We start from the raw sequence: 56781 nt of genomic DNA on the forward strand, positions 1-56781 counted from the left end.
GGCTGTTCTTATTCTCTTTGCCTGCGTCGGTTTTCCCATTCGGGCGCACCAGATGATTACCGATACGGCTTTGCTGGCGGGCGGCGCCATCGGCATTTATGGTTTCGTGTTGGGGATTCGACGCCATGTTGCTGGCGGCATTGTACTGGGCGTGGGCGCTGCCGTTATGTTTCTCTCAAAGGGGCTACTGGGTCCCGGGATTCTGGGAGTAACGGCGATGGGGTTGCCGTTGCTCAATACTGAATTTCGCAGCAGGCGCTATGTCATCTTTTGTGCCATTGCTTTTTTGGTTTTCTGCCCACTGGTCGCGCCCTGGCTTTACGCGCTCTGGATGCGTTCAGAAAAGCTGTTTTCAACCTGGCTTATGGTAAATAACTTTGGCCGATTTGACGGTACCGCCAGACTGGGTCCGAAAGCGAAGCCGTTCTTTTATCTTAAATTGCTTCCGTGGTATGCATTTCCAGCGCTTCCTATGGCGGTATGGTGGTTATGGCGCAGCGGGGCAAACGGCATTAGCCCGGCAGTCAAAGTCCTGTTGACGTTTTTTGTGGCAGGTTTTGCTACATTGTCTGCCGCCGCAGATGCACGCGAACTCTATGCCATGCCGTTGTTGCTGCCACTGGCAATATTAGCGGCGGGGGCGTGTCAACGAAAAGCGGAGTGGGCTGAAAAATTGCGGCCCTGGTCTCTGGGCCTGTTTTGTCTGCTTCCTGCGGTGATGTGGGGCGCGGGGATCATACTGATAACCGGTTGGCCTGTCCCGTTATGGAATAAGTGGGTGGTGCCAGGCGCACCTGGATTTATGCCTGAGTTCCATCCGCTTATGTTTAGCGTGGCACTGCTGGTTACCCTGATGATGAGTAGCATCGTGTTTTTCCATCGGGCAGCGCGACAAAGCCCCTTATATATCTTCACTAGTTGTATAACCCTGTGCTGGGTGTTGGCCATGACGCTCGGCATGCCTTATCTGGATTATACGAAGCGTTATTCAGACGTCTTTATCCCGATGCGAGCCTGGCTGCCTAAAGATGAGTGCGTAGCCAGTCGGCACCTTGGCGAGCCACAGCGCGCGTTACTGGAGTATTACGACGGCTTAGTCACGCTAAGGGAAGGAAAGCACAGAGGTGCCTTTCGCTGTCACTGGCTTCTGGTACAGCACGATAAAAAGCATCCGCAGGAATTTGTGGATGGCACGCTTGTCTGGCAGGGAGAAAGACCAGCAGATAAAGAAGAAAGTTATCAACTTTATCGGCTTGATGGCCAGGACATTTTTTCTTTAGCGCCAACTGTGCCTGGGATAGTCTCACAGGCACAGTGATATCACCTACGGCATCCTGTTACGTTTGTCTCAGGGAAGGGACAGATGTACCTCGTTTTCCTTAGGTGCCCAGTCTCTGTCTGAAAACTCATCAAGGGGATAAGAGACATTTCGCAGTCCCTGCGTGCCCAGAAAGTTTCTGACGCCTTCCTGTAGATTGCCATCGCGAAACAGTTCTGCGATAACAAAAAGTGCATCAGAAAGTGAAAGGGTTCTGATTTGTGCCGGTAACCAGTTCGTGCGCGTAAAGATCAAATGATAAAGCGCTTCTTCGCCGGATAACGGGAAATAACGCGTGCCAAATTGTTTACGATGTTTATCCAAAATGATTTCAAGAATAAATATCTGCGCGGTGCGTTGTTTCACCTGGTTAACCATCAGATTATCGGAATGGCTCATATCCAGCGTTGAGGCATCATTGTTCTGCTTAACGCGCGTTTCGATAGCATTCCAGAGGTTGTCATACTGATTCATAGCTTGCCTTGTCTGAAGTTAACGTTTTCATAACAAAGTTAGCAGAAGTCAGACGCAGGGCAAAGATCGCTGACCTGAACATCGCAGGCCTTCCGTTAAAATTTTCAGGTCGTTGCACGTTCAGATACCGCTTAGCGCTGTGACTCTGCAACGAAGAGATAAGGCAGAGCCGGTAGAGGGCGTTATGATATTGACCAAAATGGCCACGAATGGCCATATCGTGGATTTCCCGCGCAGCTAATGGATGACACCGGATGTCGTCAGGCAAAGGGCACAAAAAGCAACGCTGAATGCAGCAAAACCAACCAGACCTATTACGACGAAACCGAAATTTCTCATATCGACCTCCACCGTGTCCACATGGCACCTTACAATCATAAGTCTGGTGGGAAAATAAGTATATACTGTAAAAAAAGACATAGAAAATGGCATTGAGAGAGAGTTGATTTCATTCTTAACAGCTTAATGATTTATTGTTAATCATCTATTTTACTGATTTCAGTACGTGTTTTTTGTCCCGGGTGTGATATTAACTTTTATTTTGTAATGCGGTTGTTTTATTAGTGAGGAGTTTTTATTTTAATTAGCACTGGTTTTATCTTTTTTTGTTGGTAGCTTTAATTGAAATGGATATCAGTGACGGATTTTATGATGAAGTAAACGATTACTCTGCAGGCTTCAGCTTACCTGCTAAAAAATTCAGGCATTTTATTTGTACTATTAAAAATAGCAAACTCAGCCTGGTGACTGGCTTTTTTTAATCACACATTTCATCTGTAGAATATATAACTTCAATTTTCAGGAGATTTTCTTTGAAATAAAAAAATCAAGATTATCATGCTTTATTACTCTTCACAGAAATACAGATGGTTTTTTCTGAGGAGCAAAAAAACAACCCAATTCAGGCTCACCGTGATGTAACGTGCGTCTGCCCGGGCGGTCGTCATGCCGTACATTCTCACGCACTTCCTGACTGTGGCAGATTTCCCGAGGCAGGCGATAACGGGTAAATTCACTGACCAGTTACTGATTAAAGCGAATGGTGTTGACGTGGCGGGAGCTGTGATGCAGCCACGTGAGCTGCTGTTCTCCTGGCAGGGTAAGGTGAATGAGGTTGCCGGGTGGATCCCGTCATAGCAGATTAGCGCGCGTATTAAAATGTCCGCGCCGCGCACGGCCAAGGCGATCGGTCAGGATGATCAGTAAGCCCAGCGTGTTATCGGCCGGCGCACTTCGTCTGCCAGCGGATCGTGTCATACGCTGAGTTGTCAATTTAAGTTCCAGTGCAGTATTTCGCAGTTGTCGCGCGCATCTGGCAACACAGGTGTGAATGCCAGAATGATTTTGATTAGGGAAGCAGGACGGCTTCATGAAGAGACCGTCCTGGGTTCTTTAGCCGTGCGGGCCACCGCCCGGACCACCACCGGGTCCGCCGCCAGGTCCCATATGCCCTGGGCCGCCACCGCCCGGTCCCCAGAACGGCCAGACACAGCCTGACAGCGCCGAGACGCTGGCTAACGCAATCACTAACAGGATGACTTTTTTCATACAGGCTCCAGATTGATGTCCCATTACTCTATCAATTTGGCTGTGTCGAGGTGTGAAGCGGGTGAAAAAGGGTTGCTGGCATAGCGTAAAAGTTCTGTTAATCGCAACGGGGCAAACGGCACAGCCCGTTTGTCGTTTTGCATCAAAACTGTGCAGTGATAACGCTTTTTATCACCTGACCTTTGGCAGACTGGCGCAGTACAGCGTCTCGCCTCTGGCCCATAAATTGCAGCAGTGCTGGCGCAAAGTCACATAATAATTTATCCAACAGGAGTCAGACGAATGCCAGTAAGCCGTTCATATGTTGCCCATTTGTGTGGGTCGGTAATTTTTTCAGGGCTGCTATCCTCCTTTCCCGCCATAGGGGCAAATGTGCCAGCGGGAGTAACGCTGGCTCCCTTACAGGAAATCGTGCGCGGTAATGGTGCTGAACCTGCCACACTGGACGTCGAAAAAGCGGAAACGAATGATGCTTTTTCAATTCTTAACGATCTGTTTGAGGGGCTGGTGCAGACCACGCCCGACGGTAAGGTGGTGCCCGGGCTGGCAGCCTCATGGGAAACGGCGGATAACAAAGTCTGGACCTTTCACCTTCGCCCGGATCTGACATGGTCCGATGGATCGCCGTTGACCGCACAGGACGTTGTATTTAGCTGGCGTCGTCTCACCGATCCCAAAACGGCTTCGCCTTATGCCTCTTTTGCCAGCTATGCCCACATCCTCAATGCGGATGCGGTAACGGGCGGAAAAAGCCCGACTGACAGTTTGGGGGTTAAGGCACTGGACGACCATACTGTTCAGGTCACGCTCGATCAGCCGGTATCGTATTTTTTGCAGTTTGTCGCTCATCCTTCCCTGTTCCCGATTAGCGAAAATAATGTCAAAAAGTTTGGAGAAACCTGGACACGGCCCGGCAATATGGTCAGCAGCGGAGCGTTCAAACTGGACCAGTGGGTGGTAAATGAAAAAATTACGCTCGTCCGTAACGATCGCTATTGGGATAACGCAAATACGGTAATCAACAAGGTCACTTTTTTACCGATCAACGATGTATCCGCAGAGCTTAATCGCTATCTTGCGGGCGGCATTACCATCACGGATAACATCCCTGCCGTTGACTTTCCTCGTATGAAAAAAGAGCGGCCAAAAGAGGTGCGCAGCACACCGATATACAGCGTGTTCTATTTTCAAATTAATAACCGCAAGCCGCCCTTTACGGATGTGCGTGTGCGGCAGGCGCTCAACCTGGCGCTGGATAAAACCATTATTGCTGATAAAGTCATCGGTATGGGCCAGCGACCGGCCTGGGCTATGCTGCCCTTATCTATGGGGGAGGTGACGCTCAAGGCACCAGCATGGGCGGGCTGGACGCAGGAACAACGGGTGAAAAAAGCCCAATCGCTGCTCAGTGAAGCCGGTTATTCCGCCAGCCATCCTTTAACTTTTACTCTGCTCTACAACACCAATCAGGATAATCAACGTATCGCGATCGCTGCCGCGTCGATGTGGGGGAAAGTGCTGGGCGCCCGGGTCACCCTGCAAAACCAGGAGTGGAAAACCATGGTGGATAATATGCATCAGGGGCAGTTTGATCTGGTGCGCTATACCTGGGTCGCCGATTACAGCGAACCGTCCACCTTCCTTAACACCTATCGTACCGGCGACAGTCAAAATACGGCGGGTTATGCCAGCCCGGCCTTTGATGCCGCTGTAAAAGCCGCAGGCATGGATACCAGCCTGGATGCCGTGACCCGGGATTATCAAAAAGCCAGCGATATTATTGCTAATGATACGCCAGTCATTCCGGTCTTTTACGGCGCTCTGAATCAGATGGTCAGTCCAAAAGTAGGCGGCTACGCGCCGTCGCATCTGCGTTTCTACTATACCAAAGACCTGTATCTGGTTAAGTAACGTAGTCTTTGTGTCTGATGTTCTCAGCACGACGAAAATGTCCGGGGTCGCTCATCGACCCCGGCGAATGTAAGCGACATGAAGATAGCGAAGGTGGCAGCCCGGTCCCGCACATACTGAAAACCATAACAGCATGTCCGATATTCACTGTTGGTCAGTGCGATTTTTATACAAATGAAAAAAGCCCGGCATCCGGGCTGGTGGTGATACGATAAAGAGGGCGGATTGCTGCCCTCAGGCGAAAAACCGTCTCGCCGCGCCATGATAATCAGACCCGGAAGGTTTCCACCATGCCCCGAAGCGCATGGGCCTGAACTGACAGGGACTGTGACGCGGAAGAAGACTCTTCTACCAGTGCTGCGTTATTCTGCGTCACGCTGTCCATCTGGCTGACCGCCACGCTGACCTGAGAAATACCCTGCATTTGTTCTGAAGAGGCCAGCGACAGGTTGTCCATTGCGCTGGCAAGCTCTCCGACCATGCCGACAATCTTCATGATGCTTTCGCCCGTGCCTGACGCCACTGCAACACCGCTTTCAACCTGGCTTACGGCCTGTTCAATTAACGTTTTGATATCGCGGGCTGCGGTAGCGCTGCGCTGCGCCAGCGTTCGGACTTCGCCCGCCACCACGGCAAAACCGCGTCCGCCTTCTCCGGCGCGTGCCGCTTCCACTGCCGCGTTGAGCGCCAGAATATTGGTCTGAAAAGCGATGCTTTCGATTACCGCAGTGATGTCCCGCACTTTGGTCGCGCTGATAGCAATCGCGTTCATGGTATCCGACATGCGATTCATATCCGTTTCGCCGGAACGGGCAAGTCGGGCGGTTTCGCGCGCGGATTCAGCCGTCTGCTGCGCACCAGCGCTGTTGCTTTTCACCGTGGCTGTGAGTTGCTCCATGCTGGCGGCAGTTTCCTGCAGCGCGGCGGCCTGCTGCTCGGTGCGTGAGGACAGTTCGGTATTGCCCTGGGAAATTTCATCGGCGGCCTGAGCAACAGTAGTAGAGGCATGTTTAATCTGCGACACCAGGCCGCGCAGATTTGCCTGCATGGTATCCAGAGAAGCGAGCAGACTGCTCCTGTCGTGGCGGCGTAACGTAACGGACGTAGTCAGATCACCCGCCGCAATCGCGGCGGCCAGCTGCTGGGCCTGAGCCGGCTCTCCACCCAACTGCGCCATCAGTTTCCTGCTCATTAACACACAGATCACGGCGCCAGAAATCAGGGACGCCAGAACCAGAAAAATAAAGATCTTAATGATGCGGCTGACAGAGTCATTGCTTTTCTCTGCCGTTTGCTCTGCAAAAGCCCGCTGCATCTCGGTCAGTTCATTAAGGCTGCCAATAAGGATTTGCTGGGGCGGGCGGACAACATTGGTCAGATAGTCCGCCAGTCCGGTCAGTTGCCGCTGTCTGCCCATTGTGGCCGCTGTCGCCAGGGTGGTAAGCGCGGCGTTTTCATTTTCCTGCACTTTTTTAAGCAGGCCGAGCTCTTCGGGGTTTTTGTTGATTTCAATCAGCGAGGCCAGTTCAGCGCGCTTTTGTGTATAAACGGCCTTCTGGCCCTCGAAACGGCCCCATTCATTCTCGATGGCTTTGGGATCAGAAAACAGGGCCATATTCCTGACTTCGACCAGCATATTTCGCAGAGCCGTTCCCGCATCATTCGCCAGCGTGACTTTTTTCAGATTAGTGTTGACGATTTCGTTGATATTTTTTCGGGCTTCAAGCAGATGATTCAGTGCAACCCCAGAGCTAATGACGAAAAACAACATTAAAAAAGCAAATCCAGCAGATAATCGCGTCGATACTTTCATTTTTCACCCCAGTTAAGATTTTATATGGCCCATGATGTTTTCGGCAAAAGCCTTCCGGGCATAAGCGGTAAATGGCGTGAAATTTGTTGCAGAATGAAACTTCATCGCACGCGCGTGCGACGTGGGTAGCCAGCACAGGAATACAACGTCTGTCCGGCGCAGCAGGGTAAAGAGACATAAAATTTTAACAGTCTTTGCGCGCCCCTTTCCGCTGCTGATATGCAGCCGCCTTGCACGATGGCGTTCGTTGCCTGCTTCGTGCAGCGCAATAAAAACGGTCATGTTTCGGCATTATTGTCATAAGCCCGTGGGGCCACGCTTTTCAGGCGTGGCCGATCATGTTGTACGGCGCTGTCTTTTGTTGTGCGAAGCACGCGCGCCTTAAACGCAGGTATTTATCCATTGATTAGGGCAGAAGCTATGTCAGAAGTGCTTGAGTACGACGGCTGGAAAGAGAATGCTATCGGTGAAAAATTTGCGGCTGATGGTGCATATTTGCCTTTCAGAGGTAACACGCTCATTTGCCAGCTGGATCAGGGCAGCGAAATCGTTAGCGTGATCTCTGAGATGGTGGAGGCCATGAAGGCGGAAGGACTGGCACGGTGTTATACCTTTCTGCCGTCGGCGAGCTACCACATGACCGTCTTTAATGGTGCGAATGACAGGGCGCGTTATTTGCCGGCCTGGCCCGCAGACCTGAGCCTCGATGCGCCCATGTCGGCGTGCGATCGGTTATTTGCCCAAAAGCTGACCGACTTTAACGTAACTGAATTTCCCGTAAAAATGCGGATTGGGGCTGTTGTATTAAAGCGCGGCGTCTCGCTCTCGTTGGCACCAATGAATCAGGCGGAAGAAACAAAAATTCGCGGGCTGAGAGATCGTCTCAGTCATGTCCTGCGCTGCAGACGACATAATCATGATGTTTACGAGTTTCATATCAGTGTGTCATATCTGATTAACCCGCCGGTCGCCGAGGAGTGCCGCCTCCTTCAGAGGTTAAGAGCGGTTTATCTGGAAAAGCTTATGCGAGTTTCTCCGATCATTGAACTGAATACACCGGCGTTTTGCGTGTTTAAGGATATGGCGGAATACAGACCGGTTTTCCGGCTGTCGTCGTCCATTCAGTAGGGCAGGAGAGGTTGACGTTAAAGCGGACTGCCATGGGGGTTGTCAGTCCGTTGCGCGTTACTGAAATAACCATGTATTGAGATACCGTGTTCGCGCCAGGTCTTATATTGCCTGAAAATGCTTTCGTTATCGTGTGCCACAGATATGACGGGGATTATATCCCGTATCCGGTGTGACGATACCTTTAAACGCGGTGTGAGCCCACATTGTGCAATTGTTACAGCACGCAGCAATATGACCATTGCCGTTAAATACTGCGCGGGAGTAATGTCGCGGATGATGGTTACGTACATAAAGTTCAAGCCACAGGTGGGCTTCTGCGCAGGCATAAAAAAACCGGCACATGGCCGGATTTTTTATGCCTGCGGCTGACCAACCGGCCCTTTGCCCAGTGGACCGCCAGGCACTGACTGACCGCTTGGCGCATGCGGGCGACCATCGTTGCCGACGGCGCTGCTGTCCTGCTGACAACCCGACATCATTAAAAGACTGGAAACAATTAACAGACCGCTCAAAATGCTTTTCATCTCTTTCCCTCGTGATTAACACACTTAAAAAACAGCTCGCCTGATAAGTCTGGTCGGTATTTTCGCTAAGTCAATGTAGCGAAAAAAAAGTGCGTGATATCAATGCTTTTGTGAAAGCGGATACGTGCAGCGCCATCCCACGAGGGGAAGCCGCTGTGCTTACCCGCTTTTTGTGAGCCAGACTTAGTGTTCGGTTTGCTAACCAGAGAGGCCTGTATGACAGAAAGACCAGTAGAGGGTGATCATCCGGATTATCAACCGGGGAAAAAAAGCCCGTCACAAGGCGGCACCGACGGCGCGGAAGATGATGTAACCCACGCGCCTGAATCCGGCGATAAACAGCCAGATTAAGTCTGCCGGCCCACCTGCGTGAAGTGGGCCGGAATATATCCGCTGTAGAAAGTGCTGTATTTCCCCGCTCGTCTGGCTATGCTGTGGACACCTCGTTCAGGGACATTCAGGAGAGAAGGTGAAAAAGGCGGCTTATTTTGACGCTCTCTATGCAGACCGAAACAGTGAAACCCTGCGGCTGTGGCAACAGGAAAACAGGCAAGCGCATCACCATGCTGAAAAATTCTTTTACCCTGACGGGCTTAAAGCGCTGAGCTGTGGCATTTTGCCTGACCTGAATCCCGACATCCTTGCTCTTCTTGACGACATCCGCCGTTTAACCCGCGATGACCCACTTGCAGAGGTTATGCAGGCAAAAAACTTTCATGTCACCTTCCTGCCGCTTACACCTGCCCGTTATCACGAGCGCCAGCAAATCCCGATGATAAGCGAAGTGACTGGCACCTTCCGCCAGTGCGTAACGGATTCATCACTCAGGGTAGAGGGATTGCGTTTGGTCGCGCTTCCCGATCAGCTGTTGCTGGCAGGTTTTCCTGACGGCAGCGCAGTCGCGCAGAGAGCTGCGTTCTGGAATGCGTTGATGTCATCAGCGACGTGGCGGGATTTACTGCTCGAAAGGCACAGTGGAAAAACGACCCCGCCTGAATTCTGGCATACGACAATACTTCGCTATCGCGCTGCCAGCTTGCCCGACTCGCTTAAATCGTATTTTATTGACAATATGCACCGTAGGTATGGGAGCGTAGCTGGCGATATCCGGCTGGTCTTTGCGGTTTATAACTGGGCTGATCCAGAAACGATAACGGTGTAAACAGGTCGGGTGGTCATGAACGATTATAAGCGTTCAGGTTGAAAGCCATGACAGAAATACGAAAATTTAATCGTAATCCTTACTTTCATAATGAGGTGAATAACGCTCATCAAGCACTTCCTGAATCAGAAGCAAGATGAGAATGAGCAGTAATAATAAAATGATGCCGGTCATGACTAATTTCCTGTGTTCACTTTTCTCCGTAACTGAAGCACGTATTCACGGCAGCCTGTTCTGGCAACGGTTTAAACGATCATTCAGTAGATCAGGTTATGCTCAGAGCTCAAACAGGACAGTCATTAAAACAGGTTGAACCAAAACGGCGCACACCATTTCCTTCGTCCTGTCCTATCCTGATAAACGTTATGCATTTTGCTGAGCAGTATTGTATTTCCGTAGTGCGGCGAATAAACCCTCGACAACGAAATAAGCCTGGAACGAGATTCAAGCGGGCGAGCCGTGGCTGGCTTTCATTATAAAGGGGGATTCTGTTATGAAGGGTGTCTGGGCGATACATCATATCGTCAGACCGGTTGCGGCCAGGGCAGATTTTTAGCGATGTTGACAGCGCTTTAATTCATATACTGCGTCAGTGGTGAAGTATTGCAGAGTGTCTGCCGGACCTGAACATTCCGCCGCATTAAGCGGCCCATCAATGGGTTGTTTTACACATTATCGCCAGAAAAGACGTGTAGCAATATTACGTCATAAAACGAAAAACAGACGCTCACTCTGTCGATGAGATCTCCATCACACTTAGAGTGAGATCAGTAAAATCGTCCATATCCAGACCTTATTTGCCCTCATCGCCCGCTGTCTCTGCTTTATATGCTGCATGGACACTACATGTTGTGTGAGCGGAGCTTAATGATGTCTCATGTAAATACTTTCAATCTTCAAAGCGAACATAAGCAAAAAGTTCGCCGTATGAACCTGTTTATCTCTGTTTCCGCTGCGTTAGCAGGACTGCTGTTTGGACTGGATATTGGCGTGATTTCAGGGGCACTGCCGTTTCTCACCCATCACTTTAATCTGAGCAGCCATGAGCAGGAATGGGTGGTGAGTATCATGATGCTGGGTGCCGCAATAGGGGCAGTATGTAATGGCTGGGTATCACATCGTCTTGGCCGCAAATACAGTCTGATGGCGGGCGCAGTGCTGTTTGCTATTGGATCGCTGGGTTCAGCCGGTGCAACCAGCGTTGAAATGCTCTTGATCTTTCGCCTCTTGCTGGGCCTGGCTGTGGGCGTAGCCTCCTATACCGCACCGCTTTATCTGTCTGAAATGGCAACCGAAAACGTCCGTGGCAAAATGATCAGTCTGTATCAACTGATGATTACATTGGGCATTGTACTGGCCTTTGTATCGGATACGGCTTTTAGCTACAGCGGTAACTGGCGAGCCATGCTGGGCGTCCTGGCTATCCCCGCCGTCGTACTGTTTGTCATGGTTATTTTCTTGCCGAACAGCCCGCGCTGGCTGGCTGCAAAAGGCATGCATGTTGAAGCAGAAGATGTCTTGCGGATGCTGCGCGATACGTCTGAAAAAGCCCGTCAGGAACTGAACGAGATTCGGGAAAGTCTGCGCATGAAGCAGGGGGGTTTTTCGCTGTTTAAAAGTAACAGGAACGTCAGGCGTGCGGTCTTTCTGGGCATGTTATTACAGGGCATGCAGCAGTTTACCGGGATGAACATCATTATGTATTACGCGCCGCAGATTTTTAAAATGGCGGGTTTTAAAAGCACACAGGAGCAGATGATCGCCACGGTCATTGTTGGCCTGACCTTTATGTTTGCCACTTTTATTGCTGTTTTTACCGTAGATAAAGCGGGCAGAAAACCGATTCTGAAAATTGGTTTCTCAGTCATGGCGTTTGCTACGCTGGTGCTGGGCTATTGCCTGATGAAAGCGGGACAGGGAGAGATCAGCCATGGGTTATCCTGGGTTTCTGTGGGCATGACCATGTTGTGTATCGGTGGATATGCGATGAGCGCAGCGCCTGTCGTCTGGATCCTGTGCTCTGAGATTCAGCCGCTTAAATGCCGCGACTTTGGTATCACCTGTTCGACGACCACTAACTGGGTGGCAAACATGATTATCGGTGCCACCTTCCTGTCCCTGCTGGGCAGCATTGGCGCGGCGGGCACGTTCTGGCTTTATACCGGCTTTAATCTGGTGTTTATCGTAATAACGGTTTATCTGGTGCCGGAAACCAAGAATGTCACGCTGGAGCGGATTGAGAAGAATTTGATGGCGGGTGAGAAGTTGCGGGATTTGGGGCGCTAGCACTTGTGTAATTGACGATTTATCCTCAGCATCAAAAAAGCCAGCGTTAGCCTGTAACGCTGGCTTTTTTTTCCTGTCTTTTACCGTAATTAACAATCCTGTGTTTTATTACTGTTATTAATAACTATTATTTATCTCATCAATGCCATTGATATTACCTCTCGCAATAACATTAAAGTTTTTATAGCGTGCTTAAGTGTTGAGATGCAGTTGCATAAGGCATTATTTTAATAATAAATTAATGGGTGCATGAAATTACCCTTTGCCGGGAGTTTGTGTAAGTTTTAAAGAAAAAGTGGGTTGCGTCTCTTTTGTATTTTTTTCACTAATAAATAAGTCGATAACTATGCCGCGATTGTCTTTTGATTGGTTTTTTGAGCTATTTTAAAAGGTTTTTAACTTAATAAGACGCTATTAATGTAACCATGTGCGATATTTTGTACTTCTTATATGCTTTTGTTTGGTTTTATTATCTTTATTTTTATTTGGGCGTGGAGCAAGATGAGTAAATATCTCGTTGTTATAGTTTGCATGATTTTTTCTGGCTGATTAATTCAGGTCGGTATTATTATTTATTCCGTTCAGAAGCACATAGGTTCTCTTCTGCAACCATGCTTTTCATTAAGCGTATGAGCGATGAATGCGTATTTCGCATTATAAAAAATCTAAGTTTAAGGGATTGTTGTAATGAAATTGAATAAAGCGGTTAAATCAATCGGACTGTGTGCAATGATGGTTGCATTTGGCGCTACTGCAGCTGACCAGGGTCATGGCGAAATCAACTTCAAAGGTTCAATTGTTGATGCACCTTGTTCGATCACTGCAGAGTCTGCAAATCAGACTGTGGATTTAGGTGAAGTGACCAATGCTGCGCTGAAAAATGGCGGAAAATCAGCACCTAAAGCATTTAGCATCAAGCTTGAACAGTGCGATACAGCAACCTCTAACAGCGTAACGGCAACATTTACCGGTGCAGCTTCTGCAGGTAATAAAGATCTGTTAGGTATTACAGGTACGGCCAGTGGTGCATCAATTGCTATCACCAATGGTGCCGGTCAGATCATCAAACTGGGTGAGGCTTCACCTGCACATGATATTCAGGATGGGACTAACACCCTGGCATTTTCTGCATACCTGCAGGGCGACGGTGCTTCCGCAACTATTGTCCCAGGTGATTTCACCTCTGTAGCAAACTTTACTCTGGCTTATAAATAAGACAGAAAGCGAACGTTAATATTATACATTAGCCTTCGATTGCATGAGCAGCGTGATCTGCTCATGCCTTTTCAGGAAAGGCATCTTTTATGGAAATAATATTGAAAAAATTTTTATGGATGCTGCCTTTCATACTGACATTATGCGTGCCTGAATCTGGAATTTGCCACTCGCAGGAACATGGACAGGGTGTTGTCGGTATGCAAGGCAGCATTCTTGATGCTCCCTGTGCCATAGAAGTCAATGACAGAGAGCAGCTTATTGACATACCAGCGTTAACGACAGGTGAACTCATTCATGATGGCGCAGGCTTCACCAGAAATTTTTCTATTCATCTTATTCATTGCTCGCTTTTTGATTCCAATACCACTGGCGGAGATAAAACCCACTTCCAGGTGACTTTTGATGGAATCCCCGATGGAAAATTATTTGGTGTCAGTGGTGCCAGCGGTATAGGCATCGAAATTAAAGACATGGCTGGTAATTATGCTTTTCCAGGTAAACCGATGCCATTTGGTCAGCTCGCGCAAGGCAGACAAACACTCGATTATCAAATGAGGATTGTTGGAGATGCGCACCATATGCATTCGGGGAAATTCCGTGCTGTTGTGCGTTTCAAAGTTGATTATTACTAATTTTTCCCTGACATAAAATATTATGAGAAATCAGAATTATAAAAATCGCAATCTCACGTTATCCATTTGTCCTGTCGCCTTTGCCGTATTCATCGCATGTTTTATGTCTGAAAGTGTTATCGCGGCCAGCGATGAGGTGGAATTTAATATTGACGTGCTCGACGTTAAAGAACGTAATGAAGTCGATATTAATCGATTCTCACGCGCGGGTTATTTGATGCCGGGTGAATATCTATTCAATGTTGTTGTTAATAAATCTGAATTTCCAGAGGAAAAAGTTAGCTACTTATCCCCTCAAGATAAACCTGATGATTCTTTAGCGTGCCTTTCTCCTGATTTAGTCAGCCGCTTTGGTTTTAAAGAAAATGAAATAAGAAAAGCAGGCTGGTGGCAGGATGGCCAGTGTCTGGATGTAAATTCATTGCCGGGCATGACAGTCACGCCTGATTTGGGGTCGGGTATATTAAAAATTAATATACCGCAGTCTTTGCTGGAATATACCTCTGAAAACTGGGAGCCACCTTCTCGCTGGGATGACGGCATACCGGGATTTATTCTGGATTACTACTTGAATGCGAGACACACTCAGTCGAAATCTAGTTCGGATGCACAGTCATTAAGCGGTAATGGGGTGGCAGGATTTAACATAGGCCCCTGGCGCTTACGCGCAAACTGGCAGGGCGATTATGAACGTGAATCTGGTAAAGATGGTACTTTAAGGAAAAATTTCAAATGGGACCGGTTTTATATTTTTCGCGCCATCAAATCGCTCAAGTCTGAACTGACAGTAGGGGAATCTTATTTACCCTCAACGATATTTGACTCATTTCGTTTTACAGGTGCCAGTTTAACGTCGGATGATGCGCAACTTGCTCCAAACTTACGGGGCTATGCGCCAGAAGTTGTGGGCGTGGCCAAAAGCAACGCTAAAGTAACAGTAAGTCAGCAGGGCAGCGTTATTTATGAAACGACAGTAGCATCCGGGCCATTCCGCATTCAGGATCTCAATAATGCGGTAATGGGCAAACTGGATGTCACTATTCAGGAACAGGATGGCACCAGACGTACATTTCAGGTCGATACTGCGACGATTCCCTACCTGACCAGGCCAGGGAGTGTGCGTTATAAACTGGCAATAGGTAAGCCATCGGATTACGAACACCACACACAAAATATTCATTTTGCTACGGGTGAACTGTCGTGGGGGATCTCAAATGGCTGGTCAGTCTATGGTGGTGGGCTTTTTGCCAATGATTACCTGACCGTTGCGGCAGGTATGGGACGAGACTTATTAGCATTAGGCGCCCTTTCTCTGGATGTCACCTCAGCGCGGGCTAAATTAAATGAGCATGTTACCCGAAAAGGAAACTCTTACCGTTTAAGTTATTCCAAACGGTTTGATGATTATGATAGTCAAATTACCTTTGCAGGCTATCGGTTTTCTGACCGCAACTATATGACGATGTCACAGTTTTTAAGCTCAAGAACGTCGGCTTACAGTAATCCGGGAAAGGGTAAAGAGTTATATACCATTACCATTGCAAAACAACTCAGAAAGCTTAATGCAGGAATATACCTGAGTTATAACCACCAAACTTATTGGGAGCGTGCTGCGAGTGATACATGGAATCTTTCACTTTCCAGCAATTTTGATATGGGTCGCTTCAAAAATGCCAGTCTGAGTCTTACCGGCTATCGAACACAATATGATCACACTAATGACGATGGTGTTTATTTAAGTCTGTCTCTACCTTTTGGCGAAGGTACCTTGTCCTACAGTGGTCAAACTTCAGGCGGGACGCAAAGCCAAAACGTGGGTTGGCGTGACAACCTTGGCGATAACAGTGATTACAACGTCGATATTGGCACGTCTTCGGATGGTGAACATTCGATTAATGGCTATCTCGACTACACGGGCAGTATAGCTGAAATGACTGCCTCCGCCGGATTTGAAAATAATGGATATTGTACACTGGGTCTGTCTGTAGAAGGGGGAATGACAGCAACAGCACAAGGCGCAGCACTCCACCGCTCATCCGGTGTTGATGGCACCCGACTGATGGTAGATACGGCAGGGATCAGTGATGTTGCTGTCTCCGGGGGCGGAAACGATGTCAAAACCAATTACTTTGGTAAGGCCGTGGTAACAGACATAAATAGTTACTATCGCAGCAACGTTAATATCGATCTGGATGAATTACCAGATGATGTTGAAGCGACGCGTTCTGTTGTTGAAGATACCCTGACTAAGGGCGCTATCGGCTATCGCAAATTTGGTATTTTAGCCGGACAAAAAGGAATGGCTATCGTCAAACTCGAAGATGGTTCTGTTCCGCCTTTTGGTGCGATGGTAAAAAATGAAGATAAAATCCAGACGGGTATCATTGCTGAAAACGGAAGAGTCTGGCTATCTGGTATGAAACCGGGTGGAAAAATGGATGTAAGTTGGAACGGCAAAGAACGATGTATCTTTATTCTTCCTGAAAAACCAGACGAAAAGACTGCTAGCTTATTACTGCCTTGTATTAATGAGTAATGTTTATTATTGGCTTGCGTTAACGCAAAACCACTATTTTTAAACGCCTTTAAACATTACTTCGTGTGAATTGCTAAATTAGAGGTTTATATGCTTACGAACAACAGAAAGTTTCTATTGCGTTTTATAACGTCAATCATGGTGATGACTATTCCTGCAGCAAATGCTGCTGTAGGACTCGACCGCACGCGTCTGATTATTAACGGCGATAAAAAATCTGAGACATTAACGATTACTAATCACAATAAAGAAGCCCCTTATCTGGCACAGTCATGGGTTGAAGATGATTCGGGCAAAAAACTTGAAAACGAGTTTATTGCGCTCCCCCCTTTGCAACGTATTGAACCCAATTCAAAAGGTCAAATCAAAGTACAGACCATGGCGGGAAGTTCACATCCTCAAGACAGAGAGTCACTTTACTATTTTAATGTCCGGGAGATCCCTCCTAAAAGCAAAAAACTGAATACGCTGCAGATTGCATTGCAAACACGTATAAAAATGTTTTACCGACCAGAGGCACTTAAGTTAGCAAGTGGAGATGTACCTCAGACAGCATTAACATTGCGTCGTGAAGGCGACCGTTACCGTATTATCAATCCAACGGGATACTATATTACGATAGTCAACATGAGTGCTAATAACGCTGCCAGTAACAATGATTTTAAATCGGTAATGATTGCACCGAAAAGTAGCGAAATAGTTGAAATGAGTGCGGCAAAATTAGGAGCCCAGCCCGTATTGACTTACATAAACGACTGGGGGGGAAGACCAAAATTAATTTTTAGTTGCTCAGGTAATGCTTGTAAGGTCACCGAGCAGAAAGCAGGTTAAATATTTTGTTCAACGTTCTCCTGAGACATCTAAAAAGTAGACTAGTACCCGGGTGTTATGCTGGTTGTCTTATTCTTTCTTCATTTTTTGTAAGTGCCACATCGAAAGTAGATGATACCTGGCAGGTGGAGGGAGAGCATGGCCAAATTGTTGTGAACGGTTTACTAAGCGAAGGCGCGTGCCGTCTGGATCTTAATTCGGTTTTACAACAAATTGATTTAGGTGTATTAAATGTGGCTGAGCTTGAAGAGCCAGGAAGTGAGACGACACCAGTAAGGTTTAGTATCCGGCTGACTGATTGTTATCGTTCATTTAAAGATCAATCAGAGATGCCTGGGAAAAAAAATCTGTTTTCATATATAGAACCATTAGCCACGATTACATTTTCAGGATTAGCTGATGACGACTTCACTTCGTTGCTGAAAGTACAGGGGGCCAAAGGGATTGCTTTAAAAATAAGCGACAAAGATATGAATATGGTCTCATTAAATCAGCGGGGCGGTAAGTACTTTATCTCTCATAAAACAGAGCGGTTTGTTTTTTTTGTATCGGTCGTTAAAACGAAATCACAAGTTTTATTTGGTGATTTTTGGGCGGTAGCCAATTTCGAGGTCGATTATGAATAACATCTTTATTTATCGTCACTTAAAAATTATTGCAATTATCATTCTTTCTACTGCGGGTTTTTTATTATCTGTAAAGACCTCTGCAAGTGATGAATTTGTTGACATTGATAACATCAATGTTTCAGGAAAACTTGTTATATCGACCTGTGAAGTTATTGATGCTAGTGAAGATCATCTGGTTGATTTTTCAGAGGTGAACGTAAAAGACATTTATTCATACTCGCCTGATTTAGCAAAAGAATTTACTATCACTGCGAAAAATTGCCAGCCGGGTAATGAATTGACCATAGATTTCAGTGGAGTAGAAAGTGAAACACTTCCTGGTTTTCTTCATATATCCGGGCAGGCCGAAGGCATTGCTATAGGTTTAAAGTCCGGAGGTGTTAATGGTTCCCCCGTTTTAATTAACAGTCATTCTCCTGTTCGGGGCTCTGTCGATAATGATGATGTTTTTTTCGTATTGGGTGCTTATATACAAGGTGAACCTCAGGCGGTAAAAAATAAAACTGTAATGCTTGGTGATTTCACAGCAACAGCAAACTTCACTTTGAGGTATGAATGATGTTAAACACCTCTCTAAAGAAAATGAATTCGACTTTGATGATGGCTGCGTTATGTGTCTTTTTTTATGCTTTTGATGCTATTGCTGGTGAAACGTTTAAAACTAATATTTATTTTGATGGCAATATCGTTACCGATCCCGGCATGTGCTATTTTAACGTTGAAGGACTTAATCCCGGACCTGGTGATGCACTAAGCGGTCTTATCGAAAATGATAACGTCTATAATTATAATTTTGGTGAAGTGGTATTTAGATCATACAATGGCCGCTATATATTAGACAGAAAATATCGTAAAAATTTCAACGTCGAATTTACCTGCACTGGCGAACTGGCACTGGAAAGTTACATGCTGGTTCAGGTGTATCCTGTCTACGGTACCGTCAAGGGACAAAAAAACAGTGTAATGAGTCTACTGTCTCTCCCTCTATTCAAGTATGTAAAATCTTTAGGTTTACAACTTTTGTTTAATGGAAATCCTGTGACCACTCAGCGGCCTCATTGGATGCGTGTAGGAAAAAATACAGGTATGGCGTTTCAGTTAATTCAGTTGGATCCGTATGGTGCTGACTTAGAGGATAATATGTCATTATTTGCCGTCGTCAATGTGATTGTCCAACCTAATTAATGTGTTCAATAATATGAAAAAAAACAGGATATTCTTTTCAATTGCCATACTCATAGTATGCATATCCTCTCATTTTGCGTTAGCCTTTTACGACGGTAGTAATGATGGTTGTCAGAGCGAGGTAGATGATAATGGTGAAGTAACGGGATCTTGTGGTTTTTCCGCATTTGTATTAATGCAGACCAGACTCGATACTTCTCCCTGGTGCATCATTAATAACAACGAATCTATGGATGTTGTATTTGATGCGGTAGATCCCAATAAAATCTCATCCGGGAAATATAAAAAAACGTTGCAGTATGAATTTATTTGCTCGGATGCTACGCCGGGCTATAACGTTTTTTTTGAATTAGAAGGTAATAAAGCTGCCGGATTCGATGATGAAAAAACGATTGAAACCAGCATTAATGGCTTAGGAATGCAAATTCTGATGGACGGTGCACCAATGACGATTCATGAGAAAAAAAGGGTTAATTTGGCTTCACCGCCTCAACTCGAAGTAATATTAGTTAAACAGTTAACCAAAACACTGGAAGGCGATGACTTTTCCGGTTCTGCCAGCATGACGGTGGTATATGATTAAGCATTACTATTTAAAATACCTTTCAGGAATAATTTTTCTTTTACTCATTGGGCTTCCTGTTACTTCCCTGGCGAATGTTAAAGGCATTCCTTTACCCAAAAGTTGTCCTAAGGGATCAAAACATATGACGGATGGTTTGCTGGGTTTTGGCGACTGCCATCCAACTCAGGAAGGGCTTGAATCCGGATTTTTGATAGGTGAAGGATGGTCTATGCCCACAGGGACTAACCATGTCACTGAATTAGACGGCTACAAAGTTTATCCACAGTATAGTGGAAACTATAGTGCAGTGTTGTTTTTTTGTCAGAGCAAAAAGGCAGTAAAATGTACAATTTCAACAGCTAATTTTCAATTGCATACACGGACAACTAACACTCTCAATACAACTAAAACGATATCCAAATCGAAGCCTAACTTTGGTGGGGCTGCCAGTGCATTACAAAATCAGCCATCAGCATCATTTTGTGTTGCGTTGCAAAATATGGATGGCACGGATAATGCTTATTATGTCGATCCCAATGAATCTTATTCATGCAGTGACGGTGTACCACTACCGGTCGAAGCAGCGACCTGTTACATTAACCGGGGCAGAGATATTCATGTTCGTTTCGGGAATGTTACAAGAACAGATCTAACTACCAGCCCAGAAGATCCTGCCGCAATTTATAAAGAGATTAATATCCCTGTTACCTGTACGCGTGACGCGGGTATCTCTTTAAAAATGGAGGTTCTGCATAATTCAATGGTAGGGAAATATCGTACTATCTATACATCCTCCAGCGGCGTCGAAATTGTTCCTTATATTGATGGACACTTTGCGCAGGAGGACGCACAGAGCATAAGTACTGTTTATCAAAATGGTATTCATGAAAAAACCGTGAGGTTTTATCTTTTCCGCAATCCAGACGTAAAGGTCAAGGATATTCGATTAGGTGCTTTTAGTGCCAGTTCTGTGGTTGTTATGTCAGAAGATTGATTTTATAAATTTATTTTTCTTATAAGAACGCATCCTGCGATAAATACTATGAAAGTTTTAACTAATAAAAAGATGATGCCTAAAATACATATGTATATATCAGGTGTTATCATGTGTTGGTTGTGTGGTGGATTCTTATATGTTTTGCCTAATAGCGGCGGCTCAGGACTTTCACTGCCGCAAAATTTATTGACATGGCTTGTTATCGCTCTTGTTTTATTGTTTTGTGCTTTTTCTAAACAATTTGAAGGGGTCAAAATATCCTCGCTTTCAGGCGGAGAGAGAGTGATTTTATTGGGCGTGATTTTATGGTGTTTCCCCCTTTTTCTTACCCGAGATCTTGATTGGTTTCAAAATGCTTTACCACGAGTTGTTGCTCTGATTGTATTAATTTTTCTCTATTTTACCCTTAACCACACGTTATCCTACCGATTAAAATCTCGTTACTTATTTTTGCATGTCATTGTGAATGCGTGTTTACTCCAGGCTGGTTACGTCATTCTACAATTGATTTTTTCGCCGGGTGAAAGGCCTTACGGAAGTTTTCAGCAAGTTAATGTGCTTTCTTCTTTTTTGGCAACAGGTCTGGTATGTCTGTTATTCGTTTTTAACAGGAATAAAACAGAACAGAAAACGATATTACGTTATTATTATGGTTTTAGTATCGCATTACTGGCGGGCATAATCGTCGTGCTTCAATCCCGAGCCGCTTTTATTGGTGTCATTGGCGGTGCAGGTATTGTTCTGTGGAAGGGGTTCACAGAAAAACGTACCAGATCTTATACTGCTCTTATACTGTTGCTGACAGGCACTGGATGCGGGCTTTTCATCCTGTATGTTTTACCCATTTTTTTCCCTGGCCCGCTTCTGCCCGTTATCGTTAAAACCTCATCGAATAGCGCCCGTTTTTATATGATGCGGTTGACAACAGAATTAATCATGCAGTCACCTATTACAGGGCAGGGTTATGGCAGCTTTGAGGCGGTTTTTGGTCAACTGGCCTCGACTGTCTGGCCCGGTCTTGAAGCCGCTACGGTAACGCATCCTCACAACGAATTACTTTTTGCCTGGGTAGAAGGTGGAGTCATCGCTCTGTGTGGGGGAGTGCTAATCGTTGCTGGTGTCATCAGGCAACTATGGGAACGAGGGGCACTAAAGTGGTATGGTGTGGCGTTTTTATTGCCTGTAGCAGTACATATGAATCTGGAATATCCTCTTTATCAGTCGGCAGCTTATGCTCTGGTAATAGTGCTATTATTGCTCGCTGCTGGCGTGGCTGCATCACCTGTTAAAGAAGAAATAATGAAGAATGGAGTGCAAATAAAACCGAGATTTTTACGGGCAAGAATCTTTTGGGGATCAGTGTCCCTTTTTATGATTTATTTTTCGTTCACCGGTTTGATAACGCAGCAAAAGTTGACACAAATTGAAAAAAATGGCCTGCAGGCATTTGTGGTAGAGCCCGAAAAAACGATGTCGGCCTTTCCAAATCGCTATAGCCAGCGAGCACGCGTTGATTTTGATTATCATGTGGCTCTGCTTTTAAGATTTAATAAAGATCGCGATCTCACAGTGCTGTATGCTTTTCAAAAATGGGCAGACGATTTCTTAAAAACTCATAATGATCCAAATATTTATAACAGCATGATTAGAATAGCGCTTCTTCAGCAGCCTTCGCAGTACCGTTATCTCTGTAATGAGGCTCATGGACGCTGGCCGAAAGATAAAAGATTTATTTGTGATCATTCGGGTGGGAAATGAAAAAATCTCTTTCATAATTAATTTATCAAAAACTATGGGCCTTAAATGCTTAGTGATGTTGAGGGAATCAGATTCCAACCTCTTGTTGCTCTCAAAACTGGAGAGATTATTGCTTGTGAAGTATTGTCAAGCATCAAAAACAGTAACCCTGAAAAATGGTTCTCACAACTGTCTTCTGGTAAGGTTTTTTCTTTATTTCTATGGCAGATGGAATATTTAGCAAAATTTCCTGGTGAGTACTGGCTTAATTTACCCGTGAAGATATTTTGTAATACCCATAAGATTAAGCAACTTGTAAACATAAATCATGATAATCGTATTATTTTGGAGGTTCAGGATCCCGAAAACCTGCCCCACCTTTCCTGGGATGAGCTTACCGCTTTTAAAAAAGGCGTTGATGTTCTCAGACAGGCAGGATGGCGTATCTGGTTGGATGATGTCACTTCTACGCTTATCCCTTTAATCAGCAGGATGCCTTTACAAGTAAATGGGATAAAAATTGACCGAAATGAAATTAAAGATTCAGGCAGAATCGTTGCCCTCATCTCAAAAGCTTCTGTAATTTACCCACAGATTCTGGTTGAAGGTATTGAAACGCAGCAAGAAAGACAACGTATTCTGCTTACACATGCGCAGTACGGGCAAGGTTTCCTGTGGCCGGAAAGAAAGGTATTACTCAATGTGCCCAAAAAAATGTATTAATTCAAAATCAGAAAATGTGCCGATGACTTCGTTAACTGTTTTCATTCATGTATTGCAATGTCTGGCATACTTCGGACAGGTCTTAAGCTGTCTTCAGACATGTTTAATACTCAGTAAACTTGCATGAACAGTTTTGACTGGCAGCCGGTGGACCTGGCATCTTCCCCTTTTATCCATCGATGAATCTACACGTTACCCTCTTTTGTCGTTTATCTGAAAACTCAACGTAACAAACGTGTAGCGGCGTTTAGGTAGTAATCAGTCAGTAAGTGTTAATAAAAAAAGCTTTATTAAACTGCTACAAAAACTTACGATTGATAAGAATTTTTTTAGGATAAAACCCATATGAAAAAAGCAATCGCAGTCGTTTTGTTAGCATTCGTCCTCACTGGATGTGGAGAGCCTAAGATCGATGGTTCTTCCGAAGAGGCTTTTCAGACATCGCTTCAAAAAGTTCGGGAGTCACTTGCAGAGGATAAGCGCGCCGCGTTTAACGATGCTATTCAGGTTGTCGCCTTCAGCCAGGTCAGCATGAAAGAGCTGATGCAGGCGGGCAGCGGTGATGAAGGTGGACGTGCGCTGATTGATAAAAAGATCAAAGGCGCACTGGCCGGTAAGACCGGCGAAGAAGTTATTGAGTACGCAGATAAGATTAAAAAAGAGCGCGCAGCCAACTAATCTCAGCGTGTTTGTTTCTCAGCCCGGCTTATTTACGGTCTGATTAATCTGTTACTACACTATGAGGCATACTTAGTATGCCTCTTTTTTACGCCATCTTTACAGGAATCTTGATGCCTACGGTCTACAGGCGTTTTGTTGGCATTGAACTGCCAACCGCGTCGGGCAAAAAGCGGTAAGTATTCGGGTAAGGGCAATCCGCACCAATACGATGACGGGCTGCACTAACTGGAAGCCTTGTGGCACACAAGCGTTGCATGATCCCACCACGAATTCTGATTAACTGAAAAATAACGGATGTTAAAACCGGCTGCTGTGATTTCTGCGGTCAGGTCGTCCAGCGGTTTCAGCGTGCGCCAGGGAATGCCGTCTTTCAGTAACAGGTGCTGTCCAGGGTCATAACGCAGAGATTCGCTTATTTGTTTAGGCGAACCACACATGCTGCTGATAATTAACGCGCCGTCACAGGCCAGTACACGGCGCACGGCTTTAAGGCAATGTGTACGTTGTGTTCCCACCAGACAATGAAAGCAGCTGCCGTCAACGATGACATCGAACTGAGCATCGTTATAGAGAGAAAGGTCGCATACGTTGCCTTGGTTAAAATGACCGACCAGACCTGCTTCCCTGAAGCGTTCCCGGGCCCAGCAAATCGCCACGTCTGAGATATCGACCCCGTAAACGACGAATGATTGTCGGGCAAAATAATGTGATGCCATGGCACCATTGCCACATCCGAGCTCAAGAACAGTCCCTTTGTCAGGAAGCCATGCTGCTTCTTCAAGCTCATAAAGCACCTCGCTGAGCCGCTGACGGGCTCGCGAAAAGCCGCTTCCTGTCCAGGCTTCATAGCCCTCATTTTTGAGGCGCCGATAGATATCGTCATAGCTTTCCACGACCGCCCATCTCCTCCTGCCGTCACTGAATCCTCTTCTGACGCATTTTATACAGGCTATGCGTGATCCGTATCTGACTTTTCGGTCCTTGTGTCGTTTCTCACATGATGAAATGCCGCCATGGCCAGGTGCGGATTAAACGGGTTTCATTTCTCAGCAGGAATAATCGAAATCTGCCCGTTACTTTCCAGAATGGCATAGCGAATTTCATCGAGTTCGCACAGCCCATGATTTTGTCGCGCGACCAGCAAAATATCATCCTCGCTGACGTTCACTTTTTTCATCTTATCGGGAAAAGGCTGGCCGTTTTCAACCAGAATGGCCGGGCTGCCATCAATCAGTTGTTCAAACCCTTTATGTTTCCTCTTGATGTAACCAAACAGCATATCCATCACTATCAGTGTGATAATGGTGATCATTGCGCCGGTGACGGAGAAGTCGCTTCCCAGCAGCGCCTGTTGGGTTGCCTCACTGATGATAAGGAGCAGGATCAGATCAAAACTGGTCATCTGAAGCAGGGCTCTTCGCCCGGCAATTTTGAACACAAGGAGGAGGATCAGGTATATCGCAGCGGCTCTGAGGACCATTTCCATAAAGGTTACCTACGGATAAATAAACTGGCTGAAATGGATTTCGGGTTCATTGTTGACCTGCAGGGTATTACTAAAAGCGCCCGGCTTCCTTGGGGTAAGGGCCAGCCAGACTGAGAAGGTCGGCTGTTTGTCGGCGTGGTTATAGACCAGGTAGACATAATCCTTTTCGCTGTACATCCGGTCAGGCTGAGGTTTAATGCTGCCAATCTGAAATTCGTCCAGAAACGTTTTTCCAAAGCTGAGAATATAGTCCGGTGCGTTGAGCTCTTTGATGGAGACTTTGATTTCGTTTTCGCTGGTCAGGCGGCCAAACCGATCGTAATCGAGACGTAAGGTGTGCGTTTTATTCTGCAGGTGCTGCTCGCTAAACAGGCCGTTAGAAAATAACCCCAGCACTGCCGCCACAACAATACTTGTCAGTAAAATAAACCCTGCACGACTAAACTGATATTCAAAATTAAGGTTTTTTATATTTTCCTTAATACGGGGTTTTCTGAGCATCATGCATCAATACCTCAGCGTTTAATGGCCGCCCGGCCTCGCGAAGGCTGCCAAAAATCAGTCGGTTATATGACAAGAAGCGTAGCACTGGCCCTGGTGCTGTCAAACCCATCCCTTGGGCGAATAAAGGTCAAAATCCGCTGTATCCAGGCTGTGGACGGCGGCATTTCAAAGGGGAAAACGAAGCCATCCCGCTTTTATTTCGCTGACCCCTGCGCATCAATTTAACATTTTGACCACTTCCGGCGACGGGCTCATTTTTCTGCTTTACCTGCCAGGAAGGACTTGCGTATTGTGAAGGCCTGTCCCTCTGTCGCCCCTTTCACTATGACTGACCTGATTGTGACGATGTATCGCTCTCCCTTTGTTCTGTTAGCCCTGATTGTTGGCCTGGCGATCAGTTTTACCGCTCAGGCACAAATGGGCGATCGACGAACGGTAACACAACCGGTTTATCCGCCGGTCTGCCAGCGTATTCCGGCCATGGATCAATACACTGTCAGTCAGACTATTCAACAGGCGCTGGATAGCTGCCCGCCCGGCAAAATGGTGCTGTTAGTACCCTCAACCCGTGCGAAGGTATTTTATAGCGGGCCACTGTCTTTGCCTTCGGGTGTCAGTCTGGGCATTGATAAGGGAGCGGTGTTGCGCGCACTTCCGGATCCACGATTGTATGATAACGGGCGCGGAAGCTGTGGCACGCTGGATTCGCAGGGCAACGGTTGCAGGGCGTTTATTACTCTCAGTCATGTCCGCGGTAGCGGGATATACGGGCAGGGCATGATCGACGGGCAGGGCGGAGCCTCTGTCACCGGTAAGACGCAAACCTGGTGGCAACTGGCGGCCAGCGCCAAGAGTGATGACGCAAAGCAAAATGCGCCGCGGCTGATCCAGGTTGATCACGCCCGGGATATCACGCTGTATCAGATCACCCTGAAGAATGCGCCAAACTTCCACGTGGCTGTCAGTGACAGTGAGGGCGTCACGCTATGGGGCATCACCATCGACACGCCCGCGACGGCACGAAACACCGACGGGGTGGATCCTATGGGGTCCAGCGATGTTACGTTAATCAACAGTCGGATCAGTACCGGTGATGACAATGTGGCGATTAAAGCCGGAAACGCACCGGCCTTGCATATTTCCATCGTGAATAACCAGTTTGGCTCTGGTCATGGTATGTCGATTGGCAGTGAAATAAACCGAGGCGTCAGCGATGTGCTGGTGAACGGGCTGACGTTAACCGGCACGACCAATGGCCTGCGCATCAAAAGCGACCGCTCGCGCGGTGGGCAGGTGCGGGCGGTTCGCTACCAAAACATTTGTATGCAGGATGTGGACAATCCCGTGGTCATTGATACGCATTATGATCCGCACGCCAGCGGCACGATGATCCCCGATTACCGGGATATCACCTTCGACAACGTCAGGACAGGCAACGGAAAAATTACGCTGGACGGGTACAGCGAGACGTTTCCGCTTGAGATGACGATAAAAAATGTCTCTATCGCTGAGCAGGCCACGGTAGTACAACGCTTTGCCATTATTCATGGTCAATTTACGCGGGCGCCTCAGACTGCGTGCCGTTAAACAGGTCGAGGGTTGCGCTATTCCCTGAGCGCTTTTTTCTCTGCCGCAGTGCCAGCATCGCTGCTATCCGGCTCACCGTACAACTGGTTTGCCGTATCATTCGGCCAGGACTCAATGGCACCGCAGGAATAGGTGTAACTGCCTAACGCCAGTGTATAGCGCAGCACGTTCTTATCGTCTTTTGCTGCGCCCCAGATCACCTCCAGCGCAGCGTTATGCGTTTCGATAAAGTGCTTCGACAACTGATCGAATTTCACGGGCACGAAGCGGGAATAGCTATTGTCTGCAGTAAACGGGCTGCTTGACATGAACAGATCGGTTTCGCCACTTTCCCGGTTTTTCAGGCCCATAAGCATGATGTTATCGGTCGTTTTCAGCAGTTGCAGTGTGATGTCCTGTCCACAGCGCTGGTGTGCGCTGGCCTGCAAATTTCCCAGCAGCGGTGCGCGTAACGGCTGAGCGAGCACATTGCCAGCCAGCCATCCTGTCACTGTTAACGTCAGTAATGCTTTAGAAATCGGTTTCATACTCTTAATAAATGAGTCGGTGGACAAAGCGCAAAGCATGAAGCGTTGCGCCACGTGGTACCTTGATCTGCCACAGAGTAGGGTGCAACAGGCTGAAAAGTGAGGCGATTACTGTTTTAGCGAGGGGTTTTATCGCGGCGTTCGGATCTGACGAGATAAAATATGCTCTCCTGACGATGTGCCCTGATGCTGTTGCTATGAACAGCGTGAAGCGGGGCAGCAGAGGCCAACACAACAGACGCGAACACAGCCTGATAAGGTGCGGCATTGTTGTCGAAACAGTCTCTCTATGGCGGTAAGTAGCAGAACAGAGGGAGACAGGCCACGCCAGCCGAAAAGGCCATCCGGCTTCGCGCCGAATGACACAGTAATAGCTTCTACCCTCTCGTGAAACAGAGTCAGGCAGACGGAGGTCTACGTCGCTGAATTAGCGCTTGTTTCCTTAACGAACTCAGCGAATGATAGAGCCAATCGCATCGTATCTGAGTGAACATTATGTTGATCAGCACGGAAACCGAACGGACGCATATCGCGGACAGCCGTCTTGCCTGCACGCTTGCCGCTGTCGCCGGCGCGTTAAACACGGCTGCCTTTGAGATAGTCGGTTTCTTCTCGGCCAATATGACAGGCAACGTATCCTCACTGTCGGATTATCTGGCCAAAGCCAATGTGCATCAGGGCATCTTTTTCCTGCTGATTGTCTGCATGTTTATTTTTGGCGCGATGGTATCGACGCTGATTATTAATGCCGGACGCCGACGGCAGATTCGCACAATCTACGCTGTGAATATTCTGCTGGAAGGTGCGGCGTTGGTGGCGCTGGGCATAACCGAAGCCCATTACACGCTGGCGTCGTCCGGCGCGCTGTTGATTCTGAGCCTGAGTTTTTTGATGGGCCTGCAAAATGCGGTGGTGACCCGCATCTCCAATGCGCGCGTCAGAACGACACATGTCTCCGGGACCTCCACCGACATTGGAATCGAGCTGGCGATGCTGTTTGATGTGCTTCGGCGTAAGGCGTCGCCAAAAGACGCGCCGCTGTATGTTGAGCGCCTGCGGCTGCATACCTACACGATCCTCTCTTTCCTGGCGGGCGGGATCGCCGGCATCGGGCTCTGGCATTTACTCAATTACTACTTCCTGGTGCTGATTGGGCTGGGGCTGGTCATCCTGGCGCTGAGCGCTATGCGCAAGCGCCCCGCACTACCTGTAAGCTCTTAAGGCTTTTCCCTGCCGGAGGGGGCGGGAGCCAGCACCCTCAACGCATCATTAAGCAGGCGGAAATGGGCTGGCGTTTGCCCGATGATCTCACCATCTGCATTAATAAAGTGTGGCCGACGCGTTTGCAGTGTCAGGGCGGTCGTGCTGAACGTGCGGACATTGCGCCAGCGGCCATGAGTGCCGCGTCGCAGCGAAGGAAACAGCAACAGCAGTTGCCAGCTGCGTTTGATTTCGAGGCTGTAGACGTCCAGCAAGCCATCGTCAGGCGCGGCGCTTTGCTGTACGGTCATTCCGCCACCATAAAAGCGCCCATTGCCAACCGACACCTGCACGGTTTTAATGGCGGTTGCCTTGCCGCCATGAATCAGCGTGGCGCGGAAAGGCCGACTTTGCCGCAGAATGCGCAACGCGGCAAAGGCATAACCCAGCACGCCCCAGCGCTTTTTCGCCTGTGCCGTAAGATTACAAGCCAGCTCAGCCGAGAAACCAATACTGGAGACGTTGAGAAACAGGTGACCATTGACCTCACCGAGATCCACAGAGCGCGTATGGCCCTGGCAAATGACACTGACCGCCTGTTCCAGTTGAGTGGGAATCCCCAGCGTTCGCGCAAAATCATTGGCGGTGCCCAGCGGAAGAATCCCCAGCGGCAGCCCGGTGCGCATCAGTCCCGGCGCTGCCGCATTGAGCGTGCCGTCGCCGCCGCCCACAATCACCCAATCGATTTGGCCGGCGTAAGCAGAAATAAGATCGGGGTAACTACGTCGATCGCCCGGGGCGGGCAGGATCAGATCAATGCCCGCCTGCTGCAGCAGTTGTGTGGCGCGGGCGGCATCAATGCGGCCCTTGCGTGAACGTTGATTGATCAATAACAGCGCAGTCTTTACCCTGTGCGGCATGCTTAATCCGTGTAAGAGATGACGTGTTAACGAGACGATTAGCAGAAAGTACACATGCGGGATTCTCTGTTACAACCTTGCTTGCGCTACTTTACGTAACGGCAGAAAAGCACGCGAGTGACTACACTGCCAGTAAACCCAATGACAGACGAGGATGCCGATGACAGAACACCAATTCAGAACGCTGCTGGCTGAGAAAGGCTTTGCAGAACCGGTCATTGTCGAACGTGAAGCCCACAGTGAACTGGACCAGCACGATCATCCTTTTGAGGCGATGGCGCTGATTCTTGAAGGGGATATCACCCTGTTTACCGAAGACGGTGTCCGTACCTACCAGGTAGGAGACATTTTTCATTTGCAGGCCGGGCAACCGCACCGCGAGACGTTTGGCGCGCAGGGCGTACGTTATCTGGCAGGAAGAAAGTTGTCGTGATCGTTGAGACAGAGAAGAACAATGTTTGAGGACCTGTTTGCGCGCCTGTCGCGCTCGCCTTTTCGCCAGCGTTTTCGTCTGGGTCGTAAAGAATACGATTACTGTCTTGCGAAAGGGCAGGCTGGGGTGCAACAGCACGCCGCCGGGTTTATCCACCAGCGTCTGTCCGCCGCCCATCCGGTGAATGACGGCAAGCAAACGCCGATGCGCGGTCATCCGGTCTTTATTGCTCAGCATGCGACGGCGACCTGCTGTCGCGGATGCCTGGCAAAGTGGCACGGTATTGCGCAGCATCAGACGCTGACTGATAATCAGCAGGCTTATGTGGTAGCCGTGATCATGGACTGGATTCACCAGGCTATGCAGCAACCCCCTCCTCCACGTCGCGTGCGCAAACCTGCGGCACCGGACCCGTCGCCTCGGCAACTCGATTTGTTATAGGCAACGATTATACCTCTGGTGTCCTTTTAACCAGTCAGGTTCGCTATATTTCATTTCAGGTCTATTCTTAAATCGTTCTTTGGTCTCCTGTGCCAGGATAATTACGCAAGACGACAAATTTCACACAAGAGGGAATTACGATGAAGAAAGCAATTATTGCACTGTCTGCTGTTTTACTGGCCTCGCCAGTTTTCGCTGCTACCACAACGGATGAAACTGTCGCTGAAGCGCATAAAGGCGCAGATACCGCTAAAGAAAAACTGCATCAGACGCAGCACAAAGGCCAGGAGCTGAAGCTGAAGTCTGAGCATGCGGCGGAAGGTAAGAGCAACGCCACCTCAAGCAAAATCTCTGAAGGTGCGCAGAAAGGCTGGCACAAAACCAAAGAAGGCACCGAGAAAGGCTGGGATAAAACCAAGCAGGGTGCCGAAGACCTGAAAAACAAAGCGACCAACTAAGCCGCTTTTGTGTAGAAAAAACCCACCGCTGGTGGGTTTTTTTATTCCCTATTTCTGTTCGGGGTCGGCCGGAACGGTCTTAGCCTGTAAGGCTTCGGCCTTTGCCGCCTCTGCTTCTGCGGCATCCTGCTGCGCCGTATCAGACTGTTTTTTCCCCTCTTCGATAAACTCTTCATCGATTTCCTCGATGTTTTCGCGGTTATCGCGTCCGGACAGTAAATTCCAGCAGGCAATGAACAGGGCAGCAATCACCGGGCCGATGACGAAACCGTTGATGCCGTAGATTTCCATTCCGCCCAGGGTGGCGATCAGGATCAGGTAATCAGGCATTTTGGTGTCTTTGCCGACCAGCAGTGGGCGCAGGATGTTATCCACCAGCCCGACGATGACCACAAAGAAGCCCACAAGAAACAGCCCCTTCCACAACGCCCCGGTTGCGAAGAAGAAAATCGCAGCGGGCACCCAGATAATAGCGGAGCCGACGGCAGGAATAAGCGACAGGAAACCCATCAAGGCCCCCCAGAGCAGGCTGCCATCAATATCGGTAATCCAGAAGGCGAGCCCACCTAAAATCCCCTGTACCACACCGACCACGACCGTGCCTTTTACCGTCGCGCGCGACACGGCGGCAAACTTCTTAAACAGATGGTGTTTTACATAGGTAGACAGCGGCAGCGCTTCCAGAATCAGATGGACCAGGTATGACCCATCTTTCAACAGGAAGAACAGCAGATAGAGCATGATGCCGAAGCCGACGGTGAAGCTGAATGTCCCCTTACCGATGATAAAGGCGCTACCGGCCAGGTACTGGCCGCCTTTGAGGGCAAAGGCCGACAGCTTTTGCTGAATCTGCGTAGCATTGTCCAGGTTGTTTTCTGCAAGGTAATGTTTGGCCCAGCCTGGCAGATGTTGCAGCAGATCGGCGAAAACGACCGGGAACTGGGCCGAGTTGGTTTGCAGCTTGTGGTAGACCGTATTCACTTCGACCACCAGCGATGACGCAATAATCGCTAAAGGCGTAAAGACGATCAGACAGATGCACAACAGCGTCAGCAGGGCGGCAAGCCCGTTACGATCGCCCAGCTTGCCTCGCAAATACGTTTTCAGCGGATGGAAGATCACGGCCAGCACGGCAGCCCAGAGAATCGGCGAGAAGTAGGGCGCTAATACCTCGAAAAAAGCCACCGTCGCGATGGCCAGTATCAGCAGGAAAAACCCGATAGTAAGTCCTTTAAAGCGCATAGGATAACCTCATGTAAACATCCCTTGATAAGCACGTATGCCGATGCGGGCATTGGCCACCCGAAAGTGTATGAATGTGGCATCGGGAATCAACGATCAATTCTGTTTTTATTTTCTCCTCACGCTGCTTTCGCCAGCGCATTCTTCAGTCGCAGACAACCGACGAGAGACAGGCCATGTCGCGCCCCCGGCCGCGGCCGCGAACGATGCCTACCTTAGCGTAGCGGGTTCGGGCGGTTTTGCTGGCGCAGCGCGACAGATTTCTGAGATAAGCCTGCCACTGACGGCTGACGCGCGGCCCAGGCTTGCGAAATAAAACTGTCATACAGCAATGCTAGCGTGACAACCGGCAAGGTCAGAGAAAAAAGGAATAATAATGAAAATGCACATTACCCTGATTGCGGCGGCGCTGTTCGTGACGCAACAGGCGCAGGCAATCCCGTTGTCTGAAGCCAGTGCGCTGGCGAACAAAACGTCTCAGGGCTCATCCAGTCCGGTATTCAATGCGCTTGAACTGCAGGCGCTGGCGGCAGAGCGCACGGCCATCCAGAACGGTGCACCTACGCTCAGCCGTGACCAGCTAAAACAGGCGAAACAAAGTGACAAACTCGCCGACTATCGCTGGCTGAAAGCCAGTGGCTACAATTTCCAGACCCAACCCCTGCAACAGGCGGGCATTGCGCTGTTATCGGGATTCAGTACGCTGCCGGATAACGTGATGAACGCTAACCGGGCCACAGTGACATCAATTAATCTTAATGCCACGCAGGGCGAACGCCGTCAGGCGCTGGCGGACGCCGAAGGGATTAGCTATCTGTATTTCCTTGCCGATGCCCTGGGACCGCGCTTAGGTAAAGCTTTTCTTGCGGCCTATGAAAAAGGCGAGCTGAGTAAAGCTGCCGCGCTGATAAAAGCCAGTGAAGTCAGCACCAGCGCGGCAAAAAAACACTTCGACTATCCACGTCCTTTCCTGCACAAAGGCAATACGATTCATCTGGTGCCGGATGACACGGTGATCAAAGATAACCAGCCTTATACGGCCGATGGGGGGGCTTTTCCCAGCGGACATACCAATACCGGCTACACCGATGCGTTATTGCTGGCTGAGATGATCCCGGAACGTTTTGATGCGTTGCTGCAACGGGGCGCGCGTTACGGGTATTCGCGGCTGGTTCTGGGCGTACATTATCCGCTGGACGTGATGGGATCGCGCATGGTGGCCCAATATAACGTTGCACATTATCTGAATGATGCTGCTTACCGGACGTTATTCGCAGAGGCTCGCCAGCAACTGCGCAGTGCGCTGGAAAAAGAGTGTGGTACCACATTAGCGGTGTGCGCAAAACCTGCGGGACAGGATGATCCCTATGGCACTGGCAGCATGAAGCCGTTTTACCGTTTCACCATGAGCTATAACCTGCCGAAGGTGGCAGGCAATAAGGCCAGGTTAACGGTTCCCGACGGCGCAGAGGTGTTGCTGGAAACCGCCTTGCCTCAATTGTCGGCGAAGCAGCGCCGTGCGCTGATGGTGAAAAGCGCGTTACCCGCCGGTTACCCACTGGGTGGGCCGGGCGCGGATCAGGCATTCTGGCAGCGGCTGGATTTAGATGCGGCCTACGCCCAGGCGAAGCACCGTTAACCTGTAACGGGCGGGAAACCCCGCCCGTGTTTGCTACAGCGTCGCCTGGGTTGGCGTCATGCCCGGCACCAGAATTACTTTTCGGCACGCTTCTTCCCGTTTTTCAAAGATGGCATAGCCCCGTGCCGCATCCTCCAGCGGCATATGGTGCGTCACAATCTCTTCCGGGGTTAAATGCCCTTTTTCGATGAGGCTGAGCAGGTCGGGCAGATAAGCATGAACATGCGTCTGGCCCATTTTGAAGGTCAGGCCCTTGTCAAACGCATCGCCGAACAGGAAGCCGTGAATAAAGCCGGCGTACACACCGGGCACGCTGACAATCCCGCCCCGGCGAACGGCCGCAATACACTGACGTAACGCTTTCCCGCTGCTGCCTTCCAGTTTCAGGTTAGTTAATACCGTTTCTGTCAGGCTGCCCTTGGCTTCAAAACCAACGGCGTCAATGACCGCATCCACGCCGCGATGGCCCGCACTGTGCTCAATGATCCAGGCGGCGGGATCGTCAGTTTTATCGAAATTAATCGGGATCACACCATAACGTTCCCTCGCAAAGTCCAGCCGGTAGTCATTATGATCGATCATATAGATCTGTTCTGCGCCCTCCAGGCGGGCGCAGGCGGCGCTGAGTAAGCCGACGGGGCCAGCACCAAAGATCGCGACGCTTGAACCCGGCTTGATTTCAGCGTTTTTAACCGCCTGCCAGGCGGTCGGCAGGATATCAGACAGAAACAGCACTTTCTCGTCCGGGAGCGTTGCAGGCACTTTAAACGGACCGGTATTCGCTTTGGGAACTCGGACATATTCCGCCTGACCGCCGGGGATACCGCCGTACAGTTTGCTGTAGCCAAACAGGGCCGCAGGTGGCGTAATTTTTTTGCGGTTTAAGATCGCGCCTCTTCCGCTGTTGGTGTTTTCGCACGCGGCGTACTGATGCAGATGACAAAAAAAGCAGTCGCCGCAGGCAATCACAAACGGAATCACCACCCGATCACCTTTTGCCACGGCGGTCACTGCGCGACCTGCTTCCACCACTTCGCCCATGAACTCGTGGCCAAAAATGTCGCCATGATCCGTACCCGGGATTTTTCCCCGGTACAGGTGCAGATCTGAGCCACAAATAGCCGTGGCGGTAACGCGAAGAATAATATCATCGGCCGCTTCCAGACCGGGATCGGCAACATTATCAACGCTGACTTTATGCGGACCATGCCAGGTTAAGGCTTTCATGTAGTTGACTCCTGTAAACCGGTGAAGGACAGCAACGGCGCGGTCGGCGATACCAGCCCGACAACAGTCGTCGCCAAAATTTGTAAGGGTGCTTGAAGTGTAGTGAGGGAAAAACGGGTAAGCAGAGCGGTGGGGTGAAACCAGGAAACAACCACGGCCTGTAAAGCCTTTCCTGTAGGGGATGATGCGCATAACCCGCCCGGAATCTGCACGATATGACGCATTACTTGAACTCAGGTCGTCAGATAGTGTAAAAAAACGCACGCGCAATCGATTACGCAGCGGCAGCCTGAGGCATTCCTGTCGCCCGCGTTTACCTGTTCCCTCTGAGAACGGCCACACTTTTACCCGCAACTGGCCGCCTTTGCGGCTGATGCATACTCTGGAAAAGCTAATGAAAACCTCGCACACCCGCCCCCTGGAATCTGCCCGCATTACAGAAGAAACGGGCTGGCGTAAAACGGATACCGTGTGGATGCTGGGGCTGTACGGCACCGCAATCGGCGCAGGCGTCCTGTTTCTGCCCATCAATGCGGGGATGGGCGGTCTGTTGCCGCTGATAATTATGGCGCTGCTGGCTTTTCCGCTGACATTTTTTGCCCATCGCGCCTTAATGCGTTTCGTGCTGTCAGGCAGTCATCCGGCGGGCGACATCACGGATGTGGTGGAGGAGCATTTTGGGGCTGGCGCAGGCAGGTTGATCACGCTGCTCTATTTCTTTGCTATCTACCCCATTTTGCTGATGTACAGCGTGGCGATGACGAATACGGTCGAAAGCCTGATGGTCAATCAACTTGGGTTGACTGCGCCCCCGCGCGCCTTACTGGCGCTGCTGTTAATTGTCGGCATGATGACGGTGGTGCGCTTCGGCCAGACCATGATTGTCAAGGCGATGAGCGTGCTGGTTTATCCCTTCGTCGCGGTACTGATGTTGATGGCCGTCTGCCTGATTCCTCACTGGCACGGCGCCGCACTGCAAACGTTGCACAGCGGCGGCGGCAACCTGTGGAGCACCTTGTGGCTGGCCCTGCCGGTGATGGTCTTTTCTTTTAATCACTCGCCGATTATCTCATCATTTGCGGTGGCCAAACGTCAGGAATACGGCGCCCAGGCTGAGCAAAAATGCTCACGGATTCTGGCCTGTGCGCACCTGTTAATGGTGCTGACCGTCATGTTCTTTGTGTTCAGCTGTGTGCTGAGCCTGTCCCCTGATGACCTGCGGTCAGCGAAAGCTCAGAACATTACGATATTGTCCTATCTGGCGAACCATTTTAATGCGCCGCTGATCGCCTGGACGGGGCCGGTAATCGCCATGGTCGCAATCGCTAAATCCTTTCTCGGGCACTACTTAGGGGCACGCGAAGGGTTTAACGGCATCGTTAACAAAGCGCTGCGTAGCCGGGACAAGACGATTGCGCCTCAGCGGCTGAATCGCCTGACGGCAGGCTTTATGCTGCTGACGACCTGGCTGGTGGCGACGCTCGATCCCAATATTCTGAGCATGATTGAAACCCTGGGCGGCCCGGTGATTGCGGTCATTCTGTTTTTAATGCCGATGTACGCTATTCATCGTGTTTCTGCCATGCGCCAATACAGCGGCAAGCTCAGTAATGTCTTTGTGGTGGCCAGTGGGCTGATTGCCATTTCCGCTATTTTCTATTCGCTTTTGCAGGCGTGACTGACGGGCGGCTGGCAACGCCGCCCTGTGTTTCTGCCGGACAGCGATCCTCCGTTCACGGCTTCAGACGTATTCGTTAAAAAAAGTTTTAAATTTTTTACGAATTTGCATGTTAAAGTTAACGAGAATAATTCTTATTCCTTAACAGGGTTACTAAACATGAAATTCGGTATTTTTGCAGCAACATTGTTGGCCTCAACCGTCTGTTCGGCAACGACGTATCCTGTCACCGTCACCGACATGGATGGCCAGCGTATCACGCTGCAGAAAGAGCCCCGGCACATCATTTTGCAGGACGGGCGCGACATTATGGCGCTGGCGTTGCTGGATCGTGATAATCCGTTCAAACGCGTCGTGGCCTGGAACAATCTGCCCAAAAAGCAGGACACGCAAACGTGGGCGCTGCTGGAGAAAACCTGGCCGCAGGCTGCCAGTATTGTGGATATGGGATTCAACGATCAGGGACAGGTAAACCTTGAAAGCGTGCTGGCGCAGAAGCCGGATCTGATGATTGCGCAACTGCGTGCCAAACCGGCGCTGATGCAATCTGGGGTACTGACCACGCTGAAAAGCCTGAATATCCCGGTCGTGTTTGTCGATGACGAACTGCATCCTAAGCAAAACACGGTGCCAGGGATAACGTTGCTGGGCAGCGTGCTGAACCGTGAAGCGGAGGCGAAAGCCTATACAGATTTTTATCAACAGCGCTGGCATGCGCTGCAAACGAAAATCGATCAGGTCAAAAACAAGCCTACCGTCTTTATTGAACCGATCGCCGGTAACAGCGACAGCTGCTGTTTTACCCACGCTCACAGTGGCTGGGGCGGGCTGGTTGAGGCGGTCGGCGGCAAAAATATTGGCTCGTCACTGCTGCCCGGTAATGCCGGTTTTGTGTCGCTGGAGAAGATCATCGCCATGAAGCCGGACGTTTACATTATGACCGGCTCGAAACGGTCCAACAGCAACGTGTTGCCGCTGGGCTACGGGGCGAATAAACAGGATGTCGCCACCACTTTTACCACATTACTAAAACGCACAGGGCTGGCGCAGATTGAGCCGGTGAAACAGGGAAAGACCTACGGGATTTATCACCACTTTTATAACCATCCCTACAACATTATTGGTATGGAAATTCTGGCAAAAGATCTTTATCCAAAGCAGTTTAGTGACCTGGATCCTACCGCGGATTACCACAACATTATCCGCCAGTTTACTAAATTACCGGATGCGCCCGTCATGCTGAGTTATCCCTGATACCTTTCCCTGAGGCGCGAACCTGTTGACCGCCGCGTGCAGGCTGAATTATGTGTTGAGTCAGCCTGCATCACGCGCGGCGGTTGAGGCTGATCCGCTTATCGGAAAGGATTCCGTTACGTTGCCGATGACCGCGCGCCTCTGGCTGACGCGCTTTCGTGCCGTTTAACATCATGGTCGGGCTGACCCTGCTCGCCTGATTACGCGTGAGTCTCTGCTGTCACCCTGTTGTTCTTCCACCTGCGGCGTCGTTCAGCGCGTCCTGAGACACGGCGCTTTCATCTGCTGACTTTTAAGAGTTTTGGCGATACTTATTGTGACGCCTCATGCCGATAGTAGTCATAACGGCGCGTCGTCGCCGTTACACTGGAGGCAGTACCATGAAAAAAATAAAATCAGTTTTAGTGAGTGTCCTTTTAGCATACAGCACCCTGTACAGCCTGCCGGGACTGGCGGATGGCCCCGGTGGTCCTGGTGGCCCATGGCATCATCCGGGACGCGGTCCTGATGGTTTCGGCCCGCCGGGCCTGCGACGCGAAGGACCGCCGGGACCGGGTGGACCGCCACCGCCTGATGCGCGTCGTGACTACGACCACGATCGGTTTGCGTGGGAAGGGCATGAATTCCGGCGCGGCCGACCCGTTCCACGGGAATATTGCGGCGACAGATACCGGATCGATGACTGGCGTGAGCGTGGGTTGAGAGAGCCACCGGAAGGGCAGCACTGGGCGGATATCGATGGTAACTATGTGCTGATTGCAGCGGCCACCGGCATTATCACCTCACTCATCCTCAACAACGCGTTTCATTGATCACCATACAGGGATGGCAGATGCCATCCCTTTTTTATGCCACATGCGCTGCTTATCAGGCTATTCTGACAGTGAATCCTGAACGTTTCCCTGCTAAGGAGTTCTGATGACCACGGTAAAAATGGTTGCCGTTGATATGGACGGCACCTTTCTGGATGACAAAAAGCAGTACAACCGCGCCCGTTTTCTTGCCTGTTACCACCAGCTCAGCCAGCGAAACATCAGGTTTGTGGTCGCCAGTGGCAATCAATACCACCAACTGCGGTCGTTTTTTCCTGAGATCGCCAGCGAGATCGCGTTCGTCGCTGAAAATGGCGCACTGATTATCGACAGGGATGAAGAGCTGTTCTGTGGCGCGTTCTCACGCAGCGACATCGATGCCGTGCTCGATACGTTGAAAAACGGACACTATCCCGACCTGCGTTATCTGCTTTGTGGACGAAACAGCGCCTATTATTTTGAGGGAATGGATGAAACGTGGCTGGTGAAGATGCGTCACTACTGTCACCGGCTTAAGCCAATACGTACGCTTGATGAGGTGGCTGACGATCGGATACTGAAATTTGCGCTGAATCTGTCAGACGATTACGTCGAGCCTTTAATGGCGGATATTGGTCGCCTGCACGCAGGATCGGCAGCAGCCACATCCAGCGGTCACGGCTCGGTAGATTTAATCGTGCCCGGTCAGCATAAAGCCAATGGCCTGAACCTGCTGGCACAGCGCTGGGACATTTCCCACGATCAGGTGCTGGGCTTTGGTGATGGCGGTAACGATCTGGAAATGCTCCAGCAGTCCGGGTACAGCTTCGCCATGCGCAATGCGCCGCAACGGGTAAAGCAAACGGCGCGTTTTTTGGCTCCCGGAAACAATGAGGAAGGTGTCCTGCAGGTGATTGAACAGATGCTGGCAGGGGAAGCGCCGTTCAATACAGCGGCAGCGCAGCAGAGGTAGGGGCCTGATGCGGGCGGGCAAAACGCCCGCCCGTGGGCTACGCGGTGACGGTCCAGGCACGAACAAGTATGTCGTGCATCTCATCTTTACTGTAGCTGATCAGACTGTTTTTACTGTTCGCGCGGGCCAGAATCCAGGCCACGTCCGCTTCGCTCAGCGTCGGGCCATCCAGCCAGAATGCGGTAATCGCGGTACGTTGCAGCCAGGCTTTCAGGTCACGTGCCGGAGAGTCCGTGTGCGTGCCAAACAGCTGCTGATGCATGTCGGCCATCAACTGACGTTGTTCAGGATGCTGGCTCACGGCCAGATGGTCCAGAAACGTGAATAACAGCCTGCCGCAGACTTCGCCATGATGGAAAGGCTTTATCGCCCCCAACTCGCCCGCAATACCGTGAATCACGCCCAGACCGGCAGTGCTCAGGCTGACACCGCCCAGCCAGGAAGCCATCATCATCGCCTCACGCGCCCGATCGCCTGTTTCATCCAACTGGTTTAAGGCCGGCCAGGCCTGGATAAACTGACGCAGCCCGCTCAAGGCCATCTGACGGGTAAAGTGGTTGCCCTTGCCAGACAGGTAGGCTTCAAACAGATGTGTGAAGGCATCGATCCCGCAGGTCGCCAGCACAGTATCGGGGGCGCCTTTGAGTAAGTCGGGATCCAGGATGGCGACCTGCGGCACAAATACCGGATGACGCAGCGACGCTTTGATCTGGATATCCTGCTGGTCGGTCACCACCGCGTTTTGGGTAACTTCGCTGCCGGTGCCCGCCGTGGTCGGAACGGCGATGAGGGGAAGGGTAACCGGGTTGACCGCCGTATCGCCGACTTTTTCCAGATAACGGGCCGTGGAGAGTGGATGCTGAATCATGGCGCTAAAGGCTTTAGCCGCATCCAGTACGCTTCCGCCGCCTATCGCGACGACCCGATCAACATGCCCTCGCCAGCGGGTGACCCAGCCATCAATTTCCGCCGGGGAAGCCTCATGGCTGACAATTTCATAACCCACAATATGATCGTTCAGGGTGGTTTTGATACGTGCATAAGCTTCCCCCTGCAAAAATGACCGGCCGCAAAAGAGCAGAGTGGCCTGGGGTTGGGCAGCCAGCAGAGGAATCAGCTTGCTGAGGCTTCCCCGGCCAAAAAGGGTATGTTGATTGCTGTACAGCTTACTCAGATTGTCACTCACCCGCGCATCCTTTTGTCTCTTCGCTAAGCTTTGAGTGTAACGAAAACCCAACGTCAGGCCTCAAGAAACTTTCTGATAGCGGTCGGTTAAAAAGTTGATCACCTTCGCAAAACGTAAATTCATCCCTGGCGGGGTGATGCGCGAGTCGGGATGTTACCCTTAACATGTTATCGGTAACAGGGTGTGTCAAAACATAAATGTCACGACATTTCCCTGATTTTAAGCGTCCTCCGGGACCACGATAACCAAGCGGCACTGACATCATTCAGGGCATCAGGTGGAGAAAAATTATGCCATTACTCTATGTGGCGATTGGCGTGGCATTACTGTTACTGCTGATGATTCGCTTTAAACTTAATGGTTTTATCGCGTTGATTCTGGTTGCGCTGGCGGTGGGCGTGATGCAGGGCATGCCGGTCAACAAAGTGATTATTTCAATTAAAAATGGCGTGGGCGGCACGCTGGGCGGTCTGGCGCTGATTATGGGTTTTGGCGCGATGCTCGGTAAACTGCTGGCCGACTGCGGCGGTGCGCAGCGTATTGCCACCACGTTGATTGCGAAGTTTGGCACGCGGCATATTCAGTGGGCGCTCGTGCTGACCGGCTTCATCGTGGGGTTTGCGCTGTTTTATGAAGTCGGTTTTGTCTTAATGCTGCCGCTGGTGTTTAGCGTCGCCGCATCAGCACGTGTCCCGCTGCTGTTTGTGGGCGTGCCGATGGCCGCGGCACTGTCCGTAACCCACGGTTTTCTGCCTCCCCATCCGGGCCCGACCGCCATTGCGACGCTGTTCAACGCAGATATGGGGAAAACGCTGCTGTTTGGCACCTTACTGGGCATTCCAACGGTGATTCTTGCGGGGCCGGTTTATGCCCGTTTCCTGAAAGGCATTGATAAACCGATTCCGGAAGGCCTGTACAACCCCAAAACTTTCACGGAAGCGGAAATGCCGGGCTTTGGGGTCAGCGTCTGGACATCGCTTGTGCCTGTAATACTGATGGCGCTGCGCGCGGTGGCCGAAATGGTTCTGCCTAAAGGGCATGCCTTGCTCTCTTATGCTGAGTTCTTTGGCGATCCCATCATGGCGACACTGATTGCTGTGCTGATTGCTATCTTCACCTTCGGTCTGAATCGTGGTCGCAGTATGGAACAGGTCATGGATACCCTGAGCGACTCCATCAAGATTATCGCCATGATGCTGCTCATCATTGGCGGCGGCGGTGCCTTTAAACAGGTCCTGGTGGACAGCGGCGTGGATAAATACATCGCCGGTATGATGCATGCAACCAGTCTGTCGCCTCTCTTCATGGCATGGTCAATCGCTGCTGTGTTACGTATTGCACTCGGATCCGCTACCGTTGCGGCCATTACGGCAGGCGGCATTGTGGCACCACTGATTGCGACCAGCGGTGCCAGCCCTGAACTGATGGTCATTGCGGTGGGCTCGGGCAGTGTGATTTTTTCACACGTTAACGATCCGGGGTTCTGGTTATTTAAAGAGTATTTTAACCTGACGATAGGCGAGACGCTTCGCTCCTGGTCTGCGCTGGAAACCATTATTTCGGTGTGTGGGCTGGTGGGCTGTTTGTTGCTCTCTTACGTGGTATAGAAATCAGAGCGTAGAAAACAAAAGGGCCGCACAGAACGGGCGGCCCAAAAGGTTAATCTGCATCTTCAAAACCCGCTTTCACCATCTCTTCTCGCAGTGCGCGGGCAATCTCACGGTTACCGCCCGTAACCGGATAAATCACATTGTTGACCACATCATCAAGGTAATGCTCCGCAAACTCTTGTCGGGTCAGTTGCGTGCCGCCTTCATCATTGATGGCGAAAAAACCTTTGATTTTGTCGCCGCTGTACTTTGCCTTAAGGCTGTAGCGGCCCATACTGGTATTAATACTGCTCATAAGGTCTCTCCCTGCTCTGCATTTAAACTGTCAACATTCTCGGGCTTTCCTGTCGGCATAAATTTTAGCCAGGAATAATCTGCAAAACGAAACGGCAGGCCGCACTAAAGCCACGCGATGCGATACTTCTCACAGAAAGAAACCGCTAAAACCGATTATTGCCTTCCGGGATGCGATCACGGCTGGCAAAAAGCAAACGGCAAAATCTCGCCTATACTGTCAGGGGATTGTTTTATTAGGTAAGGGATATGAAATGAAAATAATTTTGTGGATCATCGCCATCATTTTTATCGTCGGACTGCTGACGCTGACAGGCGTGTTTAAGCTCATCTTCTGATCGTGTTTTTACGGGCATCCAGACGGGTGCCCGATGCCTAAAGTTTTCCTGTGTGTTGTTTCTTTCCCCTTCGTATTTCAGCCTGCATCTCTGCGTCATCCCGACAAGGCTGTGCCATCCCCGGGTACGTTGTGGCCGCAATCGCTGTTCTTCTCATCAAGGCCCTCGTATGCCCGCACAAGCAGGATCAGCGCCCGGTTTCATAGAGGAGTAGGACAGGGACACACCATATTTTAGCGGGCTTCTCAGTAAGCCCGGTTGTCTGTAAGTTGCTGTTTCGCTGGCTGAAGGGCAGGTAAGCGGCTATTTGCCCTTGCCGTTTGGGATGTGTTCAGATTTTTTACGTTAAAATTTCCCCACTTTTCCATAACATGAATGATAATTACATGCTGAAAATACCCGGAGAGGGACACGTATCCGGGATTGAGGCGTTTTTCCGTTACTGAGTTTCAGTGTGGAATACTGAATTTAATCGAAACGATACAGGTAGCATTGACGTGAATAAATCTCTTTTTTCAGGCCCCTTTTTGGCCCTGTTTGTCTCTTTTTCCCTCCAGGCCGCCACATTTACCCAGCAAATCAAATCCGGCTGGAACACCTTTAGCGATAATGTTCAGCAAACCTGGGAACAACCGCAGAGCATCGATCTTTATGTGCCTGCTATCACCTGGCACAACCGTTGGACCTATGACAGAGAGCATATTGATCGCTACAACGAACGTCCCTGGGGAGCGGGCGGTGGCGTTTCCCGTTACGACGAGAAAGGGAACTGGCATGGCCTTTATGCGATGGCGTTCAAAGACTCCTTTAATCATTGGGAACCCTTTACAGGCTATGGCTGGGAAGCGACCTGGCGCCCGCTCACTAATCAGGCATTTCATTATGGACTGGGCTATACGGTTGGGGTAACGGCAAGGGATAACTGGGGATATTATCCCATCCCGGCTATATTACCTCTGGCATCAGTAGGTTACGGCCCGGTGAACTTTCAAATGACTTACATTCCAGGGACTTATAACAACGGGAACGTGTATTTTGCCTGGGTGCGCTGGCAGTTTTAACTGTCCGCGCCAGTGAATAAGTCACCGAAGGGTAAATAAAATGGATATTTATCACTTTTTCATCAAATCAGGCTGGACAAAACCTTCAGCAATTGCTGTACTAGATGACGACACAGTTTAGTGTCCATTTTTCATGTAAAGGTAATATAGATGTCTAAGATTAAAGGTAACGTTAAGTGGTTTAATGAATCTAAAGGATTCGGTTTCATTACTCCTGAAGATGGCAGCAAAGATGTATTCGTACACTTCTCTGCGATCCAGAGCAATGGCTTCAAAACTCTGGCTGAAGGTCAGCGTGTAGAGTTTGAAATCACTGACGGCGCAAAAGGCCCATCTGCTGCTAACGTTATCAGTCTGTAAGTTAACAGTCAGAATTCTAAAAACCCGCCTTCTGGCGGGTTTTTTTATGCCTGCGTTAATCTGATTTTTGCTGCGGCGAGAACCCTGCTTGCGGTGTTGCTCACTTTAACCACACGAACTGCTGCTTTCCTGCTGCCTTTCTTAATCCAGCCAGCCGCTTATCCGCCGTCAGGACGGTATTTCAGCGCATAAATTGCGCTACCAGTCACAGATAGCTCCTGTAACATAATTATAACAACCTCCCGAGGCAGCATTTTCGGGCTGATCGGGTTATAACTACCTTTCTACATCGCAGAGGAAGAGGTGACAGGATGAATATTCGCCCCGCCCAGGCCAGGGACAGTTTCGTGTTGAGCGCGCTGTTAAGTGAATTAGGTTATGGCGGCACAGAGTCGTTTATTGAACAGCGCCTTGCCCAGTTGATAACCGATCCCAGTGAAACGCTGCTGGTGGCCGAACACGGTAATCAGGTGCTGGGTTTTCTCTCTATGCACTTCATCCCACAACTGGCCCTGGCCGGTGATTTTGCCCGTATCAGCTATTTTTGTATTGCCGATGGTGAGCGCAGCAAAGGGGTGGGACAGACGCTGCTTAAGCAGGCTGAAGCGCTGGCGGCGCAACATGGCTGTGATCGCATGGAAGTACATTGTCATGCGTCACGCCTTAAAGCCAACCAGTTTTATGGCCGCGAAGGGTATGTTGAATCACCACGCTACCATGTGAAAGCCTTACAGCCATTATAAGCGCCACAGCAGGGCTGCTGTCGGCAGGGAGGATGACGAATGAAAGTCGCGCTGGGTCAGTTTGTCGTTAAACGGGAATGGCAGGAGAATGCGCAAGCCTGTATAAATATGATGGCACAAGCCCGGGAAGCCAGCGCCGATCTGCTGGTGCTACCGGAGGCCGTGCTGGCCACAGATATGACCAACCCTGACTGGATACGGGAAGCGGCCCAACCGCTGAACGGCCCGTTTCTGACCCAGTTACTGACCGCCAGCCAGGGGCAGGCGCTGACGACCGTGTTCGGGATGCATGTGCCGGGCGACAGCCATAAAGTCTTTAACGTTCTGGTGGCCATTCGCGACGGCAAGATTCTGGCGGAATACCGCAAGCTGCATCTGTACGACGCCTTTTCAATGCAGGAATCGGCGCGGGTTGAGGCCGGTCAGGACGTGCCGCCGTTGGTGCCCGTGGCGGGCATGAACGTTGGGCTGATGACCTGCTATGACGTGCGGTTTCCGGAAATGGCACGACGTCTGGTGCTGGATGGTGCTGACGTGCTGGTCGTGCCATCAGCGTGGGTCAGAGGACCGCTAAAAGAGATGCACTGGGATTTACTCACCCGAACGCGAGCGCTGGAAAATACCTGTTATGTATTGGCGGTGGGCGAGTGCGGCGCACGTAATATTGGCAACAGTATGGTGATCGATCCGCTGGGCGTACCCATAAGTCGCGCTGCGGAGTCGCCTGCTTTGATCGTTGCCGATCTGGACCCACAGCGCATTGCGGCGGCGCGGGCTCTGCTGCCGGTGCTGGAGAACCGTCGCTTTGCCCGGCCAGAGCTGGATCCGGCGCGTTGATCCCCGAGGCGCAGGGGAACGGGCAAAGCGTAGCGCATAAAATGCGTCGGGCGTTTTCTTACTCTGTTACAGATTCCGCTTGAGGTTGCCCCTGAACTGCGCCTAAATAGTCATTACCGTTATTCGTCAGATTATAAGGTTAAATATGGAAGGTATCAGTATTGCCAAGCTGCTGATTATCGGTGCGCTTATCGTACTGCTTTTTGGCACCAACAAGTTACGCTCTCTGGGTGGCGATCTGGGCTCCGCAATCAAAGGCTTTAAAAAGGCTATGAAAGACGAAGATTCCAGTGCAGCACGTACCTCAGCGGAAGAAACCCCTGCAGAACGCGTTTCTCATAAAGAGTAAGACCGCGTCAGAATGACAGAAGTGTTACTTTTTATTTCTGACTGCAGAAAAAAACCAGATTGCGGACAATCTGGTTTTTGTTTTTTCTGCACCTGACACAACGGCAAATGCTTATTTCACTTCCAGCCCTTTTGCCTGCATATCCGCGTGATAAGAAGAACGCACAAAGGGTCCACAGGCCGCGTGGGTAAAGCCCATCGCCAGCGCTTCTTCTTTCATTTCATCGAACTCCGCCGGGCTGACATAACGCTGAACAGGTAAATGGTGACGGCTGGGCTGCAAGTACTGTCCCAGAGTAAGCATTGTCACACCGTGACGACGCAGATCGCGCATGACCTCAATGATTTCAGCATTGGTTTCACCCAGACCAACCATTAAACCGGATTTCGTCGGTACATCAGGATGCGCCTCTTTAAAACGCTCCAGCAGCTTCAGCGACCATTCATAGTTGGCACCCGGACGCACCTGACGGTATACACGCGGCACGTTCTCAAGGTTGTGGTTAAACACATCCGGTGGGGTGGCAGTCAGAATCTCGAGCGCACGATCCATGCGACCACGGAAGTCGGGTACCAGCGTTTCGATCTTGATATTAGGGCTTTTTTCGCGGATGGCGGTAATACAGTCCGCAAAATGCTGAGCACCGCCGTCGCGCAGATCGTCGCGGTCCACGGAGGTGATTACCACATAGCGCAATGCCATGTCGGCAATGGTCTGTGCCAGCTTACCGGGTTCATTCGCGTCGGGCGCGTTGGGGCGACCGTGTGCCACATCGCAGAACGGGCAACGGCGGGTACAAATTGCACCCAGAATCATAAAGGTGGCGGTACCGTGGTTAAAGCATTCGGCAAGGTTAGGGCAGGAGGCTTCTTCACAAACAGAGTGCAGACCGTTTTTACGCATCGCCGCTTTAATGCCCTGAATACGACTGGAGTCCGCAGGCAGTTTGATTTTCATCCACTCCGGCTTGCGTAAGATTTCTTGCCGGTCAACGGCCACGGTTTTCACCGGGATCAGCGCCATTTTGTCTGCGTCACGGTATTTGACGCCGCGTTCCATCTGAATTGGTTTACTCATAAATCAGCAGGTTCCGGTCGGATTGCGATTTGAAAGCTGTCTCACTCAACCCGAGAAGGCGGCTTTCAACTTTATTTGAAAAAAGTGCAAAAATTATATCATCTCAGCGGCCAGGAAGCAGCCACAGACGTGCGTGATAAGTTACATATTTGTAAATACGCACGCACCGTCAAGGTAAGGCCGGTTCCGCCTCATGCCATTCCACCTGCTGATAACCTAACTGGCGGGCGAAGGTCTCGGCAAGCCGTGGGCGGACATCCGCCAGCGTGACCTCCGGGCAAAAATGTTTTAACTGCGTCATGTGCATGCCCGCGTAACCGCAGGGGTTGATACGCAAAAACGGGCTGAGATCCATATCGACATTGAGAGCCAGCCCATGAAACGAGCATCCTTTGCGAATGCGCAGGCCCAGCGAGCAGATTTTTTCTTCTCCGACATAAACGCCGGGTGCATCGGCGCGCGCCCGAGCCGCCACACCAAAGCTGTCCAGTACGGCGATCACCGTTTCTTCTAACGCGGTGACAAGCTGACGCACGCCGGTTTTGCGACGTTTAACATCGATCAGCACATACATGATCTGCTGGCCCGGACCGTGATAGGTCACCTGGCCGCCGCGATCGCTCTGTACCACCGGAATCGAGCCGGGCATCAACAGGTGCTCGGCTTTGCCTGCCTGGCCCTGGGTAAAGACCGGCGGGTGTTCAACCAGCCAGACTTCATCACGGCTTTCGGCGTCGCGCTGGTCGGTGTAGCGATGCATCGCGTCTGAGGTTAACTGCCAGTCACATAAACCAGGCTGGCGAATAAGGAGCGTTTCAGCTGACAAAACGAATATCCGTTAAGAGGGCAGAGGCTGAGTATAACGCCGGCCGCGCGGAAGTGAAATGATGAGCGTAAAAGGAAGGCTGAGACGTTTTCCGCCGCACCGGCGCGGTCAGCAAACAAAAACGGGCCAGCCGGTAGCACCGACATGGCCCGTTGGTAGTATGACTGACAGTGTTACAACACCATGCGCACGATTTCAATTTTGCCCAGTTCTTCATACAGGGTTTCAACCTGTTCGATATGTGTCGCATTAATGGTGACGTTGACCGAGTGATAATTACCCTTGCTGCTCGGTTTCACCTCAGGGCTGTAATCGCCGGGAGCATGGCGCTGCACCACTTCAAGCACCAAATCAACCAGCTCCGGTTGTGCCAGCCCCATCACTTTATAGGTAAACGGGGTCGGGAATTCGAGCAGTTCATTCAGTTTGGTTTTCATAATCACTCCGGTACTTAAAAAACAGGCTCCCGCCGAAGCGGGAGCATCATATTAACCTGTAATGGGGGCGAGGTGGCGGTTTTTCAACCGCCGCCATGCACCTTTAACCAAACCAGTGATGGAACATCAGTTTGATGTAGTCAACGATACGGCTAAAGAAGCCGCCTTCAGAGACTTCGTTCAGCACCACCAGAGGGCGTTGATCGATGGTTTTGCCATCTAACTGGAAGTTGATGCTGCCCACAACCTGATTTTTCTTCAACGGCGCATGCAGTTCAGTATTGCTCAGCACATAGCTGGCTTTCAGGTCTTTCATACGGCCACGAGGAATGGTCAGATACGCATCTTTTTCCACGCCCAGCTGTACGCGATCGCTGTTACCAAACCACACGGGCTCAGAGGCAAACTCTTTGCCGGCTTTCAACGGTGCAACCGTTTCAAAGAAGCGGAAGCCCCAGGTCAGCAGCTTTTTGCTTTCGGTTTCACGGCCCTTAAAGGTATGTCCACCCATTACGGCGGAAATCAGGCGCATCTGACCTTCTGTCGCAGAGGCAACCAGGTTATAGCCCGCCGCTGCGGTGTGGCCGGTTTTGATCCCGTCAACTGACAGACTGGTATCCCACAGCAGACCATTACGGTTCATCTGGCGAATGTTGTTGAAGGTAAACTCTTTTTCTTTGTAAACCGCATACTCTTCCGGCACATCGCGGATAAGCGCCTGACCAATCAACGCCATATCACGGGCGGAGCTGTATTGGCCTTCGGCGTCCAGGCCATGGACGGTCTGGAAGTGCGTGTTCTGCAGACCCAGCGCTTTCACGTAGTTGTTCATCAGCCCTACGAAAGCATCCTGGCTGCCGGCAACATAGTCCGCCATCGCGACGCAGGCATCATTACCAGACTGCAGGACGATACCGCGCGTTAACTGAGAAACCGGTACGCGATCGCCGGGTTTCAGGAACATCAGTGATGATCCTTTAAAGACCGGATTGCCCGTTGCCCAGGCATCCTGACCAACAGTCACCATATCGTCCTGATGAATTTTCCCGGCTTTCACTGCCTGACCGATCACGTAGCTGGTCATCATCTTCGTCAGACTGGCGGGATCGCGGCGTGCATCGGCGTTCTTTTCAGCCAGCACTTTGCCTGAGTTGTAGTCGATTAGAACGTAGGCTTCCGCATCAATATCCGGAACGCCCGGAATCATGGTCTTAAGATTGACATCATCAGCAATGGCGGCATGGCTGAGAGAGAAAGCGATCAGTGATCCCACTGTCAGGCGTTTTAACAAACGAGAAGGTTTCAGCGTGTTCATGTGTGGGACGACAACATCCATGGGTTTAGGGTTAAAAAAAGTCATTCATCATAACAAATGCCTGATTAACAGGCATCCGGCTTGATAACTGGGTTGTTAACAGACGTTACCAGTCATGAGTAAAGCTGTTGTTTAACGACCTGCGGTGGTCACAAAAGCCGCGCTCTGGCCCTCACGGCTCAGGCGCTGCTGTAGCGCCACAGCTTCGGCACGGGTTTTGTAACCGCCGAGCTGTACGCGATAGACGTTGTTCCCCGCGTTTTCCACTGCGCCGGGTACGCCGAAGCGCTGGCGCAGACTGCTGAGCAGCTGGCGCGCACGTGCAGCATCATTGATAGCGCTGACCTGGACGACATAGCCGGACAGCGAAGCGCTGCTGCTCTGGCTGGCTGAAGCGGCGTGAGGCGCGGCGGCGCTGGCAACCACCGGTGCGGCAGCGGCGGGGGCCGCCTCTGGCTCACTGCCTTCCAGAACACCGCTCGGTAAGGGCTGAGGGGCCCCCAGGAAACCACTGCTCTGAACGGGCGCGCCCATGGCATTGTCCGTTTTCAGCGTCGCATTACTGATAGGCGACACGTCCTGTGCGGCAGGTGCCGTTTCCATTGCCGGTGCCGTTTGCGTCTGACCGCCGCCGTTCATGACGGAGGGCGAACTCATGACTGGGCCGTTCAGATCGGGACGCGCGGGCAGGGCGTAACTCTGTTTTGCCACAACAGTGCCGATAGTACCCGGACCCGAGAGCGTGCCATCTGGCGCGACGCTGATGTAATCCACGCGGACGCGGGTGTTATTGGAGATGTTCAGACGATCGCCGGCCGCACGCGACAGATCGATAATGCGTCCTGGCGTGTAAGGGCCACGATCGTTAACGCGCACGACAATCTGACGTCCGTTGGCCAGATTCGTGACGCGCACATAACTTGGCAGCGGCAGTGTCGGATGCGCGGCGGTCAAGGCATCCGGATCAAAAGCCTCGCCGATGGCGGTACGGCTGCCCTGGGCTTCGTCGCCATACCAGGCTGCTAATCCGACTTCACTGTAGTTAGCCGGATTTTTGATGATGTGATAAGTCTTGCCATTGACGCTGTAGTCCTGACTGGTCGACGGATTGACCGGCTCATAACGCGGCTCAACGCCAGGAATTTCCACCACCGGGCCATTGTAGGCGGGCTGGGGTGGAGCACTCTGCTGTTGCGGTTCCTGGGTAGAACATGCAGCCAACACCATTGAAGCCAATACAACGCCAAGCCAGTCCTTACGCATCTGCGACCTCTTAAACACTTTTAGATAACATTTTTCGGTGTGTGTGGATCGACATTACGATGCCAAATCCCGCCATAAGCACAATAAGCGCCGAGCCGCCATAGCTGACCAGCGGCAGCGGAACGCCAACCACCGGTAAGATACCACTAACCATGCCAATGTTAACGAAAACATAGACGAATAAAATCAACATTAATCCGCCCGCCATGACGCGCCCAAAGGTGGTCTGTGCCCGGGCGGCGACGATCAGGCCGCGCATGATTAACAGCAGGTAGAGCACCAGCAGTAACAACACGCCAACCAGACCCAGCTCTTCGGCCAGCACGGCAAAAATAAAGTCCGTATGACGTTCCGGCAAGAATTCCAGCTGTGACTGAGTACCGTGCAGCCAGCCTTTACCGCGCAAGCCGCCGGAGCCAATGGCGATTTTTGACTGAATGATGTGATAGCCCGCGCCCAATGGGTCGCTTTCCGGATCAAGCAGCATCATCACGCGGTCTCGCTGATAATCATGCATCAGGAAGAACCACAGGATAGGAATAAAGGCTGCGACCAGCAGGACGGCAATGCCAATCAGTTTCCAGCTCATGCCCGACAGAAACAGCACAAACAGCCCGGACGCGGCGATAAGAATCGAGGTGCCGAGGTCAGGCTGTGCGGCCACCAGCAGTGTGGGAAGAAAAATCAGCACCAGCGCAATTGCGGTATTCTTCAGGGTAGGTGGACAGACATCGCGGTTAATAAAACGCGCCACCATTAACGGCACCGCAATTTTGGCGATCTCGGAAGGCTGAAAGCGGACAAACCCCAAATCCAGCCAGCGCTGTGCGCCTTTACTGATTTGCCCAAAAGCATCCACCGCGATCAGCAGAATGACGCAGATAATATACAGATAAGGTGCCCAGCCTTCATACACTCGCGGCGGGACCTGCGCCAGCACCAGCATCACCACTAATCCCATAGCGATCTGGCCCAGTTTACGTTCCATCATGCCGGGATCCTGGCCGCTGGCACTCCAGATAACAATGGCGCTGTAGGTCAGTAGCGCAAGGATGATCAGCATAAACAGCGGATCAATGTGCATGCGCATCCAGATCGTCCGCTTCTGCGGGCTGTCATTCATCGACATGATTATTCACCTTCATAGCCAGGTGGTGTAGGCGCAGCATCCGGCAGGACAGTATTGTTATCGCCTAACATAATGTGATCCAGAATCTGGCGCATGACCGTGCCCACTGCCGGACCGGCCCCGCCGTTTTCCAGAATCATGGTGACGGCAACGCGTGGTTTATCGTAAGGCGCGAAAGCGGTCATCAGCTTATGGTCACGTAAGCGTTCAGCGATTTTATGCGCATTATACGTTTCGTTCTCTTTCAGACCGAAGACCTGTGCGGTACCGGACTTCGCGGCAATTTTGTAAGGCGCATCGGCAAAGCTTTTGTGGGCCGTGCCGTTTGGCCGGTTGGCGACGCCGTACATGCCGTCTTTGGCAATTTCCCAGTAGCCAGAGTGGATATCGCCAATCGGCTGGGAAGGCGGCTGACGATAAGGCACCAGCGTACGGCCTTCACGGGTCGCGCGCAGCAAATGCGGCACTTTGATGATGCCGTCGTTGATAAGAATCATCATCGCTTTGTTCATCTGCAACGGTGTCGCTGTCCAGTAACCCTGACCGATGCCGACTGGAATGGTATCGCCTTGATACCAGGGCTTTTTAAAGCGACGCATTTTCCAGTCACGCGTCGGCATGTTGCCAGCGCTTTCCTGAGGCAGGTCAACGCCGGTGCGCATGCCATAGCCAAATTTCGTCATCCACTCCGACAGGCGATCGATGCCCATGTCATAGGCAACCTGATAAAAGAAGGTATCAGCGGACTCTTCCAGCGATTTGGTGACATTCAGGCGACCATGTCCCCATTTTTTCCAGTCACGGTAGCGTTTCTCGGAGCCGGGGAGTTGCCACCAGCCAGGATCGAACAGGCTGGTATTGCGGTTAATCACCCCCGCACTCAGGGCGGAGACGGCAACATAGGGTTTAACGGTAGAAGCAGGCGGATAAGCGGCCTGAATCGCGCGGTTATAGAGTGGGCGATTTTCATCGTTCAGCAAGCCGCGATAGTCTTTGCTGGAAATGCCGTCAACGAACAGGTTGGGATCGTAGCTGGGGGTCGACACCATCGCCAGAATCTCACCGGTGCGCGGATCGCTGACCACGACCGCTGCACGACTACCGGCCAGCAGCGTCTCGATATACTGCTGCAGTTTGAGATCGATAGTCAGATAAATATCACGACCGGCCTGGGGCGACTGCTCGTGCAACTGCCGTATGACCCGGCCACGGTTGTTAACTTCGACCTCTTCATAGCCGGTTTTGCCATGCAGCAGGTCTTCGTAATAGGCTTCGATACCGAGTTTGCCGATATCATGCGTCGCCGCATAGTTGGGCCATTTTCCCTCTTTATCCAGACGGGCTACGTCGCGGTCGTTAATTTTCGACACATAGCCCACAACATGAGTCAGTGTCTGGCCATAGGGATAGTAGCGGCGCTGGTAGCCTTTCACTTCTACGCCAGGAAAGCGATACTGATTTACCGCAAAGCGCGCCACCTGCACCTCATTCAACCCGGTTTTAACCGGAATCGACGTGAAGCGGCGTGAACGTTTACGCTCTTTTTCAAACGCCTCGATATCCTCATCGGTGAGTTCGAGGACCGGACGCAGATTTTGCAGGGTTTGTTTCAGGTCATCGACCTTTTCCGGCACCAGTTCCGCCTGGTAAATGGTCCGGTTCAGGGCCAGCGGCGTACCCGTGCGGTCATAGATGATGCCGCGGCTGGGCGCGACCGGCACCAGTTTGATTCGGTTTTCGTTGGAGCGGGTACTGTAATCGTCGAAACGTAAAATCTGCAGGTGATAGAGATTAACCACCAGCACGGAGGAGAGCAGTAAGACGCCGACAAAAGCAATAAAAGCCCTGCGGACAAAGACTTTTTGTTCGGCGCTGTAATCGCGAAAGGCGTTGCTTTGTAATTTCATCCGCTACTTGTAATGTCTGGAGTGAGCTTATCGGTTATTCACGATGATAAGGATGATTTGTCGTAATGCTCCATGCGCGATAGAGGCTTTCGGCAACCAGCACGCGCACCAGCGGATGAGGCAACGTTAAGGCCGAAAGCGACCAGCTCTGTTCCGCCGCCGCTTTGCAGGCTGGCGCTAACCCTTCCGGGCCGCCAATCAGCAGGCTGACATCGCGGCCATCCTGTTTCCAGCGTTCCAGCTGTTGGGCCAACTGTGGGGTTTCCCAGGGCTGTCCGGGAATATCCAGCGTGACAATCCGGTTGCCTTTACCTGTGGCGGCCAGCATCGCTTCACCTTCCTTTTCCAGGATGCGTTTGATGTCGGCATTTTTACCCCGTTTGCCCGCCGGAACTTCCGTCAGTTCAAACGGCATGTCTTTGGGAAAACGACGCAGGTATTCCATAAAACCGGTCTGCACCCAGTCAGGCATTTTGGTGCCGACGGCAACAAGCTGCAATTTCACCGCTTAACCCCAGAGCTTTTCCAGTTCATATAACTGACGGCTCTCTTCCTGCATCACATGCACGATGACTTCACCGAGGTCGACCACAACCCAGTCAGCGGCCGTCTTGCCTTCAACGCCCAGCGGCATCAGGCCGGCGGCGCGGGATTCCTGCTCAACGTGTTCAGCGATTGAGGTAACGTGGCGCGTCGAGGTGCCGGTGCAGATGATCATGAAATCAGTAATGCTTGATTTACCCTGAACGTCGAGGGTGACGATGTTCTGACCTTTCAAATCATCAATCTTATCAACAACGAACTCTTGGAGTGCTTTACCTTGCAAAAGGTTCCCCTTTAAAAACTGGTGAGAGCGGGCTGGCTGACGCCCGGGATACAGCCGAAAAATTTAGCGGCGTAGTATATCACGCCCATATCAGTCGCGATATAAGCCGGCGCGGTCGATATAGTCGATTACCGAGGCGGGCAGTAAATCGTCACAGGCGAGATGCTGATGACGACGCTTGCGAATTTCGGTAGCTGAAATGGCATAGCGCGGGGTTTCTGCCAGCCAGATGCCGCCAGCCGGACGCTGCTGCAGTTCCTGAGGATCGTGGATCACGTGTCTGTCCAGCCAGTCCTGCATGTCCGGCGTCGCCATCTCAGTCGGATAGCCTGGTCGCTGGCACACCAGCAGATGACACAGGCTCAGTAAATCCTGCCAGCGATGCCATTTTGCAAGCGTCAGTAATGAGTCCTGACCGATAATAAACCCTAACGGCTGATCGCCACGTTCAGCCCGTATGGCTTCTAACGTATCGACAGTCCATGAGGGCGTGTCCCGTTGCAGTTCGCGCGTATCGATATCAAAAAGCGGCAGATCGCGAATAGCGCACCGCAGCATCGCCAGGCGCTGTTGCGGACTGGCTTCCGGCTGCGGCCGGTGCGGCGGCACATTGTTGGGCAACAGGGTAACCCGGGCCAGGCCAGTTTGCTGCGCCAGCGCTTCTGCCGGGCGTAAATGGCCGAAATGGATCGGGTCGAAGGTGCCGCCAAACAGGGCGTGTAAATCAGACATGGGCAAAACTCGCGGGAAAAGCACGGTTGGCAATCAGCATCGACAGCGTTTGCAACTGTGGCCAGACCGATTGTCCATAATCCTGTTTCAGCGTAATTTCGATTTGCGTCAACAGATGGATTGCCTGTTGTAAGCGCGCTGCATCAAGGCGCTGCAACGCCTCAGTAAAGAGAGGACGGCGATTTTGCCAGATGCGCTGTTGATCCATCAGTGTACGCAGAGGTTGCTGT

General features: G+C 50.7%; 60 protein-coding genes (2 of these 60 running past the window's edge). 35 read left to right on the forward strand and 25 right to left on the reverse strand.

Features of this window, described 5'->3' with window-relative positions; genetic code table 11:
- Positions 1-1318: the 3' portion of an ArnT family glycosyltransferase gene (locus C1N64_RS08100; RefSeq protein WP_263756872.1), read on the forward strand. The gene continues 284 nt to the left of window position 1, outside the view; only the last 1318 of its 1602 coding nucleotides appear in the window; the start codon falls outside the window, past its left edge; it ends in the stop codon at positions 1316-1318.
- A gap of 30 nt (positions 1319-1348) precedes the next feature.
- Here C1N64_RS08100 and C1N64_RS08105 read toward each other — a convergent pair whose 3' ends face one another.
- Positions 1349-1792 carry an ECs1072 family phage-associated protein gene (locus C1N64_RS08105; protein WP_039342951.1) on the reverse strand — a complete coding sequence of 148 codons (444 nt, stop codon included), beginning with the start codon at positions 1790-1792 and terminating at the stop codon, positions 1349-1351.
- Between the two features lie 945 nt (positions 1793-2737).
- Between C1N64_RS08105 and C1N64_RS08110 the strand changes: the two genes are divergently transcribed.
- The gene (locus C1N64_RS08110) at positions 2738-2929 is read left to right on the forward strand and encodes a hypothetical protein (RefSeq protein ID WP_164483039.1); all 192 of its coding nucleotides are present in this window, start codon (positions 2738-2740) and stop codon (positions 2927-2929) included.
- 255 nt (positions 2930-3184) lie between these two features.
- Here the strand turns inward: C1N64_RS08110 and C1N64_RS08115 are convergent, their stop codons facing one another.
- Positions 3185-3340, reverse strand: coding sequence for a hypothetical protein (locus C1N64_RS08115; protein ID WP_164483040.1), 156 nt, complete (start codon positions 3338-3340; stop codon positions 3185-3187).
- Positions 3341-3622: 282 nt separating this feature from the next.
- Between C1N64_RS08115 and C1N64_RS08120 the strand changes: the two genes are divergently transcribed.
- Positions 3623-5251 carry an ABC transporter substrate-binding protein gene (locus tag C1N64_RS08120; protein WP_394515393.1) on the forward strand — a complete coding sequence of 543 codons (1629 nt, stop codon included), beginning with the start codon at positions 3623-3625 and terminating at the stop codon, positions 5249-5251.
- 268 nt (positions 5252-5519) lie between these two features.
- Here the strand turns inward: C1N64_RS08120 and C1N64_RS08125 are convergent, their stop codons facing one another.
- Together C1N64_RS08125 and C1N64_RS08130 are read right to left on the reverse strand one after the other, a co-directional pair.
- Positions 5520-7064: a methyl-accepting chemotaxis protein gene (locus tag C1N64_RS08125; RefSeq protein WP_033738753.1), complete on the reverse strand. Its 1545-nt coding sequence runs from the start codon at positions 7062-7064 to the stop codon at positions 5520-5522.
- 12 nt (positions 7065-7076) lie between these two features.
- Entirely contained in the window at positions 7077-7346 is a 270-nt protein-coding gene (locus C1N64_RS08130) for a hypothetical protein (RefSeq protein WP_262959943.1), read from the reverse strand.
- Between the two features lie 81 nt (positions 7347-7427).
- On the opposite strand from C1N64_RS08130, the gene C1N64_RS08135 reads away from it, so the two are divergent.
- Positions 7428-8192 carry a DUF1868 domain-containing protein gene (locus tag C1N64_RS08135; protein WP_394515394.1) on the forward strand — a complete coding sequence of 255 codons (765 nt, stop codon included), beginning with the start codon at positions 7428-7430 and terminating at the stop codon, positions 8190-8192.
- Positions 8193-8548: 356 nt separating this feature from the next.
- Here the strand turns inward: C1N64_RS08135 and C1N64_RS08140 are convergent, their stop codons facing one another.
- On the reverse strand, positions 8549-8719 hold the full coding sequence (locus C1N64_RS08140) for a hypothetical protein (RefSeq protein WP_033738761.1): 171 nt from the start codon (positions 8717-8719) through the stop codon (positions 8549-8551).
- A gap of 216 nt (positions 8720-8935) precedes the next feature.
- On the opposite strand from C1N64_RS08140, the gene C1N64_RS08145 reads away from it, so the two are divergent.
- The 15 genes from C1N64_RS08145 to C1N64_RS08215 all read left to right on the forward strand — a co-directional run bounded on the left by C1N64_RS08145 (position 8936) and on the right by C1N64_RS08215 (position 23898).
- Positions 8936-9070 carry a hypothetical protein gene (locus C1N64_RS08145; protein WP_255421286.1) on the forward strand — a complete coding sequence of 45 codons (135 nt, stop codon included), beginning with the start codon at positions 8936-8938 and terminating at the stop codon, positions 9068-9070.
- 118 nt (positions 9071-9188) lie between these two features.
- Positions 9189-9881 carry a hypothetical protein gene (locus C1N64_RS08150; RefSeq protein WP_239001166.1) on the forward strand — a complete coding sequence of 231 codons (693 nt, stop codon included), beginning with the start codon at positions 9189-9191 and terminating at the stop codon, positions 9879-9881.
- 867 nt (positions 9882-10748) lie between these two features.
- Entirely contained in the window at positions 10749-12167 is a 1419-nt protein-coding gene (locus tag C1N64_RS08155) for a sugar porter family MFS transporter (protein ID WP_072209526.1), read from the forward strand.
- Between the two features lie 687 nt (positions 12168-12854).
- The gene (locus C1N64_RS08160) at positions 12855-13382 is read left to right on the forward strand and encodes a fimbrial protein (protein ID WP_033738765.1); all 528 of its coding nucleotides are present in this window, start codon (positions 12855-12857) and stop codon (positions 13380-13382) included.
- A gap of 89 nt (positions 13383-13471) precedes the next feature.
- Complete coding sequence (locus tag C1N64_RS08165) at positions 13472-14017, forward strand: fimbrial protein (RefSeq protein ID WP_394515395.1); 546 nt, start codon at positions 13472-13474, stop codon at positions 14015-14017.
- 22 nt (positions 14018-14039) lie between these two features.
- The gene (locus tag C1N64_RS08170) at positions 14040-16553 is read left to right on the forward strand and encodes an outer membrane usher protein (protein WP_394515396.1); all 2514 of its coding nucleotides are present in this window, start codon (positions 14040-14042) and stop codon (positions 16551-16553) included.
- Between the two features lie 90 nt (positions 16554-16643).
- Complete coding sequence (locus C1N64_RS08175; protein WP_394515397.1) at positions 16644-17384, forward strand: fimbria/pilus periplasmic chaperone; 741 nt, start codon at positions 16644-16646, stop codon at positions 17382-17384.
- A gap of 5 nt (positions 17385-17389) precedes the next feature.
- The gene (locus C1N64_RS08180) at positions 17390-18010 is read left to right on the forward strand and encodes a fimbrial protein (RefSeq protein ID WP_394515398.1); all 621 of its coding nucleotides are present in this window, start codon (positions 17390-17392) and stop codon (positions 18008-18010) included.
- Positions 18003-18572, forward strand: coding sequence for a fimbrial protein (locus tag C1N64_RS08185; protein ID WP_205957350.1), 570 nt, complete (start codon positions 18003-18005; stop codon positions 18570-18572). Before C1N64_RS08180 ends, C1N64_RS08185 begins: the two co-directional genes overlap by 8 nt.
- The gene (locus C1N64_RS08190) at positions 18569-19198 is read left to right on the forward strand and encodes a hypothetical protein (protein ID WP_226375890.1); all 630 of its coding nucleotides are present in this window, start codon (positions 18569-18571) and stop codon (positions 19196-19198) included. Before C1N64_RS08185 ends, C1N64_RS08190 begins: the two co-directional genes overlap by 4 nt.
- Before the next feature lie 13 nt (positions 19199-19211).
- Complete coding sequence (locus C1N64_RS08195) at positions 19212-19781, forward strand: fimbrial protein (protein WP_394515399.1); 570 nt, start codon at positions 19212-19214, stop codon at positions 19779-19781.
- A complete protein-coding gene (locus tag C1N64_RS08200; protein WP_282498583.1) occupies positions 19774-20757 on the forward strand; it encodes a hypothetical protein in 984 nt (327 codons plus the stop codon). The genes C1N64_RS08195 and C1N64_RS08200 overlap by 8 nt, the downstream gene beginning before the upstream one ends.
- A gap of 48 nt (positions 20758-20805) precedes the next feature.
- Positions 20806-22518: a PglL family O-oligosaccharyltransferase gene (locus C1N64_RS08205; protein WP_164483047.1), complete on the forward strand. Its 1713-nt coding sequence runs from the start codon at positions 20806-20808 to the stop codon at positions 22516-22518.
- A gap of 45 nt (positions 22519-22563) precedes the next feature.
- Positions 22564-23220: an EAL domain-containing protein gene (locus C1N64_RS08210; protein WP_164483048.1), complete on the forward strand. Its 657-nt coding sequence runs from the start codon at positions 22564-22566 to the stop codon at positions 23218-23220.
- Positions 23221-23565: 345 nt separating this feature from the next.
- Positions 23566-23898, forward strand: a complete 333-nt coding sequence (locus tag C1N64_RS08215; RefSeq protein WP_033737428.1) for a DUF6694 family lipoprotein — start codon at positions 23566-23568, stop codon at positions 23896-23898.
- Positions 23899-24122: 224 nt separating this feature from the next.
- Here the strand turns inward: C1N64_RS08215 and C1N64_RS08220 are convergent, their stop codons facing one another.
- From C1N64_RS08220 to C1N64_RS08230, 3 genes are all read right to left on the reverse strand, one after another.
- Positions 24123-24794, reverse strand: a complete 672-nt coding sequence (locus C1N64_RS08220) for a class I SAM-dependent methyltransferase (RefSeq protein WP_263756861.1) — start codon at positions 24792-24794, stop codon at positions 24123-24125.
- A 146-nt stretch (positions 24795-24940) separates the two neighbouring features.
- Positions 24941-25387: a DUF421 domain-containing protein gene (locus tag C1N64_RS08225; protein WP_033737433.1), complete on the reverse strand. Its 447-nt coding sequence runs from the start codon at positions 25385-25387 to the stop codon at positions 24941-24943.
- A 9-nt stretch (positions 25388-25396) separates the two neighbouring features.
- The gene (locus C1N64_RS08230) at positions 25397-25891 is read right to left on the reverse strand and encodes a hypothetical protein (protein WP_050504692.1); all 495 of its coding nucleotides are present in this window, start codon (positions 25889-25891) and stop codon (positions 25397-25399) included.
- 291 nt (positions 25892-26182) lie between these two features.
- Between C1N64_RS08230 and C1N64_RS08235 the strand changes: the two genes are divergently transcribed.
- Entirely contained in the window at positions 26183-27478 is a 1296-nt protein-coding gene (locus C1N64_RS08235) for a glycoside hydrolase family 28 protein (RefSeq protein ID WP_253275867.1), read from the forward strand.
- 17 nt (positions 27479-27495) lie between these two features.
- On the opposite strand, the gene C1N64_RS08240 is transcribed toward C1N64_RS08235, so the two are convergent.
- Positions 27496-28005: a hypothetical protein gene (locus C1N64_RS08240; protein WP_394515400.1), complete on the reverse strand. Its 510-nt coding sequence runs from the start codon at positions 28003-28005 to the stop codon at positions 27496-27498.
- Between the two features lie 495 nt (positions 28006-28500).
- Here C1N64_RS08240 and C1N64_RS08245 point away from each other — a divergent pair, with 495 nt between their 5' ends.
- Complete coding sequence (locus C1N64_RS08245; RefSeq protein ID WP_054688006.1) at positions 28501-29226, forward strand: YoaK family protein; 726 nt, start codon at positions 28501-28503, stop codon at positions 29224-29226.
- Here the strand turns inward: C1N64_RS08245 and C1N64_RS08250 are convergent.
- Positions 29223-30125, reverse strand: coding sequence for a lipid kinase (locus C1N64_RS08250; RefSeq protein WP_054688005.1), 903 nt, complete (start codon positions 30123-30125; stop codon positions 29223-29225). The genes C1N64_RS08245 and C1N64_RS08250 overlap by 4 nt on opposite strands.
- A 160-nt stretch (positions 30126-30285) precedes the next feature.
- On the opposite strand from C1N64_RS08250, the gene C1N64_RS08255 reads away from it, so the two are divergent.
- The 3 genes from C1N64_RS08255 (at position 30286) to C1N64_RS08265 (ending at position 31457) form a co-directional block, all read left to right on the forward strand.
- Positions 30286-30558: a cupin domain-containing protein gene (locus tag C1N64_RS08255; protein WP_033737438.1), complete on the forward strand. Its 273-nt coding sequence runs from the start codon at positions 30286-30288 to the stop codon at positions 30556-30558.
- Positions 30559-30579: 21 nt separating this feature from the next.
- Positions 30580-30999, forward strand: a complete 420-nt coding sequence (locus tag C1N64_RS08260; RefSeq protein WP_394515401.1) for a DUF4186 domain-containing protein — start codon at positions 30580-30582, stop codon at positions 30997-30999.
- Between the two features lie 140 nt (positions 31000-31139).
- A complete protein-coding gene (locus C1N64_RS08265; protein ID WP_033737439.1) occupies positions 31140-31457 on the forward strand; it encodes a hypothetical protein in 318 nt (105 codons plus the stop codon).
- 48 nt (positions 31458-31505) lie between these two features.
- On the opposite strand, the gene C1N64_RS08270 is transcribed toward C1N64_RS08265, so the two are convergent.
- Positions 31506-32699: an AI-2E family transporter gene (locus C1N64_RS08270; RefSeq protein ID WP_033737441.1), complete on the reverse strand. Its 1194-nt coding sequence runs from the start codon at positions 32697-32699 to the stop codon at positions 31506-31508.
- Positions 32700-33075: 376 nt separating this feature from the next.
- Here C1N64_RS08270 and C1N64_RS08275 point away from each other — a divergent pair, with 376 nt between their 5' ends.
- On the forward strand, positions 33076-34338 hold the full coding sequence (locus C1N64_RS08275; RefSeq protein ID WP_054688004.1) for an acid phosphatase: 1263 nt from the start codon (positions 33076-33078) through the stop codon (positions 34336-34338).
- A 33-nt stretch (positions 34339-34371) separates the two neighbouring features.
- On the opposite strand, the gene C1N64_RS08280 is transcribed toward C1N64_RS08275, so the two are convergent.
- Positions 34372-35565 (reverse strand): zinc-dependent alcohol dehydrogenase, encoded by a 1194-nt coding sequence (locus C1N64_RS08280; RefSeq protein ID WP_054634334.1) that lies wholly within the window; start codon positions 35563-35565, stop codon positions 34372-34374.
- Positions 35566-35959: 394 nt separating this feature from the next.
- On the opposite strand from C1N64_RS08280, the gene C1N64_RS08285 reads away from it, so the two are divergent.
- The 4 genes from C1N64_RS08285 (at position 35960) to C1N64_RS08300 (ending at position 40261) form a co-directional block, all read left to right on the forward strand.
- Positions 35960-37243: an HAAAP family serine/threonine permease gene (locus C1N64_RS08285; RefSeq protein ID WP_394515402.1), complete on the forward strand. Its 1284-nt coding sequence runs from the start codon at positions 35960-35962 to the stop codon at positions 37241-37243.
- Between the two features lie 159 nt (positions 37244-37402).
- Positions 37403-38497: an ABC transporter substrate-binding protein gene (locus tag C1N64_RS08290; RefSeq protein ID WP_039342958.1), complete on the forward strand. Its 1095-nt coding sequence runs from the start codon at positions 37403-37405 to the stop codon at positions 38495-38497.
- 380 nt (positions 38498-38877) lie between these two features.
- Complete coding sequence (locus tag C1N64_RS08295) at positions 38878-39309, forward strand: RcnB family protein (protein ID WP_033737446.1); 432 nt, start codon at positions 38878-38880, stop codon at positions 39307-39309.
- 106 nt (positions 39310-39415) lie between these two features.
- On the forward strand, positions 39416-40261 hold the full coding sequence (locus C1N64_RS08300) for a Cof-type HAD-IIB family hydrolase (protein ID WP_394515403.1): 846 nt from the start codon (positions 39416-39418) through the stop codon (positions 40259-40261).
- Between the two features lie 37 nt (positions 40262-40298).
- Here C1N64_RS08300 and C1N64_RS08305 read toward each other — a convergent pair whose 3' ends face one another.
- Complete coding sequence (locus C1N64_RS08305; protein WP_394515404.1) at positions 40299-41447, reverse strand: iron-containing alcohol dehydrogenase; 1149 nt, start codon at positions 41445-41447, stop codon at positions 40299-40301.
- A gap of 290 nt (positions 41448-41737) precedes the next feature.
- On the opposite strand from C1N64_RS08305, the gene gntT reads away from it, so the two are divergent.
- Positions 41738-43054, forward strand: coding sequence for a gluconate transporter (gene gntT, locus C1N64_RS08310; RefSeq protein WP_394515405.1), 1317 nt, complete (start codon positions 41738-41740; stop codon positions 43052-43054).
- 52 nt (positions 43055-43106) lie between these two features.
- Here the strand turns inward: gntT and C1N64_RS08315 are convergent, their stop codons facing one another.
- The gene (locus C1N64_RS08315; protein ID WP_006118397.1) at positions 43107-43352 is read right to left on the reverse strand and encodes a hypothetical protein; all 246 of its coding nucleotides are present in this window, start codon (positions 43350-43352) and stop codon (positions 43107-43109) included.
- Between the two features lie 864 nt (positions 43353-44216).
- Between C1N64_RS08315 and pagP the strand changes: the two genes are divergently transcribed.
- From pagP to tatE, 5 genes are all read left to right on the forward strand, one after another.
- Positions 44217-44750 carry a lipid IV(A) palmitoyltransferase PagP gene (gene pagP / locus C1N64_RS08320; RefSeq protein ID WP_110267826.1) on the forward strand — a complete coding sequence of 178 codons (534 nt, stop codon included), beginning with the start codon at positions 44217-44219 and terminating at the stop codon, positions 44748-44750.
- Between the two features lie 150 nt (positions 44751-44900).
- Positions 44901-45110, forward strand: a complete 210-nt coding sequence (cspE, locus tag C1N64_RS08325) for a transcription antiterminator/RNA stability regulator CspE (protein WP_006118399.1) — start codon at positions 44901-44903, stop codon at positions 45108-45110.
- A gap of 311 nt (positions 45111-45421) precedes the next feature.
- The gene (locus tag C1N64_RS08330) at positions 45422-45853 is read left to right on the forward strand and encodes a GNAT family N-acetyltransferase (RefSeq protein ID WP_033737452.1); all 432 of its coding nucleotides are present in this window, start codon (positions 45422-45424) and stop codon (positions 45851-45853) included.
- A 39-nt stretch (positions 45854-45892) separates the two neighbouring features.
- Entirely contained in the window at positions 45893-46690 is a 798-nt protein-coding gene (locus C1N64_RS08335; RefSeq protein ID WP_033737454.1) for a deaminated glutathione amidase, read from the forward strand.
- Between the two features lie 145 nt (positions 46691-46835).
- A complete protein-coding gene (gene tatE, locus C1N64_RS08340; protein ID WP_006118401.1) occupies positions 46836-47039 on the forward strand; it encodes a twin-arginine translocase subunit TatE in 204 nt (67 codons plus the stop codon).
- Positions 47040-47150: 111 nt separating this feature from the next.
- Here the strand turns inward: tatE and lipA are convergent, their stop codons facing one another.
- From lipA to holA, 11 genes are all read right to left on the reverse strand, one after another.
- A complete protein-coding gene (gene lipA / locus C1N64_RS08345) occupies positions 47151-48116 on the reverse strand; it encodes a lipoyl synthase (protein WP_006118402.1) in 966 nt (321 codons plus the stop codon).
- A gap of 169 nt (positions 48117-48285) precedes the next feature.
- Positions 48286-48942 (reverse strand): lipoyl(octanoyl) transferase LipB, encoded by a 657-nt coding sequence (gene lipB, locus C1N64_RS08350; protein WP_006118403.1) that lies wholly within the window; start codon positions 48940-48942, stop codon positions 48286-48288.
- Between the two features lie 173 nt (positions 48943-49115).
- Positions 49116-49379 carry a DUF493 family protein YbeD gene (gene ybeD / locus C1N64_RS08355; RefSeq protein ID WP_006118404.1) on the reverse strand — a complete coding sequence of 88 codons (264 nt, stop codon included), beginning with the start codon at positions 49377-49379 and terminating at the stop codon, positions 49116-49118.
- 103 nt (positions 49380-49482) lie between these two features.
- Positions 49483-50694: a D-alanyl-D-alanine carboxypeptidase DacA gene (dacA, locus tag C1N64_RS08360; protein ID WP_006118405.1), complete on the reverse strand. Its 1212-nt coding sequence runs from the start codon at positions 50692-50694 to the stop codon at positions 49483-49485.
- Between the two features lie 132 nt (positions 50695-50826).
- Positions 50827-51957 carry an endolytic peptidoglycan transglycosylase RlpA gene (gene rlpA, locus C1N64_RS08365; RefSeq protein ID WP_054687999.1) on the reverse strand — a complete coding sequence of 377 codons (1131 nt, stop codon included), beginning with the start codon at positions 51955-51957 and terminating at the stop codon, positions 50827-50829.
- A 10-nt stretch (positions 51958-51967) separates the two neighbouring features.
- Positions 51968-53080, reverse strand: a complete 1113-nt coding sequence (gene mrdB, locus C1N64_RS08370) for a peptidoglycan glycosyltransferase MrdB (protein ID WP_006118407.1) — start codon at positions 53078-53080, stop codon at positions 51968-51970.
- 8 nt (positions 53081-53088) lie between these two features.
- Positions 53089-54993, reverse strand: coding sequence for a peptidoglycan DD-transpeptidase MrdA (gene mrdA, locus C1N64_RS08375; RefSeq protein WP_033737455.1), 1905 nt, complete (start codon positions 54991-54993; stop codon positions 53089-53091).
- A gap of 34 nt (positions 54994-55027) precedes the next feature.
- The gene (gene rlmH / locus C1N64_RS08380; protein ID WP_006118409.1) at positions 55028-55498 is read right to left on the reverse strand and encodes a 23S rRNA (pseudouridine(1915)-N(3))-methyltransferase RlmH; all 471 of its coding nucleotides are present in this window, start codon (positions 55496-55498) and stop codon (positions 55028-55030) included.
- A gap of 3 nt (positions 55499-55501) precedes the next feature.
- Positions 55502-55819 carry a ribosome silencing factor gene (rsfS, locus tag C1N64_RS08385; RefSeq protein ID WP_006118410.1) on the reverse strand — a complete coding sequence of 106 codons (318 nt, stop codon included), beginning with the start codon at positions 55817-55819 and terminating at the stop codon, positions 55502-55504.
- Positions 55820-55909: 90 nt separating this feature from the next.
- A complete protein-coding gene (gene nadD / locus C1N64_RS08390) occupies positions 55910-56551 on the reverse strand; it encodes a nicotinate-nucleotide adenylyltransferase (protein WP_006118411.1) in 642 nt (213 codons plus the stop codon).
- A protein-coding gene (gene holA, locus C1N64_RS08395; protein WP_394515406.1) for a DNA polymerase III subunit delta crosses the window boundary here: on the reverse strand, positions 56544-56781 show its 3' end. Its footprint extends 794 nt past the window's final position; only the last 238 of its 1032 coding nucleotides appear in the window; its start codon lies beyond the right edge, outside the window — the gene reads right to left on this strand; the stop codon is at positions 56544-56546. Before holA ends, nadD begins: the two co-directional genes overlap by 8 nt.

The sequence above is a fragment of the Pantoea sp. SGAir0215 genome, from assembly GCF_043543215.1.

Coding starts and splice junctions, on each gene's coding strand:
- C1N64_RS08105 (WP_039342951.1), bottom strand. CDS start 1,792: ATGAATCAGTATGACAACCTCTGGAATGCTATCGAAACGCGCGTTAAG.
- C1N64_RS08110 (WP_164483039.1), top strand. CDS start 2,738: ATGCCGTACATTCTCACGCACTTCCTGACTGTGGCAGATTTCCCGAGG.
- C1N64_RS08115 (WP_164483040.1), bottom strand. CDS start 3,340: ATGAAAAAAGTCATCCTGTTAGTGATTGCGTTAGCCAGCGTCTCGGCG.
- C1N64_RS08120 (WP_394515393.1), top strand. CDS start 3,623: ATGCCAGTAAGCCGTTCATATGTTGCCCATTTGTGTGGGTCGGTAATT.
- C1N64_RS08125 (WP_033738753.1), bottom strand. CDS start 7,064: ATGAAAGTATCGACGCGATTATCTGCTGGATTTGCTTTTTTAATGTTG.
- C1N64_RS08130 (WP_262959943.1), bottom strand. CDS start 7,346: ATGACCGTTTTTATTGCGCTGCACGAAGCAGGCAACGAACGCCATCGT.
- C1N64_RS08140 (WP_033738761.1), bottom strand. CDS start 8,719: ATGAAAAGCATTTTGAGCGGTCTGTTAATTGTTTCCAGTCTTTTAATG.
- C1N64_RS08145 (WP_255421286.1), top strand. CDS start 8,936: ATGACAGAAAGACCAGTAGAGGGTGATCATCCGGATTATCAACCGGGG.
- C1N64_RS08155 (WP_072209526.1), top strand. CDS start 10,749: ATGATGTCTCATGTAAATACTTTCAATCTTCAAAGCGAACATAAGCAA.
- C1N64_RS08160 (WP_033738765.1), top strand. CDS start 12,855: ATGAAATTGAATAAAGCGGTTAAATCAATCGGACTGTGTGCAATGATG.
- C1N64_RS08165 (WP_394515395.1), top strand. CDS start 13,472: ATGGAAATAATATTGAAAAAATTTTTATGGATGCTGCCTTTCATACTG.
- C1N64_RS08170 (WP_394515396.1), top strand. CDS start 14,040: ATGAGAAATCAGAATTATAAAAATCGCAATCTCACGTTATCCATTTGT.
- C1N64_RS08175 (WP_394515397.1), top strand. CDS start 16,644: ATGCTTACGAACAACAGAAAGTTTCTATTGCGTTTTATAACGTCAATC.
- C1N64_RS08185 (WP_205957350.1), top strand. CDS start 18,003: ATGAATAACATCTTTATTTATCGTCACTTAAAAATTATTGCAATTATC.
- C1N64_RS08190 (WP_226375890.1), top strand. CDS start 18,569: ATGATGTTAAACACCTCTCTAAAGAAAATGAATTCGACTTTGATGATG.
- C1N64_RS08195 (WP_394515399.1), top strand. CDS start 19,212: ATGAAAAAAAACAGGATATTCTTTTCAATTGCCATACTCATAGTATGC.
- C1N64_RS08200 (WP_282498583.1), top strand. CDS start 19,774: ATGATTAAGCATTACTATTTAAAATACCTTTCAGGAATAATTTTTCTT.
- C1N64_RS08205 (WP_164483047.1), top strand. CDS start 20,806: ATGAAAGTTTTAACTAATAAAAAGATGATGCCTAAAATACATATGTAT.
- C1N64_RS08210 (WP_164483048.1), top strand. CDS start 22,564: ATGCTTAGTGATGTTGAGGGAATCAGATTCCAACCTCTTGTTGCTCTC.
- C1N64_RS08215 (WP_033737428.1), top strand. CDS start 23,566: ATGAAAAAAGCAATCGCAGTCGTTTTGTTAGCATTCGTCCTCACTGGA.
- C1N64_RS08225 (WP_033737433.1), bottom strand. CDS start 25,387: ATGGAAATGGTCCTCAGAGCCGCTGCGATATACCTGATCCTCCTCCTT.
- C1N64_RS08230 (WP_050504692.1), bottom strand. CDS start 25,891: ATGATGCTCAGAAAACCCCGTATTAAGGAAAATATAAAAAACCTTAAT.
- C1N64_RS08240 (WP_394515400.1), bottom strand. CDS start 28,005: ATGAAACCGATTTCTAAAGCATTACTGACGTTAACAGTGACAGGATGG.
- C1N64_RS08245 (WP_054688006.1), top strand. CDS start 28,501: ATGTTGATCAGCACGGAAACCGAACGGACGCATATCGCGGACAGCCGT.
- C1N64_RS08250 (WP_054688005.1), bottom strand. CDS start 30,125: ATGCCGCACAGGGTAAAGACTGCGCTGTTATTGATCAATCAACGTTCA.
- C1N64_RS08255 (WP_033737438.1), top strand. CDS start 30,286: ATGACAGAACACCAATTCAGAACGCTGCTGGCTGAGAAAGGCTTTGCA.
- C1N64_RS08260 (WP_394515401.1), top strand. CDS start 30,580: ATGTTTGAGGACCTGTTTGCGCGCCTGTCGCGCTCGCCTTTTCGCCAG.
- C1N64_RS08265 (WP_033737439.1), top strand. CDS start 31,140: ATGAAGAAAGCAATTATTGCACTGTCTGCTGTTTTACTGGCCTCGCCA.
- C1N64_RS08270 (WP_033737441.1), bottom strand. CDS start 32,699: ATGCGCTTTAAAGGACTTACTATCGGGTTTTTCCTGCTGATACTGGCC.
- C1N64_RS08275 (WP_054688004.1), top strand. CDS start 33,076: ATGAAAATGCACATTACCCTGATTGCGGCGGCGCTGTTCGTGACGCAA.
- C1N64_RS08280 (WP_054634334.1), bottom strand. CDS start 35,565: ATGAAAGCCTTAACCTGGCATGGTCCGCATAAAGTCAGCGTTGATAAT.
- C1N64_RS08285 (WP_394515402.1), top strand. CDS start 35,960: ATGAAAACCTCGCACACCCGCCCCCTGGAATCTGCCCGCATTACAGAA.
- C1N64_RS08290 (WP_039342958.1), top strand. CDS start 37,403: ATGAAATTCGGTATTTTTGCAGCAACATTGTTGGCCTCAACCGTCTGT.
- C1N64_RS08295 (WP_033737446.1), top strand. CDS start 38,878: ATGAAAAAAATAAAATCAGTTTTAGTGAGTGTCCTTTTAGCATACAGC.
- C1N64_RS08300 (WP_394515403.1), top strand. CDS start 39,416: ATGACCACGGTAAAAATGGTTGCCGTTGATATGGACGGCACCTTTCTG.
- gntT (WP_394515405.1), top strand. CDS start 41,738: ATGCCATTACTCTATGTGGCGATTGGCGTGGCATTACTGTTACTGCTG.
- C1N64_RS08315 (WP_006118397.1), bottom strand. CDS start 43,352: ATGAGCAGTATTAATACCAGTATGGGCCGCTACAGCCTTAAGGCAAAG.
- cspE (WP_006118399.1), top strand. CDS start 44,901: ATGTCTAAGATTAAAGGTAACGTTAAGTGGTTTAATGAATCTAAAGGA.
- C1N64_RS08330 (WP_033737452.1), top strand. CDS start 45,422: ATGAATATTCGCCCCGCCCAGGCCAGGGACAGTTTCGTGTTGAGCGCG.
- C1N64_RS08335 (WP_033737454.1), top strand. CDS start 45,893: ATGAAAGTCGCGCTGGGTCAGTTTGTCGTTAAACGGGAATGGCAGGAG.
- tatE (WP_006118401.1), top strand. CDS start 46,836: ATGGAAGGTATCAGTATTGCCAAGCTGCTGATTATCGGTGCGCTTATC.
- lipA (WP_006118402.1), bottom strand. CDS start 48,116: ATGAGTAAACCAATTCAGATGGAACGCGGCGTCAAATACCGTGACGCA.
- ybeD (WP_006118404.1), bottom strand. CDS start 49,379: ATGAAAACCAAACTGAATGAACTGCTCGAATTCCCGACCCCGTTTACC.
- dacA (WP_006118405.1), bottom strand. CDS start 50,694: ATGAACACGCTGAAACCTTCTCGTTTGTTAAAACGCCTGACAGTGGGA.
- rlpA (WP_054687999.1), bottom strand. CDS start 51,957: ATGCGTAAGGACTGGCTTGGCGTTGTATTGGCTTCAATGGTGTTGGCT.
- mrdB (WP_006118407.1), bottom strand. CDS start 53,080: ATGAATGACAGCCCGCAGAAGCGGACGATCTGGATGCGCATGCACATT.
- mrdA (WP_033737455.1), bottom strand. CDS start 54,993: ATGAAATTACAAAGCAACGCCTTTCGCGATTACAGCGCCGAACAAAAA.
- nadD (WP_006118411.1), bottom strand. CDS start 56,551: ATGTCTGATTTACACGCCCTGTTTGGCGGCACCTTCGACCCGATCCAT.